The 57,671-nt window shown below is 62.3% G+C and carries 49 protein-coding genes (2 of these 49 running past the window's edge); 30 read left to right on the forward strand and 19 right to left on the reverse strand.

The genetic code is table 11. The features are described 5' to 3' along the window. A protein-coding gene (locus tag AC07SI_RS23360) for a YebC/PmpR family DNA-binding transcriptional regulator (RefSeq protein ID WP_065901129.1) crosses the window boundary here: on the forward strand, positions 1-30 show its end. 678 nt of this gene lie to the left of the window's left edge; the window shows 30 of its 708 coding nt (coding positions 679-708); the start codon falls outside the window, past its left edge; the stop codon is at positions 28-30. An 85-nt stretch (positions 31-115) separates the two neighbouring features. Here AC07SI_RS23360 and AC07SI_RS23365 read toward each other — a convergent pair whose 3' ends face one another. Continuing rightward, on the reverse strand, positions 116-1,420 hold the full coding sequence (locus AC07SI_RS23365) for a protein kinase (protein ID WP_495006589.1): 1,305 nt from the start codon (positions 1,418-1,420) through the stop codon (positions 116-118). 39 nt (positions 1,421-1,459) lie between these two features. After that, the gene (gene zapE, locus AC07SI_RS23370; protein WP_495006590.1) at positions 1,460-2,560 is read right to left on the reverse strand and encodes a cell division protein ZapE; all 1,101 of its coding nucleotides are present in this window, start codon (positions 2,558-2,560) and stop codon (positions 1,460-1,462) included. Between the two features lie 199 nt (positions 2,561-2,759). Between zapE and AC07SI_RS23375 the strand changes: the two genes are divergently transcribed. The 8 genes from AC07SI_RS23375 (at position 2,760) to AC07SI_RS23410 (ending at position 9,526) form a co-directional block, all read left to right on the forward strand. Further along, entirely contained in the window at positions 2,760-3,023 is a 264-nt protein-coding gene (locus tag AC07SI_RS23375; protein WP_201145249.1) for a hypothetical protein, read from the forward strand. Between the two features lie 117 nt (positions 3,024-3,140). Beyond that, a complete protein-coding gene (locus AC07SI_RS23380; RefSeq protein WP_495006634.1) occupies positions 3,141-3,653 on the forward strand; it encodes a Csu type fimbrial protein in 513 nt (170 codons plus the stop codon). 101 nt (positions 3,654-3,754) lie between these two features. Further along, entirely contained in the window at positions 3,755-4,279 is a 525-nt protein-coding gene (locus AC07SI_RS23385; protein WP_065901122.1) for a Csu type fimbrial protein, read from the forward strand. A gap of 20 nt (positions 4,280-4,299) precedes the next feature. Beyond that, the gene (locus AC07SI_RS23390; protein ID WP_065901120.1) at positions 4,300-4,836 is read left to right on the forward strand and encodes a spore coat protein U domain-containing protein; all 537 of its coding nucleotides are present in this window, start codon (positions 4,300-4,302) and stop codon (positions 4,834-4,836) included. A gap of 5 nt (positions 4,837-4,841) precedes the next feature. Then, complete coding sequence (locus tag AC07SI_RS23395; protein ID WP_065901116.1) at positions 4,842-5,342, forward strand: Csu type fimbrial protein; 501 nt, start codon at positions 4,842-4,844, stop codon at positions 5,340-5,342. Between the two features lie 48 nt (positions 5,343-5,390). Next, on the forward strand, positions 5,391-6,167 hold the full coding sequence (locus AC07SI_RS23400; RefSeq protein ID WP_120449021.1) for a fimbrial biogenesis chaperone: 777 nt from the start codon (positions 5,391-5,393) through the stop codon (positions 6,165-6,167). Between the two features lie 58 nt (positions 6,168-6,225). Beyond that, positions 6,226-8,535, forward strand: coding sequence for a fimbria/pilus outer membrane usher protein (locus tag AC07SI_RS23405; RefSeq protein WP_495006591.1), 2,310 nt, complete (start codon positions 6,226-6,228; stop codon positions 8,533-8,535). A gap of 16 nt (positions 8,536-8,551) precedes the next feature. Next, positions 8,552-9,526, forward strand: a complete 975-nt coding sequence (locus tag AC07SI_RS23410; RefSeq protein WP_106803368.1) for a Csu type fimbrial protein — start codon at positions 8,552-8,554, stop codon at positions 9,524-9,526. Here AC07SI_RS23410 and AC07SI_RS23415 read toward each other — a convergent pair. Beyond that, complete coding sequence (locus tag AC07SI_RS23415; protein WP_213551196.1) at positions 9,523-10,260, reverse strand: anti-sigma factor family protein; 738 nt, start codon at positions 10,258-10,260, stop codon at positions 9,523-9,525. The two genes, AC07SI_RS23410 and AC07SI_RS23415, sit on opposite strands and share 4 nt — an antisense overlap. Continuing rightward, positions 10,257-10,763 (reverse strand): sigma-70 family RNA polymerase sigma factor, encoded by a 507-nt coding sequence (locus AC07SI_RS23420; RefSeq protein WP_495006592.1) that lies wholly within the window; start codon positions 10,761-10,763, stop codon positions 10,257-10,259. The genes AC07SI_RS23415 and AC07SI_RS23420 overlap by 4 nt, the downstream gene beginning before the upstream one ends. 198 nt (positions 10,764-10,961) lie before the next feature. On the opposite strand from AC07SI_RS23420, the gene AC07SI_RS23425 reads away from it, so the two are divergent. The 4 genes from AC07SI_RS23425 (at position 10,962) to AC07SI_RS23440 (ending at position 15,573) form a co-directional block, all read left to right on the forward strand. Beyond that, positions 10,962-12,551: an amino acid adenylation domain-containing protein gene (locus tag AC07SI_RS23425; RefSeq protein ID WP_495006593.1), complete on the forward strand. Its 1,590-nt coding sequence runs from the start codon at positions 10,962-10,964 to the stop codon at positions 12,549-12,551. Then, on the forward strand, positions 12,544-13,830 hold the full coding sequence (locus AC07SI_RS23430) for a hypothetical protein (protein ID WP_495006594.1): 1,287 nt from the start codon (positions 12,544-12,546) through the stop codon (positions 13,828-13,830). The genes AC07SI_RS23425 and AC07SI_RS23430 overlap by 8 nt, the downstream gene beginning before the upstream one ends. A 124-nt stretch (positions 13,831-13,954) precedes the next feature. Beyond that, positions 13,955-15,037: a catalase family peroxidase gene (locus AC07SI_RS23435; protein ID WP_495006595.1), complete on the forward strand. Its 1,083-nt coding sequence runs from the start codon at positions 13,955-13,957 to the stop codon at positions 15,035-15,037. Then, positions 15,034-15,573, forward strand: coding sequence for a cytochrome b (locus AC07SI_RS23440; RefSeq protein WP_213551199.1), 540 nt, complete (start codon positions 15,034-15,036; stop codon positions 15,571-15,573). The genes AC07SI_RS23435 and AC07SI_RS23440 overlap by 4 nt, the downstream gene beginning before the upstream one ends. 66 nt (positions 15,574-15,639) lie before the next feature. Here AC07SI_RS23440 and AC07SI_RS23445 read toward each other — a convergent pair whose 3' ends face one another. Continuing rightward, positions 15,640-16,791: a M14 family metallopeptidase gene (locus AC07SI_RS23445; protein WP_213551201.1), complete on the reverse strand. Its 1,152-nt coding sequence runs from the start codon at positions 16,789-16,791 to the stop codon at positions 15,640-15,642. Positions 16,792-17,256: 465 nt separating this feature from the next. Beyond that, positions 17,257-17,607, reverse strand: coding sequence for a DUF6124 family protein (locus AC07SI_RS23450; RefSeq protein ID WP_065901086.1), 351 nt, complete (start codon positions 17,605-17,607; stop codon positions 17,257-17,259). A 130-nt stretch (positions 17,608-17,737) separates the two neighbouring features. Between AC07SI_RS23450 and AC07SI_RS23455 the strand changes: the two genes are divergently transcribed. Beyond that, positions 17,738-18,373: a LexA family protein gene (locus AC07SI_RS23455; protein WP_495006596.1), complete on the forward strand. Its 636-nt coding sequence runs from the start codon at positions 17,738-17,740 to the stop codon at positions 18,371-18,373. On the opposite strand, the gene AC07SI_RS23460 is transcribed toward AC07SI_RS23455, so the two are convergent. Genes AC07SI_RS23460 through AC07SI_RS23475 form a run of 4 tightly spaced genes read right to left on the reverse strand, consistent with a single transcriptional unit; the run spans position 18,370 to position 23,897 of the window. Further along, complete coding sequence (locus AC07SI_RS23460; protein WP_495006597.1) at positions 18,370-20,295, reverse strand: acetyl/propionyl/methylcrotonyl-CoA carboxylase subunit alpha; 1,926 nt, start codon at positions 20,293-20,295, stop codon at positions 18,370-18,372. The two genes, AC07SI_RS23455 and AC07SI_RS23460, sit on opposite strands and share 4 nt — an antisense overlap. Further along, positions 20,292-21,098 carry a gamma-carboxygeranoyl-CoA hydratase gene (locus tag AC07SI_RS23465; protein ID WP_065901076.1) on the reverse strand — a complete coding sequence of 269 codons (807 nt, stop codon included), beginning with the start codon at positions 21,096-21,098 and terminating at the stop codon, positions 20,292-20,294. The genes AC07SI_RS23460 and AC07SI_RS23465 overlap by 4 nt, the downstream gene beginning before the upstream one ends. Positions 21,099-21,113: 15 nt before the next feature. Beyond that, a complete protein-coding gene (locus AC07SI_RS23470) occupies positions 21,114-22,721 on the reverse strand; it encodes a carboxyl transferase domain-containing protein (protein ID WP_065901073.1) in 1,608 nt (535 codons plus the stop codon). Positions 22,722-22,733: 12 nt separating this feature from the next. Beyond that, entirely contained in the window at positions 22,734-23,897 is a 1,164-nt protein-coding gene (locus AC07SI_RS23475; RefSeq protein ID WP_495006598.1) for an isovaleryl-CoA dehydrogenase, read from the reverse strand. A gap of 150 nt (positions 23,898-24,047) precedes the next feature. Between AC07SI_RS23475 and AC07SI_RS23480 the strand changes: the two genes are divergently transcribed. Beyond that, positions 24,048-25,682, forward strand: a complete 1,635-nt coding sequence (locus tag AC07SI_RS23480) for an AMP-binding protein (RefSeq protein WP_495006599.1) — start codon at positions 24,048-24,050, stop codon at positions 25,680-25,682. 81 nt (positions 25,683-25,763) lie between these two features. Next, complete coding sequence (locus AC07SI_RS23485; RefSeq protein ID WP_495006600.1) at positions 25,764-30,923, forward strand: NEL-type E3 ubiquitin ligase domain-containing protein; 5,160 nt, start codon at positions 25,764-25,766, stop codon at positions 30,921-30,923. A gap of 550 nt (positions 30,924-31,473) precedes the next feature. On the opposite strand, the gene AC07SI_RS23490 is transcribed toward AC07SI_RS23485, so the two are convergent. The 3 genes from AC07SI_RS23490 to AC07SI_RS23500 all read right to left on the reverse strand — a co-directional run bounded on the left by AC07SI_RS23490 (position 31,474) and on the right by AC07SI_RS23500 (position 33,853). Beyond that, positions 31,474-32,373, reverse strand: a complete 900-nt coding sequence (locus tag AC07SI_RS23490; RefSeq protein ID WP_495006601.1) for a hydroxymethylglutaryl-CoA lyase — start codon at positions 32,371-32,373, stop codon at positions 31,474-31,476. Positions 32,374-32,389: 16 nt separating this feature from the next. Next, positions 32,390-32,782 carry a MerR family transcriptional regulator gene (locus tag AC07SI_RS23495; RefSeq protein ID WP_106803382.1) on the reverse strand — a complete coding sequence of 131 codons (393 nt, stop codon included), beginning with the start codon at positions 32,780-32,782 and terminating at the stop codon, positions 32,390-32,392. Positions 32,783-32,917: 135 nt separating this feature from the next. After that, positions 32,918-33,853, reverse strand: coding sequence for a LysR family transcriptional regulator (locus AC07SI_RS23500; RefSeq protein WP_017136514.1), 936 nt, complete (start codon positions 33,851-33,853; stop codon positions 32,918-32,920). Between the two features lie 151 nt (positions 33,854-34,004). Here AC07SI_RS23500 and AC07SI_RS23505 point away from each other — a divergent pair, with 151 nt between their 5' ends. After that, positions 34,005-35,234, forward strand: coding sequence for an acyl-CoA dehydrogenase (locus AC07SI_RS23505; RefSeq protein WP_029298342.1), 1,230 nt, complete (start codon positions 34,005-34,007; stop codon positions 35,232-35,234). A 299-nt stretch (positions 35,235-35,533) separates the two neighbouring features. After that, positions 35,534-36,334 carry a hypothetical protein gene (locus AC07SI_RS23510; protein ID WP_495006602.1) on the forward strand — a complete coding sequence of 267 codons (801 nt, stop codon included), beginning with the start codon at positions 35,534-35,536 and terminating at the stop codon, positions 36,332-36,334. Here AC07SI_RS23510 and AC07SI_RS23515 read toward each other — a convergent pair. Then, the gene (locus AC07SI_RS23515; protein ID WP_495006603.1) at positions 36,300-37,631 is read right to left on the reverse strand and encodes a substrate-binding domain-containing protein; all 1,332 of its coding nucleotides are present in this window, start codon (positions 37,629-37,631) and stop codon (positions 36,300-36,302) included. The two genes, AC07SI_RS23510 and AC07SI_RS23515, sit on opposite strands and share 35 nt — an antisense overlap. A gap of 114 nt (positions 37,632-37,745) precedes the next feature. Continuing rightward, positions 37,746-38,558 carry an exodeoxyribonuclease III gene (xthA, locus tag AC07SI_RS23520; RefSeq protein ID WP_495006604.1) on the reverse strand — a complete coding sequence of 271 codons (813 nt, stop codon included), beginning with the start codon at positions 38,556-38,558 and terminating at the stop codon, positions 37,746-37,748. Between the two features lie 169 nt (positions 38,559-38,727). Here xthA and AC07SI_RS23525 point away from each other — a divergent pair, with 169 nt between their 5' ends. From AC07SI_RS23525 to AC07SI_RS23560, 8 genes are all read left to right on the forward strand, one after another. Next, complete coding sequence (locus AC07SI_RS23525; protein WP_065901053.1) at positions 38,728-39,378, forward strand: GNAT family N-acetyltransferase; 651 nt, start codon at positions 38,728-38,730, stop codon at positions 39,376-39,378. A gap of 64 nt (positions 39,379-39,442) precedes the next feature. Beyond that, positions 39,443-41,170, forward strand: a complete 1,728-nt coding sequence (locus AC07SI_RS23530) for an autotransporter assembly complex protein TamA (RefSeq protein ID WP_065901050.1) — start codon at positions 39,443-39,445, stop codon at positions 41,168-41,170. After that, on the forward strand, positions 41,170-44,841 hold the full coding sequence (locus tag AC07SI_RS23535; RefSeq protein WP_495006605.1) for a translocation/assembly module TamB domain-containing protein: 3,672 nt from the start codon (positions 41,170-41,172) through the stop codon (positions 44,839-44,841). Before AC07SI_RS23530 ends, AC07SI_RS23535 begins: the two co-directional genes overlap by 1 nt. 214 nt (positions 44,842-45,055) lie before the next feature. Continuing rightward, positions 45,056-45,529, forward strand: coding sequence for a MarR family winged helix-turn-helix transcriptional regulator (locus AC07SI_RS23540; protein ID WP_065901046.1), 474 nt, complete (start codon positions 45,056-45,058; stop codon positions 45,527-45,529). Next, positions 45,526-46,977, forward strand: a complete 1,452-nt coding sequence (locus AC07SI_RS23545; protein WP_495006606.1) for an efflux transporter outer membrane subunit — start codon at positions 45,526-45,528, stop codon at positions 46,975-46,977. The genes AC07SI_RS23540 and AC07SI_RS23545 overlap by 4 nt, the downstream gene beginning before the upstream one ends. A gap of 15 nt (positions 46,978-46,992) precedes the next feature. Continuing rightward, positions 46,993-48,213, forward strand: coding sequence for an HlyD family secretion protein (locus AC07SI_RS23550; protein WP_065901042.1), 1,221 nt, complete (start codon positions 46,993-46,995; stop codon positions 48,211-48,213). Then, entirely contained in the window at positions 48,213-49,742 is a 1,530-nt protein-coding gene (locus AC07SI_RS23555) for a DHA2 family efflux MFS transporter permease subunit (RefSeq protein ID WP_065901037.1), read from the forward strand. Before AC07SI_RS23550 ends, AC07SI_RS23555 begins: the two co-directional genes overlap by 1 nt. A 356-nt stretch (positions 49,743-50,098) precedes the next feature. Continuing rightward, positions 50,099-50,476, forward strand: coding sequence for a hypothetical protein (locus AC07SI_RS23560; protein WP_495006607.1), 378 nt, complete (start codon positions 50,099-50,101; stop codon positions 50,474-50,476). Positions 50,477-50,674: 198 nt separating this feature from the next. Here AC07SI_RS23560 and lpxH read toward each other — a convergent pair whose 3' ends face one another. Both lpxH and AC07SI_RS23570 read right to left on the reverse strand, forming a co-directional pair. After that, positions 50,675-51,424: a UDP-2,3-diacylglucosamine diphosphatase gene (lpxH, locus tag AC07SI_RS23565; protein WP_106803389.1), complete on the reverse strand. Its 750-nt coding sequence runs from the start codon at positions 51,422-51,424 to the stop codon at positions 50,675-50,677. Beyond that, positions 51,421-51,924, reverse strand: a complete 504-nt coding sequence (locus AC07SI_RS23570; protein ID WP_003211783.1) for a peptidylprolyl isomerase — start codon at positions 51,922-51,924, stop codon at positions 51,421-51,423. Before AC07SI_RS23570 ends, lpxH begins: the two co-directional genes overlap by 4 nt. A 248-nt stretch (positions 51,925-52,172) precedes the next feature. On the opposite strand from AC07SI_RS23570, the gene AC07SI_RS23575 reads away from it, so the two are divergent. Together AC07SI_RS23575 and cysS are read left to right on the forward strand one after the other, a co-directional pair. Then, positions 52,173-53,873, forward strand: a complete 1,701-nt coding sequence (locus AC07SI_RS23575) for a glutamine--tRNA ligase/YqeY domain fusion protein (protein ID WP_495006608.1) — start codon at positions 52,173-52,175, stop codon at positions 53,871-53,873. Positions 53,874-53,888: 15 nt separating this feature from the next. Continuing rightward, positions 53,889-55,277, forward strand: coding sequence for a cysteine--tRNA ligase (gene cysS, locus AC07SI_RS23580; protein WP_065901022.1), 1,389 nt, complete (start codon positions 53,889-53,891; stop codon positions 55,275-55,277). A gap of 460 nt (positions 55,278-55,737) precedes the next feature. Here cysS and AC07SI_RS23585 read toward each other — a convergent pair whose 3' ends face one another. Together AC07SI_RS23585 and AC07SI_RS23590 are read right to left on the reverse strand one after the other, a co-directional pair. Beyond that, entirely contained in the window at positions 55,738-56,244 is a 507-nt protein-coding gene (locus AC07SI_RS23585) for a dihydrofolate reductase (protein ID WP_495006609.1), read from the reverse strand. 24 nt (positions 56,245-56,268) lie between these two features. Next, a complete protein-coding gene (locus AC07SI_RS23590; protein WP_495006610.1) occupies positions 56,269-56,832 on the reverse strand; it encodes a dihydrofolate reductase family protein in 564 nt (187 codons plus the stop codon). A 112-nt stretch (positions 56,833-56,944) separates the two neighbouring features. On the opposite strand from AC07SI_RS23590, the gene lepB reads away from it, so the two are divergent. Both lepB and AC07SI_RS23600 read left to right on the forward strand, forming a co-directional pair. Beyond that, positions 56,945-57,613 carry a signal peptidase I gene (lepB, locus tag AC07SI_RS23595; protein ID WP_065901009.1) on the forward strand — a complete coding sequence of 223 codons (669 nt, stop codon included), beginning with the start codon at positions 56,945-56,947 and terminating at the stop codon, positions 57,611-57,613. Positions 57,614-57,663: 50 nt separating this feature from the next. After that, positions 57,664-57,671: the 5' end (the start) of an HIT family protein gene (locus tag AC07SI_RS23600; protein ID WP_065901211.1), read on the forward strand. It continues 451 nt past the right edge of the window; 8 of the gene's 459 nt are visible here — the first part of the coding sequence; it begins with the start codon at positions 57,664-57,666; its stop codon lies off the right edge, out of view.

Below are 57,671 nucleotides of genomic sequence, written 5' to 3' on the forward strand. Positions count from 1 at the left end.
CAGGATATGTTCGTCGGCCTGGCCGGCTGATACAGCGTGTTGAACCCCTCCCTGTAGGAGTCCGGCTTGCCGGCAATGGCCTGTTTGAGATGGCCATCGCCGGCAAGCCGGGCTCCTACAAGGTTTGCAGCGTGGCTTGTATTGCCTCGAAACCTGGCCGGGCGAGTACGTCGGGTTGGCAGCACTGCTCCCGCAAGCCTTCCAGCACCAGGCGTGCCGCCTCGCTCAACCCTTCGTCACCCCGCTCCAGCAACTCCCCCAGCAACACACCAAACGCGCGCACTTCAATGCGCTGCAACGCGCGAGTCTCCAGGGTGTCCGCCGTGGCATGGAATGACGCCGCGCCAAAGTCCCCGAGCAGGCAATCGCCCGCCGTATTCCACAGGATATTGTGGCCGTACAGATCGCCATGGGTGATGCCGTGCCGGTGCAAGTGCGCGGCTACCGAGGCAATGCCGCGCGCCATGCGCAGCGCTACCTCAAGGCTGAAACGGGTGTCGGGTGCGTAGATGTCGCGGGTGCACGAGGCCAGGCTCGGCAGGGCGGCGAGGTTGCCGTAGCTCGGGTCGATCAGGTCCATCACCAGCGCGGCCTGGTCCTCTGGATGGCCACTCACGCGGCCCTGCACCTTGATCAGGTTGGGGTGCAGCCCGGCGGCGATGCAGGCCTGCATTTCGTGCAGTGGCGAGCCATCGCTGGTGATCGTGCCCTTGTACAGCTTGACGGCGACGGGCAGCGCCCGCGGTTTCCACAGCGCCTTGCGAATCACCCCGGAGGCACCTTCGCCGAGCACTTCGGCCAGTTCCAGTTCGGTCCAGGGAATGGTCGGCGTGGTGTCATCCGCGGCTATCTCCACGGCCATTTCCACTGGGTTGCCGGCATAGGCCAGCCAGGTCAGGCTCGGCAGCGTCAGCAACCATTCGGGCAGGCGCGTGAAGCGGTTGGACGCGATGCGCAGCAGTTCGAGGTTGTGGCAGTTGGCCAGGCTTGGCGGCAGGGCGCTCAACCGGTTACCGGCCAGCATCAGTTTTTGCAGCAGCGGCCGCGCGCCCAGCTCATCGGGCAATTGGTCGATGCAGTTGTCGGTGAGGATCAACCAGCGCAACAACGGTGGCAACGCGGCGGCGGGCACGCGGCTGATGCGGTTGGCCTTGAAGCCGATCATGCTCAGCTTCGCGCACTGGCCAAGGCATTCCGGCAGGTCGGTAAAGGCGTTGTCCGAGCAGAACAGCACGCGCAGGTGCGGCAGGCGGTGCAGGTCGTCGGGCAAGCTGCTCAGGGCGTTGCCGCTGAGGTTGAGGATTTCCAGGGAGTCGGCCAGCGTGAAGATTTCCGGCGGGAATTCAGTCAGCCCGCAGGACAGGTCCAGGCGTGTAATACCGGCCAATTGGCCAGCCTTGAGTTGGGCGAGGGTATGCATGAACGGCGCGGTCACTCGGCAAAGGGACGTGGAAGGCGCTCATGATACCGGGTCGGGCAGGGTTTGCGGGTTGGCCTGCTGCAATTGGTTCAGGCGGCTGGCGGTGCGCGCAAGGTCGATGGCCTGGCCTGCCAGGCACTCGGCCAGCGGCCGTTCACCGATCAGGGTCAGGTGCTTGTCCTGGTCGTAGAGCACGTCCACCAGGTTGATGAAGCGCTGCTGCACGGCAATCGGGCAATCGCCCAGTAGGGGCAGGCCGTCGATGATCCAGTCGTCGAAGTCTTCGCACAGCAGCAGGTAGTCCATCACCGCCGTGGGCTGCTCGCACAGGTCGTTGAAGGTGAAGGCGACGGTGCGCCCCTGGTGCCAGCGCACCCGTAATTGCCGGGTGCCGACCGCCAGCGTGAGCGCCGGGCAATCCGCCGCCGGCACCCCGAACGCTGCACGCTGCGCCGGGCTGCCGGGCCAGATGAACGGCCCCTGGGTGAAGCGCTGCTGGCCGTGATTGTGTGGCAGGCCCCGGTAATCCTGGGGCGCGTTGACCTCCATGACGTCCATGCGCGCGCCGATCAGCTCGATCACCGGCTTGAAGCGCTGGTGATACAGCGGGTTGGGCAACAGCCCTTCGGGCGGGTAATTGGAGGTCACCAGCACCACCACGCCGCGCTCGAACAAGGCCTTGAACAGGCGGGTGATGAGCATCGCGTCGCCGATATCGTGGACATGGAACTCGTCGAAACACAGCACGCGGCAGCCATCGAGCAATTCATCCAGGGTGACGGCAAGGGCGTCGGGCTGCTGGCGATGGCGGAACATGCCTTGATGCAGGCGGGCGAAAAAGTCGTGGAAGTGCACCCGCTGCTTCTGCGCCAGGGGCAGCGCCTGGAAGAACCCATCGAGCAACCAGCTTTTGCCGCGCCCCACCGCGCCGTGCAAGTACAGGCTGCGTGGCGTGTCCTGCTGTTGCAGGGCAGCGGCTATCTGCGCCATGCGCTCGATGACCTGCTGCTGGCTCGGGCTCAGGGTGTAGCCCTGGCGCCGGGCCTTGTGCTGGAAGTACGTGGACACGTCATCGGACGTGGCGGGAGCGGCGGCAGGCTTGCCGAACAGTCGGCGCAGGGCAGGGGGAAGGACAGCCAAGGGCGAGGGTTCCGTGGGGTGAATGGCGGTAGGGTGCAGCGCTCGCGCTAATTTAACCAATACAAAATGTGGCGGCCAGCGATCTCAAAAAGAGACCGGTCACCGCGCGTCGGCTGAGCGCCGAAATCGATGCAGGCACATAGCTATCTCGGATATCCTTGGCGGCGTTTCCTACCTCGCGGTTTCCTCAAGGTCATTCATGTTTGTCATCCATCGCCTCTTGCTGGTCGTGGGCGCCTGCTGCCTGTGGGTCAACCCTGCGCAGGCGGTGGTCAGCAGCGGGCAGATCAGCGCGCAGTTGGTGATCACTGCCGGCTGTGAAGTCAGCCCGGGCAGCGCTGCGAGCCGCCCGCTCGTGCGCTGCAGCACTGCCTCCGACAGCCCCACCGAATTTACCGTCAGCACCGAGCAGGCCCCCCAGGAAGATGGCAGCCCGCGCACCTTGGTGACGCTGAACTGGTAACAAACGTACAACATTTTTGACAGTCGTATTTCTGACGCGACTGGCAGCTTTGCCCTCCACTGCTAACCTGATCCTGGTACGCCATTCCTCAAAAGGATTGAGGCCGTGAATGGATCTATGGTTTTGGCCATCGTAGGCACGCTGTGCAGCGCGCAAGCGTTGGCCACACAATTGCAGGTGGAGGTGCGCGTCAATGTGATGCGTGGCTGCCAGTTGGTCGGTCTGACGCGTGACGCGGGGATCGAGCAACTCGGTGTGCTCGATTTCGGCAGCACCGCCCGTCTCGACAACCCCGCCGGCCCCTTGAGCGCTGCGCTGACCAGCACGCGCCAGCCACGCCTGGAATGCAACCCCGACACCCCTTATCAAGTGCGTATCGACGGCGGCCTGCATGGCGGCATCGGCGAGGTGCGCTACCTGGCCGGCGAGCGGCATGCCTCGCCGATTCCCTATCGTCTTTACCGCGATGCCGCCCGACGCGTGGCATTGCCAGTCAATGAAACAGTGAGCGGCACGGTGCCCGACAGTGGCTCGGTGGAGTTGCCGCTGTATGCGCGCATCGAACCCCTGGCTCAAATCCCCGCAGTGATTCGCTACAGCGACGTGGTGAAGGTCACGGTGACCTGGTAAGCATTTTTGTGCAGTGACTGCCGGGTGGACTCGGCAGGTAAAGGAATGTCGCCCAAGGTTGGGCGGCCAACTGGTTTTATCCTGATGGAAGTGGGATCGATATGAAGCACTTCACCTGTACCGCGCTGTTGCTCAGCCCCCTGTTGTTGGTTGCGGGGGATGCCGAGGCGGTCGTCACCGGCAGCATCCAGGCGCGGCTGGTGATCCTGCCGGCCTGCCAGGTGAGCGCCGGTGCCCAGGACCTGCCTGCCAACCTGGGCCAACTCGATTTCGGCAATCAGGGCCCGACCTGGACCCGCCCGCTCAATGCCAATGTCGAGGGCAATGGCGGGGCGCTGCAAGTCACCTGCAATGCCTCGGTGCGCGGCTTTACCGTGACCATCGACGGTGGCGTCAACGGTGATGGCACCACCCGGCGCCTGAGCAATGGCCGCCAGACTATTCCCTATCGACTCACGGCCGATGCCGCCGGGACGGACATCTATCGCATTGGCCAGCAACGCAATTTCGCCGTCAGCGCCGGCAGCCTGGGACCGATCCCGGTTTATGGCGCGGTGGTGGCGAATACCAGCGCACTTCCCGCCGGCACCTACCGCGACACCCTGACGGTCACGCTGGATTGGTAATTCAACAGAGGAAAAGCACCATGCAATCACTCGCTTTGCGTCTCGCTGTACCTGTTCTGGGCCTGGCCCTGGCCGCCGGTGCGCAGGCCGCCACCACCGTGACCGGGCAGATCAGCTCCAGCCTGATCCTGACCAGCAGTTGCCTGGTCAACGGCGGTGCGGGTACCACCAACCTGAACTTCGGTAGCCTGAACTTCGGCACCACCACCAGCCTGTTCACGCAGACCGGCACACAACTGGTGGCAGCCGGCGGCGGCGCGGTGTCGATCCAATGTTCGTCCGGCACCACGCCCACGGTGACCATCCAGGGTGGCCTGCACGACGGCCAGTCCACCGGCGGCACCCGCGCGCTGTATGACGGCGTGGCCAACTTCGTGCCCTACGATCTCTACACCGACTCGGGCTTCAACAATCTCCTGGCGGCCAATGGCGTGATCAACCTGGCGGCCAGCACGGGCGCAGCGCAGACCATCAACCTGTGGGGCAAGGCGGTGGGTAAAGCCGGGCTGCCGGCGGGCACCTACACCGACACCATTGCCGTGCAATTGAGCTTCTGAGTGCGATGGCCGGGCATGGATGCGTCGCTGTGCTGCTGGCCTGTGCGTGCAGCGTGCCGCTGCCACTGGCGGCGGTCACCGGTACGAGTTTCCAGGTCAGCGCCAGCATCATTGCCGGCTGCCTGGTGGTCGGCGGTGGCAGCAATTACGGCAACCTCACGTACGGCAGCTATTCGGCGTTGTCCACCAGCACGGTGTCGACTGCGCTGGCCAGCAGTGTGCAGTTGCAATGCACGCCCGGCGTGACCCTGGCCATGAGCGTGGACGGTGGGCAGAACAACAGCAGCGGCCGGCACCTCAAGCTCAACAGCGGCACGGCGCAGGTGGCCTATCAGCTCTACCGCGATGCGGGGTTCAGCCAGGCGCTGGGGATCAGCCAGAGCGTGAATGTGGCCTACAGCAATGCGAACAACATCACGCTGCCGATCTACGGCCGGGTGGTGCTGCCGGGGAATCAGCCGGCGGGGACCTACAGCGATGTGGTGCAGGTCCAGCTGACCTTCTAGGGATATGTGAATTGAAGCGTTTTTCAATCTAAGGAGCAGAGCTTGCCTATGTGTTTACCCCCGTCCCTGCGTCAAGGGCTGCTGGCCATGGCCCTGCTGGGCGCAAGCCAGGTACAGGCCGCCAGCTCGGTGCTGATCTGGCCCATCGACCCGGTGCTGGAGGCTGACCAACAGGCCAGTGCACTGTGGTTGGAAAACCGTGGTACTGAAACCGCCAACCTGCAGGTCCGCGTGTTTGCCTGGCGCCAGAACGGCTTCGATGATCAGTACCAGAACCAGCGTGATGTGATCGGCAGCCCGCCGGTGGCCCGTATCGAACCGGGACAGAAGCAACTGGTGCGCCTGACCCGTACCAAGGACGTGCCACCGGGCCAGGAGTTGGCGTATCGCATCATCATCGATGAGATCCCCGCGCCCCGGCAGCCGGGCGCCGAGGATGGCAAGACGGCCGCGTCGATCCAGTTCCAGATGCGTTACTCGGTGCCGCTGTTTGCCTACGGCGCGGGCCTGTGGAGCAAGGAAGACCTGACGCGCCAGCGCGACCCCAAGGGCGCCGGCGTGCCGGACCTGACCTGGCGCAAAGTGGCCGAGGGCGGGCGCTCCTACATCGAGATCCGCAACCGGGGCGCGGTACATGCACGGCTGACGGATGTGGCCGTGAAGCAAGGTGGCCAGAACCGACCGGTGACCGAGGGCCTGATGGGCTACGTGTTGCCGGGCGCAACCATGCGCTGGCCAGTGCCGGAACCCTTGGCCAGTGGCCAGGAGTTACTGCTTAAAGTCAACGGTGCGCCGACGGTACAGAGCGTCAAGCCCGGCCCGTAAAAGACAGGGAGTGAGCTGAGTGTCGGCTCGTTGTATCCAAACAGTGCGATGGATCGCCATGGGGTGTTGCTGTCTGGTGTTTATCCCGCGGGTCGATGCCGGTGAGCTGCCGCCACCGCCCACCAGCCTGGAGGCCATGCCCGATGCCCAGTTGTACCTGCAATTGCTGGTCAACCAGATGGACACCGGCAAGGTCATCGTGGTCGAGCAGCGGGCGGGGCAGCTGTACATGCCCGCCGCTGACTTGCAGGCGATCGGCATGAAACTGCCCGCCTCGGTGTCCGCCGAAGTGGCCCTGGACCAGTTGCCGGGGCTGCACAGCGAATACGACAGCCAGGGCCAGCGCCTGCTCTTGAGCGTGCCGCCGGACTGGCTGCCGGCGCAGTTCCTCGGCAACCGCAAGGCGTACCCGCGCACCGAGGCGATGACCAGCTTCGGCGCGATGCTCAACTATGACCTGTACCTGAACGACACCGATGAGGCCGGCACCTACCTCGCCGCCTGGAACGAAGTGCGGGTGTTCGACACCTGGGGCACCGTCTCCAACACCGGGCAATACCGCCGCAGTTTCGGCGCGAACGCCGGCAATGGGCTGGACAACGGCTACCTGCGCTATGACACCACCTGGCGCTATTCGGACGATGAAAGCCTATTGACCTACGAGGCCGGCGACCTGGTCAGCGGCGCCTTGCCGTGGAGCAATTCGGTGCGCCTGGGCGGCGTGCAGCTGTCGCGCGATTTCGGCGTGCGCCCGGACCTGGTGACCTACCCCTTGCCGCAGTTCGCCGGCGAGGCGGCGGTGCCGTCTTCGGTGGACCTGTTTATCAATGGCTTCAAGTCGTCCAGCGACAATGTGCAGCCGGGGCCCTACACCCTGACCAATATCCCGTTCATCAACGGTGCGGGCGAGGCGGTGGTGGTGACCACCGATGCCCTTGGCCGGCAGGTGTCCACCACGGTACCGTTCTATGTCACCAGCAGCCTGCTGCAAAAGGGCCTGTCGGATTTCTCGGTGGCTGCCGGTACCCTGCGCCGCGACTACGCGCAGCAGGATTTTCGCTATGGCCAGGGTGTCACCTCCGGCAGCCTGCGGTATGGCGTCAGCGATGTGTTCACCCTGGAAAGCCACGCCGAAGCTTCCAATGACCTGACCCTGGGCGGCGTTGGCGGCAACGTGCGGCTCGGCTCGTTTGGCGTGCTCAATAGTGCGGTCAGCCAGAGCCGTTTCGACGGGCGCGAGGGCCAGCAAGTCAGCCTCGGCTATCAATACAGCAGCCAGCGCTACAGCCTCTCGTACCAACGGCTGGAACGGCATGCGCAGTATGCCGACCTCACCGTGATCGACTCGCCCTACATCAGTTTGAGCAAGCGCAGCGAGCAGGTCACTGCCAGCCTCAACCTCGACAGCTGGGGCAGCCTGGGCGCCGGTTATTTTGATATCCGCGCCGCCGATGATTCGCGCACGCGCTTGCTCAACTTGAGCTGGAACCGCCCGCTGTGGGGCAACAGCAGCTTTTACTTGTCGGCCAACCGCGAGATCGGCGACAGCAACTGGGCGGTGCAGGCCCAAGTCGTGATCCCGTTCGACCTCGATGGCAGCCTGAGCATGAGCATGGAGCGCAGCACCTCCGGCGAGAATCGCCAGCGGGTCAATTTCAGTCGTGCGGTGCCGGGCCCCGGCGGCGTGGGGTACAACCTCGGCTACGCACATGGCCAGGGCCCGGATTACCGCCAGGCCGATCTGACCTGGCGCCTGCAGTCGGTGCAATTGCAGGCCGGCGTCTATGGCAGCAGCGACGCCGAAACCCGCTGGGCCGACGCCAGCGGCTCGCTGGTGTGGATGGACAAGCATGTGTTTGCCGCCAACCGGATCAACGATGCCTTTGTGGTGGTGAGTACCGACGGCTACGCCAATGTCCCGGTGCGCTATGAAAACCAACTGGTCGGCGAAACCGACCAGAGCGGCCGCCTGCTGGTGCCATGGAGCAGCGGTTATTACCGCGGCAAATATGAGATCGATCCGCTGAACTTGCCGGCCAACGTGTTGAGCCCATCGGTGGAGCAACGGGTGGCGGTGCGCCGCGGCAGCGGTTATCTGCTGGAGTTTCCGCTGACCCGGATCAACGCCGCCAGCATTGAACTGGTGGATGAACACAATGCGCCGTTGCCGCTGGGCGCGAATGTGCTGCATGAGCAGAGCGGCGCAGCGGCGGTGGTGGGCTGGGATGGCCTGGTGTACCTCGACCGGTTGGCGGCGCAGAACACCTTGCGCGTGACCCTGGGCGGCGGCGCCAGTTGCCAGGTGCAGTTTGCCCTGCCGGAATCCAGCGAGCAGGTGCCGATGATCGGGCCATTGGTTTGTCGATAGACACAGGAGGTGTCGGGTGAAAGTGCGGGGTGTGGTAGCGGGGTTGGTGTTGAGCGGATTGGCGTCCCAGGTTCAGGCGTTGTGTTCGGTGGTGGCGACCAATGCGGCCGGGTTCGGCCCGGTGAGTTCGATCCTGGTGCGCACCACCACGCAATCCACTTCGACCACCAACGGCGGGTTGCGCTGTACCGGTTCGCTGTTGTCGCTGCTCACCACCAATGACCACTTCTACGCCACCATCACGTCCTCAACGGCCGGTATGGTCGGCCCCACCGGCGATGTGATCGGCTACAACCTGTACGCGACCAACAACACCGGTGCTGCGTATCTGATCACCCGCGGTGTCCAGTATGACTTCGCGCGCAACGGCATCATTGACCTGCTCGGCCTGTTGGGGGGCTCTACGCCCAAGACGGTGCCGCTGTACCTGGGGACGATTACCGGCAGTAACGTTGCGGCGGGGATCTATACCGAAACCCTGAGCATCTTCTGGGATTGGAGCTACTGCTCTGGCATTGGCGCGCTGGGCATCTGCCTCGGGCGCGATACCAATTCGGGGACGACCACCTTGACGGTGAACATGACCGTCACCAACGACTGCACGATCACCGCGCCGAATATCAGCTTCGGCGGCGCGCCGGTGGTGAGTGCCTTCGGCACGGTCAACCAGACCATCAACATTTCCTGCACCAAGGGCAGCGCCTACACGGTGGGGCTCGACCCTGGCCAGAACGCCAATGCCGGACGGCGACGGATGGTTTCAGGGGCCAATTATCTTTCCTACGACATCTTCCAGAGTGCCGGCACCACCGTGTGGGGCAGTGTCGGCGCCGCGCGCCGCGCGAGTACCAGCGCCGAGGTCAACCCCGGCAATGGCATGGGCAGCAACGGTGCCCAGGTGTTCAACTACAACGCCAGGATCTACACCGACCAGACCACACCCCCGGCCGGCACCTATACGGATAACGTGATCCTCGACGTCGGCTTCTAGAACTTCAGCATCGGCGGCGCGGGCTGGTCCGCCGGGCTGACCACTGCGTAGTTGTAGCCGGCGCCGGACCAGTACTGCGCCTGCAGCCCATCCGCGCTGCGACTGCCACGCGGCAAGAAGCCGTTTTCCGGACCCGGTGGGCGAATATAAAAACTGATACGCCGGCCTTGCGCGTCCTGGTACAGCACCATGGCCGCCGCGCCTTGCTCGGTAGTAAGCAGGCGCCCGCTGACGGGGGTGAAGCCTGCGGCGCTCAAGTCGGGCAGGCGGTGGGCCTGGTTGAAGTAGCGGTCCAGCCAGGCCTGCATGTTGCCGCCGTCCTGGACGTTATAGTCGGCGGGCATGATGCCGTCCTGGGCAAACAGACGGAACGCCTGCATCGCATCGGCCATCGGCAGCAGCGGCGGCTGGGTGGCTTCGCGCGCCTGCCAGCCGCCGACCCCGCCGAGGCTGACGGCCACCAGCAGCACCGCCGCCGTGGCCCAATGGCGGCGCGAGCGCTGCTGGATGCGCTGGCGGATCAGCGCGGGGTCCAGGTCAGGGTTGGCCGGCTGTTGCAGGGCCCCGCCGAGGGACGCGCGCAGCAATTGCGCATCCTGTTGCCAGGCGTGGACCTGGGCCGCGACGTCGGGGTGTGCCGCCAGCCAGGTTTCAAGGACACGGCGATCGCTCTCCAGGAGCTGGTGATCGACGTAGGCGTGCAAATCGCGTTCGCTGGGGGGCAGGCTGATCATTTGAGTCTCCGCAGGGAAGGGCTGGCTATTTCACCATCACTGAGTTGGCGCAGGGCCTGGCGCGCGCGGGACAGGCGCGACATCACCGTGCCGACTGGCACCTCGAGAATCTCGGCGACCTCCTTGTAGCTCAAGCCCTCCACCGACACCCATAACAGCAGGGCGCGCTGTTCGGAGTTGAGTTGATCGAAGGCTTGCAGGGTCGACTGGGCAATGACCGTGCGCTCCACCGACGGCTGCGCATCATCCCGGCCGGTAAAGAACTCCAGCATGCGGGCGTAACGCCGGGTGCGCCGATGCGCATCGAGAAACTGCCGATAGAGGATCGAAAACAGCCACGCGCGCACGTCGCCTTCGAGGCGCTTGTCGGCCCAGCGGGTGATCGCCCGTTCCAGGGTCGACTGCACCAGGTCGTCGGCGCTGCTGGCGTTACGGGTCAGGGACACGGCAAAACGCCGCAACCTGGGGATGAGTTCACGTAACTGTTCGTCGAGTACATGCATGGGAATGGGGGTCTAGCCGGTTGTGCTGAGGTAGACGCCGGCCGCTGTAGGTTATTCCATCCGCGTGCGAAAGAATCTTGCGCTATGTGGTTTATACGTTTCGGTATTGTTCGTAGGCCTGTAATCGCGGGCACTGCCCTCTCTCCACCCTTGTATCTGTCGGCACTCAGTCGGCAGTTAACCGCAGAGGGTGTGTCCATGACGTTTTCACCACAGGATAAATCGCAATTTTGCCGACAGGCGCTTGCGCACTGGCCCGTCGCACAGCAGGACCTGTTCGAACGCTGGGCGCGCGGCCCGTCGGCCCCACCGGGACATGGCTGTGTGCACCACGCTATCGAAAGGCAGGCGGCGCTGGCGCCCGACGCCACGGCCGCCGTGTGCCAGGGGCAGCGCATCAGCTACGCGCAACTTGACCGGCAGGCCAATCGCTTGGCCATGCGTTTGATCGAGCAAGGGGTGAAACGCGGTGACACGGTGGCGCTGTTCGTCGAGCGCTCGATCCCGATGCTGGTAGGGTTGCTGGCGGTGATGAAGGTCGGCGCGGCGTATGTGCCGCAAGACGCCAGGATCGTGCCGCCGATGCAATTGGCGATGGTCCTTGAAGCGTTGTCCAGCCCGCTGATCCTGACCCTGTCGCCACTGCTGGAGCGCCTGCCCGAGACGCACGCGTCGCAGTGCCTGTGCCTCGATGAGTTCCTGGCCGAAGTCCCCTGGATCGCGCAGGACAATCAGCCGGTGTGCGCTGCCGTCGACCCTGACGACCTGTGTTTTGTGCTATTTACCTCGGGCACCACCGGGCGCCCCAACGGCGTCCGTGTCAGCCATCGGAATCTGTGCAACATTCTGCTCACCGAGCCCGGGCGGATGGGCATGGCGCCGGGGCGCACGGTGGGGCAGATCCTCAATATCGGCTTTGACATGGCTGCCTGGGAAATCTTCGGCTGCCTGGCCCATGGCGCGACGCTGATGATTCGCGGCAAGCACATCGCGCCAACGGCGGCGCAGTGTGACGTGCTGATCGCAACGCCGTCGATATTGGCCACCCTCGAGCCTCGGCAGTGCCCTCTCCTGAAGGTGGTTGCGGTGGCAGGCGAGCCTTGCCCGCAAGGCCTGGCCGATCACTGGGCGGGCCACTGCGACTTCTACAACGGCTGTGGACCCACCGAAACCACCATCGTCAATACGCTGCACCGGCATGTGCCCGGCACGTTGCTGACCATTGGCCAGCCCACGCCCAATAACACGGTGTATGTCCTTGACGCTCAGGGTCAGGCCTGTGCACTGGGCGAGATCGGTGAAATGTGGGCCGGCGGTGCCGGTGTGACAGCAGGCTACCTGGGCAATCCCGAGCTGACCGCGCAGCGCTATCGGCCGGACCCTTTTATCGGTGCTGGTGCGCTGATGTTCCGCACCCGCGACCTTGGCCGCTGGACCCGCGACGGGCAGCTCGAACACCTCGGGCGGGTGGATGACCAGGTCAAGGTGCGTGGGTTTCGCGTGGAGCTGGACGCGGTGTCCGCCACGCTGGAAACCCGCACAGACTGCACGCGGGCGGTCACGCTGAAACTCGATGACCGCCACCTGGTGGCGTTCGTGTCACCGGCCGGCGTCGATATCGATGCCTGCCGCCGGCACTGCGAGCAGCGCCTGGCCTATTACTGCGTGCCTTCGCGGATCTACGCGCTGGATCAGTTGCCGCTGACGAGCCGCGGCAAGGTGGATAAGGCGCTGCTGCTGCAATGGGCGCGTCAACGCCAGGCCGTGAAGGAGACCGGCGATGCTTGATGCCCTGACCCAGGTCGTTGTGACGCCCAAGGCGGGGTTATGGCGAAGGCTCGCCGCGCAGCCATTGTTTTCCTATTACCACCGCCTGTTTGCCCTGGTGATGCTCGCCAACGTCCTTGTTGTCTGGCTAGGGCCTGGCGTGCAGGCCATGGGCGTGGACACGCTGTCGAGCATGGTCTTGATCAACCTCTCGCTGGCCACGCTGATCCGTCAGCAGTACGTGATCAATGCGCTGTTCTGGTGCGTGACGCGGGTGCCGACCCGCTGGCCGCTGTGGTTGCGTCGGCGTGTGGCGAAGGTTTACCACGTGGGTGGGCTGCACAGTGGCGCCGCGGTGGCGGCGACGGGCTGGTTCGCTGCCTTGTTCGGGGTGCAGGTCTTGCAGCAGCTGCGCGAGCCGGGCAGCGTGTCGGCCGTCTGGCTGTGGCTGAGCGCTGTGCTGATGACCTTGCTGCTAGTGATGGTCGCCATGGCGCTGCCGTGGGTGCGAGGGCGCTTCCACAATGGCTTCGAACGTGTGCACCGCTTTGCCGGCTGGAGTGTATTGCTGCTGTTCTGGGGACTGGCGTGGCAGGCCTCCACCGAACAGCAGGCCAGCGGCACGTTCTGGATGCTGGGGCTACTGAGCCTGAGCATTGCCCTGCCATGGCTGCGCCTGCGCAGAGTACCGGTCGACAGTTTGCGGCCATCCCGGCATGTGGCCATCGTGCGCTTCACCCACACCACGCCGTTTACCGGCTCCTCCACCAGCATCAGCCTGAACCCGCTGTTGGAATGGCATTCGTTCGCCAATATTCCTGCGCCGGGCGAGCTCGGGTTTCGGCTGATCATTTCGCGGGCAGGGGATTGGACGGGCCGGTTTATCGAGCACTTGCCGTCGCATGTGTGGGTCAAGGGAATCACCACGGCCGGCGTGGCGAATGTCGAGACGTTGTTCAAATCGGTGCTGTACGTCGCCACCGGCAGCGGCATCGGCCCGGTGCTCCCGCATTTGCTGGCGGGCAACGTGCCTGTGCGGTTGCTCTGGTCGGCACGCAGCCCGCGACAGACCTACGGCGATGCACTGGTCGACGAAATCCTGCGGGCCGAGCCCGACGCGTTGATCTGGGACACCGATGCGCGCGGTCAACCAGACCTTGTGCAACTGGCCTGCGCCGCCGTGCACACCTATGACGTGGAGGCGGTGATTTGCATCGCCAACCAGCACCTGACCCGTCGTGTGGTGCAGGCGCTGGAAGCCCGGGGCATCCCAGCCTATGGCGCGATCTGGGATTCCTGAACCCACGCGCGATACCCCGGCAGTGCATCTGCTTTGAAAAAAACTACAGTGAACAGGGAATAAACCTACATGGGATTCGTCTCATAGCACTTTTCCCCTGCGGCCATGTGCCCTGGAGCTTTTCATGGTAGATCACTCATCACCGCCGAAACCGCCACTCAGCCGCGCCAGCCTGGTTCTCAGGCTGGCGTGTATTGGTGGCGTGGTGGCGGTTATGGCCGGGGCATTTGCCTACGTCAATGGCACCCTCGACCCACAGCGCCTGCGGCCGAAAACCCTGGTCAATGCCCTGGAAACCAATAACGGCGTGCACCCCGGATTCCGGCGTAACCACGCCAAGGGCATCTGCGTGGCGGGCTACTTCGAAAGCAGCGCCGAGGCCCGTGCCTATTCCAGCGCCCAGGTGTTCAACGCGGACAAGACCCCGGTGGTCGGCCGCTTCGCCTTGCCCAGCGGCAACCCGTATGCGCCGGACAGCAGCGTGCCGATCCGCAGTTTCGCCGTGCAGTTCAGCCAGGCCAACGGCCAGCAATGGCGGACCGGGATGAACAGCATGCCGGTGTTCCCGGTGGGCACGCCCGAGGCGTTCTACCAGATGCTCAAGGCGGGCGCGCCCGACCCGGCCACCGGCAAGCCGAACCCGGCGAGCATGCCGGCGTTTTTCGCCGCGCATCCGGAGACGGCGGCGTTCCTGGCGTGGGTCAAGACGGCCAAGCCTTCGGCCAGCTATGCCACCGAAACCTACAACGGTATCAATGCGTTTTACCTGGTAAGCGCGCAGGGCAAGCGCCAGGCGGTGCGTTGGGGCGTGGTGCCGCAGAGCCAGGATGCGCCGGGGGATAGCGCGCCGGCAGGTAACGATTTCCTCGAGAAAGACCTGGCGCAACGCCTGGCTGCCGGGCCGTTGCGCTGGCAGTTGAACATGACGCTGGCCAACCCCGGCGACCCGCTGGACGATGCCAGCAAAACCTGGACCGGCGAACATACCGTGCTGAATGCCGGCACCCTGGTATTGCAGAGCAGCCAGCCGCAGGCGGACGGCGATTGCCGTGACATCAACTTTGATCCGTTGGTGTTGCCCAGCGGTATCGAAGCCTCCAACGACCCATTACTGGCCGCACGGTCGGCGGCGTACGCCAGCTCGTACCTGCGCCGCGCCGGTGAAGTCAGCCCGCTGCACAGTGCCCCCCAGGAGTCGAAGCCATGAATACCCAACCACGGTTTTTCGCGCCTCTGGCGCGCCTGCTGCACTGGCTGATGGCGCTGATGGTGATCGCCATGCTGTTTATCGGCGCGGGGATGGTGGCCTCGGTGTCAGAGCGGCATGAGTGGCTGATTCACCTGCACAAGCCGCTGGGTATCGCGATCCTGGCACTGGTGATCGTGCGGCTGGCGGTGCGCTTTTCCACGCGTCAACCGCCATTGCCCGCCGACTTGCCGCTGTGGCAGGTGCTGGCGGCCAAAGCCTCTCACGTGGTGTTGTATGCGTTGATGCTGGTGTTGCCGCTGCTGGGCTGGGCGATGATTTCGGCGGCGGGCGATCCGGTGATGCTCGGCAGCGCGGTGCAATTGCCGGCACTGGTCGGCGCGAACGCGCCGCTGTTTGCGCTGTTGCGCAAGGCCCACGGGTTTCTGGCTTATCTGCTGTTCCTGACGGTGCTGTTGCACCTGGCGGCAGCGTTGTTCCATGGGCTGATTCGGCGTGACGGTGTGCTGCAAAGCATGACCGGCACCCGGGACTGATGCCGTGGCTTGCCGGCGATGCGTGCTGAACCACGCGATCGCCGGCAAGCCTGGCTCCTGCGCGGGTTAGCGCAGGGTGCCGACGATATCGGCCACGGTGCTCAACACATCCTTGCCCAACTGTATCGAACGCTTGCCCGACCAGCCGGTGTGCGGGTTGGGGGCATCGTCGTTGTCCTTGAAAGGCATTTCCAGGGTCAGTGACAGGCAGTCGTATTTCTCGCCGACCGCGTTGCAGGCCAGGGTCATGTTGGCCTCGCCCGGCAGGTCGCGGGTGTAGCCGTGAACGGTCTGGAAGTCGCGGGTCAGGGCGCTCAAGTGGCTGCGGAAGTGTTTTTCCAGGGCTTCGATGCGCGGGGTGTAGCCGGGGTTGCCTTCGCAACCGGCGGTAAACACATAGGGGATTTCTTCGTCGCCGTGGATATCCAGGAACAGGTCGACGCCGTATTTTTCCATCTGCTGCTGCACGAACAGCACTTCCGGGCTGAGTTCCTGGCTGGCGCTCTGCCAGGCCCGGTTGAGGTCCTGGCCCATGGCGTTGGTGCGCAGGTGGCCGTGGAAGGCGCCGTCCGGGTTCATGTTGGGCACCAGGTACAGGTCGGCCACCGCCAGCAGTTTTTTCAGCTCGGCGTCACCGTCCTGCTGCAGGCGTTCGATGATGCCTTCCATAAACCATTCGGCCATGTGCTCACCAGGGTGCTGCTGGGCAATGATCCAGACCTTGCGTCGGCCTTCGCCGCCCTTGCCCCGACGCAGCAAGGGGATATCACGGCCTTCGACACTTTTGCCGGTGGCCAGCAATTGGGTGCCCGCACGGCTCAGGGCCTGGGCGATCAGCCCGTCATGGCGTTCACGGCTGTAGGGCTCGAAGTAGGCAATCCAGGCGTGCTTCTCGCGCGTCTCGAGGCTGATGTGCAGGATCTCGCCGTCAAAGCGTGTGGGCACACGGAACCAGTTGATATGGTCGTAGGAGGCCACCGCGTTGTAGCCGCTCCACGCATGGCGGTAGGACGACTTGCCGGCGTTGCTCAGGCGGAACGTGTGGGTGTGGCCCACGTGCATGCCTTCGGCCTTGAAGTGGAACCACTGGAAATGTTGGCTGCGCGTATCCGGGTTGATCGCCAACAGCAACTGGTAGGCATCGCTGGCGTCGAGCACCTGGATATTGCCACTGTCGAAGTCGGTGCTGATCTTGATGGAGGTCAAGGCCACGGTCATAGTCTGGTTGCCTGAGTATGAGTGTTGTGGCGGCTATCTTACACACGAGTCTGGTAAAGACTGGACGCAAAATTGTTGCGGAGGAGGGGGGGCGTCGTCCCTGACGCCGCCGCAGCTTAGAATCTATGAGATTGATTCTCAAGCGCTATTTCGCAGAGAACTGGGCTAGAGCGCTCGCACGGCTTTCTTTTGACGATGGTCTTTTGCTACCATGCGCGCCATCGAGCAACACACAGTCTTCATTAGCCTGAAGCCATGCCAGGAAAACTGGCAAAAAAAAGACCCGGCCAAAGAGCCGGGTCAAAAACCGTGATTAGCCTGATGAGGAGATATTCCAAGAGTCCGACCTAAGGTCCCTTGGTCTATCGACTGATCTCGCGATCAGCTGGGTTCAATAATAATCATTATCATTTGCAAGTCAAATGTTTTTATCCGTGTGATAGAAATATTTTTCCTTCGCGCCGCTTACGCGCTCGCCTGAGCGTCAGGCGCTTGCAGTGATCGCTCCACCATCGCCTTCGCCATATCAATCAAATACACCACTGAAAAGGCCAGGTCGCGTTGGTTGCCCTGATGGCTGCTCGCTGATTCGTAGGCGGTGGCCGCGGCACTGCGCAACAGGTCCGAGGCGTGCACCAGGGCCTCTTCCTGGCTGATGCCCGGCTTGATGGCGAAGAACGTCCCGTCCGGGGTTGGCGTCGACATATTTTCTTTCAAGTAAAAGTCCAACGCGCGCTGTGCTGCGCCGCTGCTGCGCAGGTCGTGCAAGTCGGCATTTTCGCAAGGGTCAGGCAGGAGATACGGGCTCGTCGTCATAAGGGCGGTGCTCTGGGTGAGTGTCTAAAACCTTGAGTTCGATGATAGTACGTATCGTATTCATGTCGTTTTATGGATTACTACAAACTGTTTATTGCCCAGGAAAATCCGTGACGTATCGTCTGGCGCCATGGATAACTGGATAGCGTTGGTCAAGGCCAACATGGAAGACCGCAAGGTCACGCAGGTCGAACTCGCCGAGCGCTTGGGCATGTCCCAGGGCGGGATCGGGCATTGGCTCAACAAGCGCCGGGTACCGAGTTTGGCGGACATGAACCGGGTGCTCGAAGAGCTGGGGCTGGAATACCTGGAAGTGGTGCTGCAGATCCGCGAAAAGACCGCCGGGGAGCGAGCTGCGCCGACCCGCTACAACCCGTATTTCCGCTACCCGGTCAGCGACTGGAAAGGCCTGTGCGAACTGCGCGAAGAGCGCCCGGCCTATGGCGCCGCCCGCTTCGAGCTGACCGATTACCACGCCCGTGGCGAGGCCTTCTGGCTGCCGGTCAGCGGCGACGCCATGACCGCGCCCAGCGGTCTCAGCATCGGCGCCGGGTCAATGATCCTGGTCGACCCGGCGTTGGCGGCCGAACCGGGCAAACTGGTGGTTGCCCAATGGGCCGGCCATCCCCAGGCGACCTTCCGCCAACTGCTCGAGGAGAGCGGCCAGCGTTACCTGGTGCCGCTCAACCCCACCTACCCGAAACAGTTGCTCACCGACGCGTGTCGCATCCTGGGCGTCGTCGTGCAGGCCACGGCGAAGTTCTAGCCCGCCGCGTCGAGTTCCACCAACGCCGCGCCCTCGGCAACCATTTCGCCTTCCTGGCAGAACAGTGCCTTGACCACCCCGGCCTGGGGCGCACGGATGCTGTGCTCCATCTTCATGGCTTCCAGCACCACCAACTGCGTGCCGGCCTCCACCGTTTGGCCAACATCCACCAGCACCCGCACGATGCTGCCATTCATCGGCGCCGTCAGGCCGCCCTGATGCGACTGGTTGGCGTCGACCGCAGCAATCGGATCGAACAGGCTCACGCCGTGCACCTCACCGTCCCAGCGCAGGAACACAGTGTCGTCGCTGCGAACTGCGAGATGCGCGCGACGCACGCCCTGGTGCTCGGTCAGCAACTGCTCGCCGTGCAACTGCGCGGCATCTGTCGCCAGCGTGACCAGCCGATCCTGCCCATTGCAGCTCAAGTGCAGCGACACCTCGGCCGGCAAGCCGAGGCGCAGGCCACGGTTGTCCGCCCAAGGCCCGTCAGCCGCCGGCAAGCTGTGCATGAAGGCCGCACCTGCAGCCTGCCAGAACGCGTCGCTCAAGGCACCGGGCACCGGCAGCAACTCCTCCTGATAGCGCGCAATGAACCCGGTATCCAGCTCGGCGGCGGCAAATGCCGGATGGCCGATAATGCGCCGCAGGAAGCTCAGGTTGGTCTTCAGCCCGCCGACGGCAAACTCATCGAGCATGCTCGACAGGCGCAGCCGCGCCTGTTCACGGTTCTCGCCCCAGGCAATCAACTTGCCGAGCATCGGGTCATAGAACGGCGAGACGTTGTCGCCCTGTTCGACGCCGCTGTCCACTCGGCGGCCCGGGCCAGGGGCCGATTCGCGGTACAGCGCCAGGTGCCCGGTGGCGGGCAGGAAATCATTCACCGGGTCCTCGGCATACAGGCGCACTTCAATCGCATGGCCGATCAGCGGCACTTGTTCCTGCGTGATCGGCAGCGCCTCGCCCTGGGCGACACGAATCTGCCAGGCCACCAGGTCCAGGCCAGTAATCGCTTCCGTGACCGGATGCTCCACCTGCAGCCGCGTGTTCATCTCCATGAAGAAGAAGTCGCCACGCGCATCCAGCAAGAACTCCACGGTGCCCGCGCCGACATAGCCGATGGCCTGGGCCGCGCGCACCGCCGCTTCGCCCATCGCCCGGCGTTGTTCAACGCTCAAGCCGGGTGCTGGCGCCTCTTCGACGACTTTCTGGTGGCGCCGCTGGATCGAGCAATCGCGTTCATTGAGGTACAGGCAATGCCCATGCTGATCGGCAAATACCTGGATTTCCACATGGCGCGGCTTGAGCAGGTATTTCTCTACCAGCATCTGCGCGTTGCCGAACGACGACAGCGCCTCACGCTGGGCAGACGCCAGGGCTTCGGCCAATTGGCTGACGTTCTCGACGACCTTCATGCCCTTGCCGCCACCGCCGGCGGTGGCCTTGAGCAGCACGGGATAGCCAATGTGTTCGCAGGCGGCGCGAAAGGTGTCGAGGTCCTGGGCTTCGCCGTGATAACCGGGCACCAACGGCACGCCGGCTGTTTCCATCAGGGCCTTGGCCGCCGACTTGCTGCCCATGGCGTCGATGGCCGAGGCGGGTGGGCCGAGGAAGATCAGGCCAGCGGCTTCGATCGCACGGGCAAAGCCGGCATTTTCCGACAGGAAGCCATAGCCCGGATGGATCGCCTGGGCGCCGCTGGCCTGGGCGGCGGCGATCAGTTTGTCGATCTGCAGGTAGCTCTCGGTGGCCTTGCTGCCACCCAGGTCGACACGTATGTCGGCTTCGCGGCTGTGCCGCGCATCGCGGTCGATGGCGCTGTGCACGGCGACGGTGGTCAGGCCCATGGCCTTGGCGGTGCGCATCACCCGGCAGGCAATTTCGCCACGGTTGGCCACCAGCACGGTGGTCAATGTGCTCATGAACGCGGCTCCTGTGCCTGCCAGCCTGGCTGACGTTTTTGCAGGAAGGCGCGCAAGCCTTCCTGGCCTTCGGCGCTGACACGGATTCGCGCAATGGCATTTTCGCAATAGCGGCGCAGGGCCGGGGTCAGTGCACCGTTGCCGACCTCGCGCAGCAGGTCCTTGCTGGCGCGCATCGCCGCCGGGCTGTTCTGCAGCAGGTTGGCGATCCACTGTTCCACTTGCCCGTCGAGTTCGCCGAGGGGATAGCTTTCCGCCAACAGGCCGATTTCCCGCGCGCGCTGGCCGCCAAAACGTTCGGCAGTCAGGGCATAGCGGCGTGCAGCACGCTCGCCAATGGCCTGGACCACAAACGGGCTGATCACTGCCGGGGCCAGGCCGATGCGCACTTCGGACAGGCAGAACTGCGCGTCGTCGGCGCCGATGGCCATGTCGCAGCAACTGATCAAGCCCAGCGCGCCGCCATAGGCCGCGCCTTGCACGACTGCCAGGGTGGGGATTTTCAGCTTGGCCAGGTTGTACATCAATTCCGCCAGCTCGCGGGCGTCGTCCAGGTTGGTGTGGTAATCCAGTTCGGCCGACTGCTGCATCCAGGCCAGGTCGGCACCGGCGCTGAAGTGCTTGCCGCGCCCGCGCAGGACCAGGAAACGCAGGGACGCATCTGCCTGGACCTGGTCGAGGGCGATGATCAGCTCGCGGATCATCTCGGCATTGAACGCGTTGTTCTTGGCTTCACGACTGAGCCACAGCGTGGCAAATCCACGGCTGTCGGTGATCAGTTCGAGGGTGTTGAAGTCGCTCATGGGGTATAGCTCCATTTACATGCGGAACACGCCGAAGCGGCTCGGCTCGATCGGGGCGTTCAGTGCGGCGGACAGGGCCAGGGCCAGCACGTCACGGGTCTGCAGCGGGTCGATGACCCCGTCGTCCCACAGGCGCGCACTGGAGTAGTAGGGATGGCCCTGGGTTTCATACTGATCGAGGATCGGCTGCTTGATCGCGGCCTCTTCTTCGGCGCTGAACCCATGGCCGGCCCGCTCGGCCTGCTCGCGCTTGACCTGCACCAGCACGCCTGCCGCCTGTTCGGCGCCCATCACTCCGATGCGCGCGTTGGGCCACATCCACAGGAAACGCGGGTCATAGGCGCGGCCGCACATGCCGTAGTTGCCGGCACCGAAGCTGCCGCCGATGATCACGGTGAACTTCGGCACCTTGGCGCAGGCCACCGCGGTGACCAGCTTGGCGCCGTGCTTGGCGATGCCGCCGGCCTCGTATTTTTGCCCGACCATGAAGCCGGTGATGTTCTGCAGGAACAGCAACGGAATCCCGCGCTGGCAGGCCAGTTCGATAAAGTGCGCGCCTTTTTGCGCGGCTTCGGCGAAGAGAATCCCGTTGTTGGCGAGGATCGCAATCGGGTAGCCGTGCAAGTGCGCGAAGCCGCACACCAGCGTGGTGCCAAACAGCGCCTTGAATTCATCGAACACCGAACCGTCGACCAGCCGCGCGATCACTTCGCGCACATCGAATGGCTGCTTGGCATCGGCCGGGATCACCCCGTAGAGCTCTTCGCTGCTGTACAGCGGCGCCACGGGCGGGCGTTGGCTTACCTGACCCTGCTTGCGCCAGTTAAGATTGGCCACGCTGCGCCGGGCCAGGGCCAGCGCGTGTTCGTCGTTGTCGGCATAGTGGTCGGCCACGCCGGAAACCTTGCAATGCACGTCGGCACCGCCGAGGTCTTCGGCGCTGACCACTTCACCGGTCGCGGCCTTCACCAGTGGCGGCCCGGCGAGGAAGATGGTCGCCTGGTTGCGCACCATGATCGCTTCGTCGGCCATCGCCGGCACATAGGCGCCGCCGGCGGTGCACGAGCCCATCACCACGGCGATCTGCGGGATGCCCTGTGCGCTCATGTTGGCCTGGTTGAAGAAGATCCGTCCGAAGTGCTCGCGGTCCGGGAATACCTCGTCCTGGCGCGGCAGGTTGGCGCCGCCGGAGTCGACCAGGTAGATGCACGGCAGGCGGTTCTGCTCGGCGATGGTCTGGGCGCGCAGGTGTTTTTTCACCGTGAGCGGGTAGTAGGAACCCCCTTTCACCGTCGCGTCGTTGGCGACGATCATGCACTCGACACCCTCGACGCGGCCGATCCCGGCGATCACCCCGGCGGCGGGGACGTCCTCGCCGTACACCTGATGGGCGGCCAGTTGGCTGAGCTCAAGGAACGGCGAGCCCGGGTCGAGCAGGCGATTGATACGCTCGCGCGGCAGCAGCTTGCCGCGCGAGGTGTGGCGTTCCTGGGCCTTGGCGCCGCCACCTTGCTGCACATGGGCGAGCAGGGTGTGCAGGGCGTCGACCTGTTGGCGCATTGCCGCGCTGTTGGCGACGAATTCCGCCGAGCGCGGGTTGAGCTGGGTGTGCAGGGTGGCCATGAGTGCGCTCCTTCAGCGGGTTTCGTTGAAGAGTTCGCGACCGATCAGCATCCGCCGAATCTCGCTGGTGCCGGCGCCGATTTCATACAGCTTGGCGTCACGCAACAGGCGCCCGGCGGGGAATTCGTTGATATAGCCGTTGCCGCCCAGGATCTGGATCGCATCGAGGGCCATTTGCGTGGCGCGTTCGGCGCTGTAGAGGATCACCCCGGCGGCGTCCTTGCGCGTGGTTTCGCCGCGCTCGCAAGCCTGGGCCACCGCGTAGAGGTAGGCGCGGCTGGCGTTGAGTTGGGTGTACATGTCAGCGACCTTGCCCTGGATCAGCTGGAATTCGCCGATGCTCTGGCCGAACTGCTTGCGGTCGTGGATGTACGGCACGATCAGGTCCATGCACGCCTGCATGATCCCGGTGGGGCCGCCGGAGAGCACCACGCGTTCGTAGTCGAGGCCGCTCATCAGCACTTTCACGCCGCCATTGAGCACGCCGAGAATGTTCTCCTCGGGCACTTCCACGTCATCGAAAAACAGCTCGCAGGTGTTGGAGCCGCGCATGCCCAGCTTGTCGAACTTGGTGCTGCGGCTGAAGCCTTTCCAGTCGCGCTCGACGATAAATGCGGTGATGCCGTGGGGGCCTTTTTCCAGGTCGGTCTTGGCGTAGATCACATACGTGCTGGCATCGGGGCCGTTGGTGATCCAGGTCTTGCTACCGTTGAGCACGTAGCGGTCGCCGCGTTTGTCGGCGCGCAGTTTCATCGAGACCACGTCGGAGCCGGCGTTCGGTTCGCTCATGGCCAGCGCACCGATGTGTTCGCCACTGATCAGCTTTGGCAGGTACTTGAGCTTCTGCGCGTGGTTGCCGTTGCGGTTGATCTGGTTCACACACAGGTTGGAGTGAGCGCCGTAGGACAACGCCACCGACGCCGAGCCGCGGCTGATCTCTTCCATGGCGACCACGTGGGCCAGGTAACCCAGGCCGGCGCCGCCGTATTCTTCCGGCACGGTGATGCCGAGCAGGCCCATGTCACCGAACTTGCGCCACAGGTCGGCGGGGAACAGGTTGTCGATGTCGATCTGTGCCGCGCGCGGGGCGATTTCCTTGGCCACGAAGGACTGCACCTGGTCGCGCAGCATGTCGATGGTTTCACCGAGGGCGAAGTTCAGGGACGGGTAACTCATGGACAGGCACCTTAATGTGAGCTTTGTTGTTGTGTGGATGGCGCACCAGGGAAGGGTGCTCACCTTTACGTTAACGTAAGCTTGCGTTAAGGCGCTGTCAATCGTAGTTTACGTTTACGTCAACCTACAAAAAAGACAACAGGGGTCGTTATGGATCAACCGAACCAGAGCTACAGCCGTGGCACGCAGGACAAGGCCTTGCTGGCCATGACCATTGGCCAGGCCTTCGATCACACCGTCGCGCGATACCCCGATGGCGAAGCGTTGATTGTCCGCCACCAGCAGCGCCGCTACACCTGGCGGCAACTGGCCGAGGCGGTGGATCTGCATGCGCGTGCGTTCCTCGCCCTGGGCATGCAGACCGGTGATCGCCTGGGCATCTGGGCGCCCAACTGCGCCGAGTGGTGCATCAGCCAGATCGCCAGCGCCAAGCTCGGGGTGATCCTGGTGAATATCAACCCGGCCTATCGCAGCAGCGAGCTGGAGTACGTGCTCAAGCAGTCCGGCTGCCAGTGGCTGGTGTGTGCCGGGTCGTTCAAGACCTCCGATTACCATGCCATGTTGCAGGAACTGAAGCCCGACCTGCGCGGGCTTATCAGCCTCGACCCCAGCCCGCCGCCGGGATTCCTGCCCTGGGCGCAGTTGGCGGCACTCGGCGCCGGCATCCCGCCCGAACACTTGCGTACTCGCCAGGCCAGCCTGCACTTCGATCAAGCCGTCAACATTCAGTACACCTCCGGCACCATCGGCTTCCCCAAGGGGGCCACCCTCAGTCACCACAACATTCTCAATAACGGCTACATGGTCGGCGAAAGCCTGGGCCTGACCGCGCAAGACCGCCTGGTCATCCCGGTGCCGCTGTATCACTGCTTCGGCATGGTCATGGGCAACCTCGGTTGCATCACCCACGGCACCACCATGATCTACCCCAATGACGGCTTCGACCCGTTGCTGACCTTGAGCGCCGTCGCTGAAGAGCGCGCCACCGGTCTGTATGGCGTACCGACGATGTTCATCGCGATGCTCGATGACCCACGCCGCGGCGAGTTCGACCTGGCGACCTTGCGCACCGGCATCATGGCCGGCGCCACGTGCCCCATCGAGGTGATGCGCCGGGTCATCAGCGAGCTGCACATGGGCGAGGTGCAGATTGCCTACGGCATGACCGAGACCAGCCCGGTGTCGCTGCAAACCGGCGCGGAGGATGACCTGGAGCGCCGCGTGACCACCGTCGGCCGCACCCAGCCGCAGCTGGAAAGCAAGATCATCGATTCCGATGGCAATACGGTTGCACGCGGGGAGATCGGCGAATTGTGCACCCGTGGCTACAGCGTGATGCTCGGTTATTGGAACAACCCCGACGCCACCCGCGAGGCAATCGACGACGCCGGCTGGATGCACACCGGCGACCTGGCGAGCATGGACGAACACTGTTATGTGAGCATTGCCGGGCGCAACAAGGACATGATCATTCGCGGTGGGGAAAACGTCTATCCGCGCGAGCTGGAGGAGTTCTTCTTCACCCATCCGGCGGTGGCCGATGTGCAGATCATCGGTATTCCGGATGCGCGTTACGGCGAGGAGATCGTCGCCTGGGTCAAGTTCCATCCGGGGCATGTGGCCAATGCGCTGGAACTGCAGACCTGGTGCAAGGGGCGCATCGCACACTTCAAGACGCCCCGGCACTTCAAGTTCGTGGATGAGTTTCCGATGACGGTGACCGGCAAGATCCAGAAATTCCGCATGCGCGAGATCAGCATTGAGGAGCTGAACATCCGCCGCTGATGCGGGGTGCATGCCTACCGCGTCCCGCGCGCGGGTGTTGCCTAGAGTGGCGCAATATTTCGCCACTCGAAGGCTACACGCATGACAGACAGCATCACTGACCCACCCGCCGACAGGGTGTCGGACCTGCAAAGTCCGCACCTGAGTGTCATCAAGGACAATACTCCCGACTGGTACACCGAGGCGCAGGGCAGCCGCAAAACTGAACTGGCGTCATTGGACCTGCGTATTCCCGACTGGTACAAAAAGGCCCCGCAGGCTGACAGGGACCGCCTGGGCAAGGTGCACAAGCGCAGCCGGGCGTCGTTGAACCAACTGGATCAGATGCTCGGTGAGCTGAAGCCACCGGCAGAGTATGCCGAGCCCCTTTTGGCGGCCGCGATCGAACAAAAGTTCGGGAAACGGCTGGACACCAGGAAGGTGTTCTATGCGCGCAAACTGGAGCAAACCAGCTGCGACGCACAGCTCACTGAGGTCTCGACCACACGCGTCAGCGAATTGGGCCCGCAGTTTTATTCTTATAAAGGTGTCAGCCTGTTGGAAGCGGCGCTGAACAACTTTGCCCCGGACCAGGCGAATGAGCCGGTGTGCGCGGACTGTCACTTGATCACGGGGTACGATTTTCACCGGTATTCAAGCGCGCTGGTGCACACCTCAGCCAATGTCAAGTCGCTCAAGCTCGACATCAAGGCCCACGCGTTCGCCCAACTGTGCAGGGACTTGGATCTGGGGCGTTCCTACTACGAATACCTGCGAGCCACCATCAACCGCCATAGTGCGCCGGCAACCCAGAATCAGCCGGCGGGCAAGTTATATAGCAGCCTGATCATCAGTCATCGAAACCAATTGGAACTGGCGGCAGAAATCGCGGTGATGAAGGGCGATATCCAGCCTGCGCAACACCAGTTGATCTGCAGCCTGCTGGTTAATCAGTCCACCGGTAAGTGGTCAGGAAAAGCGGTCAAGTTTTCGCCGTTGCGGCTGTGCAATATTTCCATCAAGAACATCCTGGTCATAGGTGCGGTGGAGTGGCCGGACAGCCCAAGGAATGCCCAGTACGTGGCGCTGCCCTGCATGGTGTATATCCCTGGCGATCCGCTTTATCCACTCAAGAGCTACGAACACATAGCCGCCTTCACCGACCACTTGACCACACGCCTGTGCCAGGCCGAATACCGGAAATTTTTCAGCCAGTTCGTGCCGCTTGCCGATCAGTACCGGTTTTTTACCCGGCTCAAGGTCGTGCTTGACCCCGACGCGGCGCATGCCGAGGATGAGGATTTTGTCCCCGCCAATAAAGGTCGAATCACCGACCAGGGAAAGTATGGCGCCGCATGGCGTGATGTCTGGATGAACTGCGCGATGCAGCGTATCCAGCTGATCATGGACAACGCCAGTGCCGCTGCGGCCTCCACCCAATCGATGGACGATCAGGCCGATAAGGCCCGGCTTTGGTCATGGGGCGGCACGGTGCTGGATATTCTCAATCTGGCGTCCTTCGTGGTGCCCTTCCTGGGGGAGGCCATGCTGGTCGTCGCGGCCGTGCAGATGGTCTATGAGATAGGCGAAGGCGTTGAAGCGTGGTCCGACGGCGACACCCGCACGGCCTGGGCGCACTTTTCGGCGGTGGGGCTGGATCTGGCCGGGCTGGCGGTGCCCCATGTGCTGATGGCAGCCAAAGACACGGCATTTATCAAGCGCCTGGTGCGGGTGGAACTCGGCGGGCGCACGCGTTTGCACAGTGTCAATCCGAGCCAATACCTGCACCGGATCGCCTTGCCCAAAGGGCTGCGCCCAAACGCGCATGGGCTATATGCCCATGAGGGAAGCCTCTATCTGCCGGCAACTGACGGTGGCCACTACCAGGTCGTTACCGGCTCGGAGGGGGAATCCAGGCTTCTGCATCCCGATGGCGATTCACGTTATGCACCGCGCATCCACCATAACGGCACGGGCGCCTGGGTCCATGAGTTCGAACAACCCCTGACGTGGGACCGCAAGACCTTGCTACGGCGCATTGGCCATACGGTCGATCACCTGAGCGATAGCCAGCTCGAGCAGGCGCGGCTATTCAGCGGGGTGTCGGATGACGCGTTGCGCCAGGTGTTCGTCGAGCGCCGGGCGCCGCCGCCGCTCTTCAGGGACATGCTGCGGCGATTTGAGTGCGACGCCAGGCATCAGGCGTTTATCGACCGGTTGAGCAGCTCCGACCCCAACGTGTTCAGCCGCGTCAACTGGTACATGCAAGTGAAGTTGTTGATCGATAATGGCATGTGGCCTAAATCGCGGGTGCTGCTGGCCTTTGATTCCGAGGGCGATCTGACGTGGCTTTCAGCCAAAGTGAGAAACCCACGGGAGGTGGTCAAGTTGCAGCCTAAACATCTCGACAGTGGGGCCCTGTTTCCCGCCATGCTCGAACAAATGACTGAAGCTGAAATACGCGAGTTGTTGGACGAGGACGAGGTCGAGCGCGAGATACTCGCGGAGCAGGTGATGCTGGGCATCATTACGCCCGGTGAGCGTTCGGTTGACGGTAAACCGACATTCACCGAAGAACGCATGGCGCAACTGATGCGCGCAGAACGCGCACCTGCGGTCAGGGCGGCACGGTACCGGGATCGATTGCTGACAGCGGCTAAAAACACCCGGGCTGAGCTGTTCAATCTGGAAATGTCGGCCGGTGATATCTCCAGTGATGTCCATGTCCAGTGGCTGCAGCGCAGCTTTCCCAGCCTGCCTAAATTGGCTGCCGAAGAGATAGTCGCCCATGCCAGGCCCGATGAGTTGGCACGCTGCATCGAACCCACATCACGCTTGCCGTTGCGGTTGGCCGAAGAGGCACGCCGTTACGCACAGAAGGCGCGCGTCATGCGCGCACAGGCGGATCTTCTGTTCGACAACGCGCTCACAATGGACGGCGTACACCTGGCGCTGCACAAGCTGGCCGCCATCCCGGGGAAGCTGGATGGGGTGTGTATTGAGCTGCGCGCCGATACGTATGAAGGGGCTGTGCTGGACCGGGTCGGCGATACGACCGCCCCCAGGCAGCTTCGTCTGATCCGCAGTGACATGAAGGAGTGGATGTTATACAGCGTGCCGCAACAAAGACTCTATTGGCGCCATGACAAGGACGCCTTTTTCAGCGCGCTGTGGCTTGCCAGCGGCGGTCGGTTCACCCGCTGGCCAGCGTTGCAATCGTCCACCAAGGCCTTGAAAGCGCAACTGGCGCACTTGCCGCTGGACGAGCAGGCAAGCCGGCGTGCGCTGGGCCTGCAACCGATCAGGCCCGGCTTCAAATCCCCGATGCGTCTGGCGGATGGGCGCATCGGTTATCCGTTGAGTCCGGTGGGCGGCGTTGCACAGCGTCCGTTTGATTGCACGATGAAAGCCATGCTGCTGTACTCCAAGCCCCTGGAGGAGGTCGAGAGCCTGCTCGGGCTTCAAGGTGCCTCGGATGCCGTGCTGTTGGCGAGGCTGGTGCACCTGGAAACCGAGTTTTCCGACCTGAATAAAGCGCTGGTCAACTGGCAGGAGGAGGACTCCGGCTATGCGAGTGCCAGGCGCAGAGTGTCGACGACGATCAAATATGCCTGGCAGCGAATTGCGTTCCAGCAATGGCTGGTAGATGGAGTACTTATCGGCCCCGGCCTCGATCTGTCCACTGAAGCGGTGGGTGAACTGCCTGCGATTACCGCCAATATGGATCATGTGGGCAATTTGAAGTTATGTGGAATGGGGCTTTCAGACGAATCGTTGCCTTTTTTGCAGGCGTTTGGTGGCTTGCGCTGGCTGGACATGAGCGAAAATAATTTAACCCAACTGCCGGTGTTTCGAGACGGCGGGGCAGGGCTGACCGCACTCAACTTGCGCAGCAATGATATCCGGCTGACCGAGCCGAGCCGATTGCGGCTGGAGAGCCTGCAGCAGTTGAAGAGTTTGAACCTTGGATACAATCGACATTTGGGTTGGTCTGCCAATCTGAGCCGCCTGCGCCAGTTGAACGAGCTGCGTCTGCCGTATACCGGCACCACCCGGTTCCCCGTCGGCGCCGAGCGTTTGCCTGCCCTGACCTTGATCGATCTGCATTCGAACCAGATCACCACGTTGCCTGAATACGCTTATGAGCACCGCGAGCGCATCAATGTGCACGAAAATCCCTTGTCGGCGGCCACCCTTGCGCGCCTTGAAATGGGCGAAGAATGGGGCGATCACATCACCTCGCAGGAAGCGCGCGACCGTTGGTTGGAGGAGGTCCCGCCCGCCGAGTTGGCGCGGTACGGTGCGATCTGGGATGAGCTGTCGGGCTGCACTGGTTCGACAGATTTTTTTACTGTCTTGGCCGACACCACCCGCAGTGCCGAGTACGCCAGTCAAACTGCCCGACCCGAAATTACCCGGAGGGTCTGGGACATGCTTGAGGCTGCGAGTGAAACCGAGAGTATCCGGCAGTCGTTATTCTCGATCGCCGACGGTCGCATCACCTGTGGCGACGGCAGTTCGGTTGAATTCATGAACCTGGAAAGCGAGCTGATGGCGGCCAGGGCGCTGGAGTTGGTGCAAACGCAGAATGCGGAGGGCGCGCTGATATCCACTGCCCGCAAACTGTTCCGTCTACACCTGGTGGACGCCATTGCGCAACGGGATGTCGTGGCCAGGGGGCCGGCGTTCACTGAGCAGGTCGAAGTGATCCTGGCTTATCGCATCGGTCTTGCAGACAGGCTGGGGTTACCGGTCAAGTCCCGTGAGATGTTGTTCCCCCACCAGGCCAACGTCAGCGCCGCGGCGATTGATGAAGCTTATGCAACCGTGCTCAGGGAGGAGCGGGATGCCACTAAGCAGGAGGTGTTTTTTGTGGGTTGCCCGTTTTGGGAAAGGCACCTTCAAACCCATTACTCGCAAGCGTTCAACGCATTGATAGCGCCAGAACTGGAGCTGCTCGAGAAGAAAAGCACTGCGTTGGATGAACTGTCGGATCTGCAACGCGAGCAAGACAGTGCAGCAGATCAGGCGACGCAAGACGTGTGGCAGGCAAGCTATGACGCGGCGGCCGACCGGCTGGCGGGTCTGTTGGGCAAACGCCGGGATGAAATTCTGGTATCGGGCTCGATGCAAAGTGCTTTTTACGTGAGAGAACACGAGCAGGTGAGTGCCGCACGTCAGGCGCTGGAACAACGTGCCCGGCAAATCTTGACACGCAAGGTGCTTGATAACGCCGCAGACGAGGAGGGGACATTACCCTGAGTGATGGTCGTGCAGAAAGCACAAAGGGGACCCGAGGGTCCCCTTTAATTTGTCGTTGCGTGCTCTTTTTTTATTATTGAGGGGCGGTCTATTGTTGTTTTTGGCAACCGTTACCCTTTACCGCTGTTTTTGGCGACCCCCATTCGGGGTCAAGAGCAAACGTATTTTTTTGAGCGCTGATCTGCTTCTTCGTTATCGATCCAACCAGTGGGTAGCTACCTGAGGTAGTTTTATTTTTCTCTAACCGGTTGCGGGTTGCGGCACGCCGTACCCTGCGAAGCACATCTTCTCCAAAAAAATCTGTTAGCTGCGTCTCTGCCGTGTTGTTTTTGTTATGTCAGAGTCGTTTCGTCTTATTTTTATTAGGTTTGGCGCTTTTTATTCTTGTTATGCCATAGAGATAGCAGAAGCCGTGCCAACTTTACAAAATCCTTTAAAATCAATGAGTTAAATTTTGTATAGGCAACGGCCTACGGCAAATGCGACAAAATATGTTCCCGTGTTACTCGATGTGTAGCTGTGCGGTAACACATTGTGACGCCCGCGCTACTCAACTGGCGTTACGTGCCTTGGCCACCCGCGAGCCGGTAGGCCGGCCCAACACCTGGCTGATGTGCTGGCCCGCGCGCATCAATGCGTCCAGATCGATACCGGTGTCGATGCCCAGGCCATTGAGCAGGTAGAGCACGTCTTCGGTGGAGACGTTACCGCTGGCGCCCTTGGCGTAGGGGCAGCCGCCGAGGCCCGCGATAGAGCTGTCGAACACATTGATACCTTCGAGCAGGCTGGCGTAGATATTGGCGATGGCCTGGCCATAGGTGTCATGGAAGTGGCCGGCCAACTTGTCGCGTGGTACCTGCGCGCCCACCACGTCGAACAATCTGCGAGTGGCGCCTGCCGTGCCGGTGCCGATGGTGTCGCCCAGGGACACTTCATAGCAGCCCATCGCATACAGTTCGCGCGCGACCGCCGCCACTTGCTCCGGCGCGATCTCGCCCTCGTACGGGCAGCCCAGCACACAGGACACATAGCCACGCACGCTGATGCCGTGCTGCCTGGCCTGTGCCATCAGCGGCGCAAAGCGTTCCAGGCTTTCACTGATGGAGCAGTTGATGTTGCGCTGGGAAAACGCCTCGGACGCCGCGGCAAACACTGCGACTTCCTTCGCCCCGGCCGCCAGCGCGTCTTCAAAGCCGCGCAGGTTCGGCGCCAGTGCGCCGTAGGTCACGCCGGGCTTGCGCTGGATCTGCGCGAACACTTCGGCAGAGCCGGCCATCTGTGGCACCCACTTGGGCGAGACAAAGCTGCCGACTTCGATATAGCTCAAGCCCGCCGCGCTGAGGGCATCCACCAGGTGAACCTTGTCGGCCACGCTGATGGGCTGGGCTTCGTTCTGCAAACCGTCGCGCGGGCCGACTTCCACCAGGCGTACGTGTGAGGGGAGGGGCATGGCAGCTACCTTCTGGTTAATGACCGGCCTGGTTCATGGTCTGGGCGAGGGCCTGGGTGCAGCGCTCTTCGGCGGTGTCCAGTTCCAGTTTCATCTGTTCGATATCCAGCAACTGTTGCTCCAGTTGCTCACGGCGCTCGGCGATCTTCGCGAGCATGCTGTTGAGCTGGATATGGTTGCCGCTGGTGGGGTCGTAGAGTTCGATCAGCTCGCGACACTCGGCCAGGGAAAAACCAATGCGCTTGCCGCGCAGGATCAGCTTCAGGCTGACCTTGTCACGCGCCGAGTAGATGCGCTCCTGGCCCCGGCGTTCCGGGGCCAGCAGGCCTTGTTCTTCATAGAAGCGAATGGCGCGGGTCGTGATGTCGAGCTCGCGGGCGAGGTCGGAGATGCTGTAGGTGGTGCTCATGGGGGCGCTCAAGAAGGTCTTGGCGCTAAGCTAATGTCAGGTTGACGTTTACGTCAAGGCGCATTGCTCAGGGGGCTGCTTCGCGGCCCGACGCAGGGCGAGCCTGCTCGCCACGGCAAGTCCGCTCACCCGGGCTCAAGCCTGCTTGCCATCGAGCTTCTTCTCATGCGCGGTCACCTGCTGGCACAGCTCGATCATCTGCTCGCGCATCCAGCGATTGGCCGGGTCCTGGTCGGTGCTTTCGTGCCAGTACAGGTGGGTTTCCACCGGCGGCACATCGTTGACCGGCAGGTTGAACCAGTGCAGTTCATGGCGACGGGCGAAACGCTCCGGCACGGTCATGACCATGTCGGTCTGCTGCAGCACCTGCGAGGCCATCAGGTAATGCTGGGAGCGCAGGGCGATCTTGCGCTGGATGCCCATCTTGCCCAGGGCCAGGTCGACGTGGCCCAGGCCGTTGCGGCGGCTGGAGATATGAATGTGGGTCAGCGACAGGTAGTCATCCAGGGTGAATTTGTCCTTGCCCGCCATCGGGTGGCCCTTGCGCATGGCACACACGTAGCGGTCCTCCATCAGCTTGACGTGGCGCACTTGCGGGTCGGTATTGAGCGGCGCATCCACGGCAAAATCCAGGCGCCCGGCCGCCAGTTCCTTGGTGGTCTCGCGGCGTTTGGACAGGAAGCTCTCGATCACCACGGTCGGCGCCAGGCGGCGCAGGCGCTGGAACAGCAGGGGCAGAATCACCGCCTCGGTGAGGTCGGTCATGCTGATGCGATAGGTCTTGGCCGCCTGCTGCGGGTTGAAGATGCGGCTCTCCTGCACCGACACCCGCAGCAACGACAGCGCATTGCGCACCGGGCCGATGATGTTCTGCGCCATCGGCGTAGGCACCATGCCTTGTGCGGTGCGCACGAACAGCGGGTCGTTGAAGGTTTCCCGAAGACGCGCCAGGGCGTTGGACACCGCCGGCTGGGTAATGCCGACAATCTGCCCGGCGCGGGTCAGGTTGGCTTCGGTGTAGATCGCGTCAAAGACGATAAACAGGTTGAGGTCGACCTTGCTCAGATTCATTTCGTTGCGCTCTTATTGTTAGGTGTCCATACGCCGATCATATATCGGTGATGAATGTTAATACACGCCGAGAATAGGCTAGGTAAATTATCAGCGCTGTTCTAGCATCGATTGCATGACCTAAACAACCTCTCAGAGAAGGGAGCTGCTCATGGATTTCGCCTATTCGCCCAAGGTTCAGGAACTGCGTGAACGCGTCACTGCGTTCATGGATGCTTACGTTTACCCGGCCGAGCCGGTGTTCGAACGCCAGGTCAGCGAAGGTGATCGCTGGCAGCCCACCGCCATCATGGAAGAGCTGAAAGCCAAGGCTAAGGCCGAAGGCCTGTGGAACCTGTTCCTGCCTGAATCCGAACTGGGCGCCGGCCTGACCAACCTTGAATATGCGCCGCTGGCCGAAATCATGGGCCGCTCGCTGCTCGGCCCGGAGCCGTTCAACTGCTCCGCTCCCGACACCGGCAACATGGAAGTGCTGGTTCGCTACGCCAATGAAGAACAGAAGCAACGCTGGCTCGAACCGCTGCTGCGCGGCGAGATTCGCTCGGCATTCGCCATGACCGAGCCGGATGTGGCCTCCTCGGACGCCACCAACATGGCCGCCCGCGCCGAGCGCCAGGGCGACGAGTGGGTGATCAACGGTAAAAAGTGGTGGACCTCCGGCGCCTGCGACCCGCGCTGCAAGATTCTGATCTTCATGGGCCTGAGCAACCCGGATGCGCCGCGCCACCAGCAACACTCGATGATCCTGGTGCCGGTGGACGCCCCCGGCGTGAAAATCGTCCGGCCACTGCCGGTGTTCGGTTACGACGACGCCCCCCACGGCCATGCCGAAGTACTGTTTGACAACGTGCGTGTGCCGTATGAGAACGTGCTGCTCGGTGAAGGCCGTGGCTTCGAGATCGCCCAGGGACGCCTTGGCCCGGGCCGTATCCACCACTGCATGCGCTCAATCGGCATGGCCGAGCGCGCACTGGAATTGATGTGCAAACGCTCCGTCAGCCGCACCGCGTTCGGCAAGCCGTTGGCGCGCCTGGGCGGCAATATCGACAAGATCGCCGACTCGCGCATGGAAATCGACATGGCGCGCCTGCTGACCTTGAAGGCCGCCTACATGATGGACACCGTGGGCAATAAAGTGGCGAAAAGCGAAATTGCCCAGATCAAGGTGGTGGCCCCGAACGTCGCCTTGAAGGTGATCGACCGGGCGATCCAGATCCACGGCGGCGCTGGTGTGTCCAACGACTTCCCGCTGGCCTACATGTACGCCATGCAACGCACCCTGCGCCTGGCCGACGGCCCGGACGAAGTGCACCGCGCAGCGATCGGCAAGTTCGAGATCGGCAAATATGTGCCTAAAGAGTTGATGCGCAGCGGGCAGTAAAAGCACACGGGCTGTTGAGGGTTAAAGACAAAGCTTACAGCCGCTGGTGGCAGCATTGATCTAGTTTTCGATGAAGACTTTTTAGAGAAAACTCAATGCTGAGAGTATCCCCAACCTCCCATTCTGTCGTCCGACCCTCCATCGCTGATTCAGGTGATGGGAGGGGGCGGACTACGGATGTCATTTGCGATGGATATGGACCGCAAAACAATCCCCCAGGCGCTTACCGGCAAAAAGCAACCCTGAGAAGAAAGCTGCATGATCATCTTTTGGAATACAGGGCGGGTTATCACAGTCACGTGACCTATCGCGGTTTTGCGAGCATAGAAAAATCCGCTCCCTTGATGGCTGACAATTTGCGTCAGGGGTTTCACCGGGCAAATGAAATCCTTGGTAACGCGCTGCAAGCCTTGACGGAGTCTGCCTCGTATCGTGAAACCATCGAGGGTTATCTGGGATGTAGCGCTGAGTCCACCGTCGACACGCTACGCAGAAAATTTCTGGAAATGGAGCGGGGACTTGAGTTCTACGCCAATAATCCGCAGAAGATAGTGGCTGTGGGGGGTGAGGATAAACCGAATATTTCCTATAACGGGTGTGTACTGGAACCTAAAGAAAAAACCAATTTATACCTGAATATTCAGTCGGTACTTGATCGAGACACTGAAGTAACCGCGAGCTTGATACTCCATGAAGTTTCCCATGCTTATGCTAAAACCTCAGACCATTACTACATAAAATCTGAAGCGGATTACATGTGGGCCTCTATGTCCAAGAGCAAGCAGTTGAACCCACTGTTGCTGCGTCAGGCTCAGGCGACGGCACCCACTGAAATTGACAAAGAGGCCAGGGCGATTGTCGAGGGTAAGGCGACTAACAAGGCACCCACATGCTCAGCCTATTATGGAATGAGCTCGGCAGACTCTAAAGCCTATGTGCGAATGCGCCGGCTTCAGCTAGAACCGGCACGCAGAAGAGAGGCCGCATTAAGCAACGCGGATACGCTGGCTTACTTGGCATGTGCTTTGAACCGAGCGCGGCCGAATCATAGGGTTGCCTCTGGCTTCAATACACCCACACCTCCACCCGCCGATTCTTGATCCGTCCCTCGTCCGCCGTATTCGCCGCCACCGGCATCTGCGCGCCGAACCCCCGGATATCGCGCAGTACCACGCCGCTCTTGACCAGCTCACGGCGCACCGCCATCGCGCGCAACTTCGACAGCAGCGCGGCGCGCTGCGGGTCGTTCTTGGCGTCGCCGAAGCCCACCAGCGTCACTTGTTTATCCAGCTTTTCATGGCTTTTCAAGTACGTCACCACGCGCTGCAGATCCTGGCGCGCCTTGTTGTCGAGGCTTGCGCTGCCTTCCTCGAAACGAAAATTCACTGTCAGCCGCTGGGCCTCACGGGCGATGGCCTGATAATCCTCGGGCATCGATGGACGTGGCTGCACCGCGATCGCCTGCACCTGCTGTGCGATAAACCCGTTGGCCGCGACGATCGCCTGGCCCTTGCTGGTCTGGGTGAAGTCCACCAGCGCCTTGGCCCAGGGATTGTGCCCGGACGGTGGCAGGTAAAAGAACAAGCGGCGCGACAGCGGGTAATCCTCGGTAGCGATCAGGCTATTGAGCGCCAGCATCGGTTGCGAATCGCCGTCGACAATCGCCACCGCCTTGGCCTGGCGCACGTAGGGCAGGCCGATGAAACCGATGCCCTGGGGATCCTGGCTGACCGCATCGGACAGCGCTTCGCTGGACTCGAAACGCTTGGCTGACGCGACGAGAGGCTTGCTGCGCCGATTCAGCACCAGCTCCTTGAACGTGTCGTAAGTGCCGGATTGATCATCGCGCGCGTACACGTGAATGGGCCCGCCGATGCCACCGAGGGCCTCCCAGGTGCTGGCTTCGCCGTTGAAGATCTGCGCCAGTTGTTCGGTGTTCAACGTGTTCAGTGGGTTTTGCGGGTTGAGGATGATGGCCAGGCCGTCGATGGCGATCACCTGCTCGGCGCCGGGGCTTTTCAGGTCGCCCAGGGGTTCGAGGTCCACCAGCTCGCTGTCCTTGATCGGACGCGACGATGCTGCAAGGTCGGCGCCGGCTTTTTTCAGTGCGGCAAACCCGGTGCTGGAGCCGTGGGCCGCGACTTCGATGGTCACGGTCTTGCCCTGGCGCGTCTTGCCGATGACCCGCTGTTCATTGGCGCCATCGCCAGGTTCGCTGTGCACGCCCTGCAAGCCTTGATGTTCCATCAAGCCCTTGACCAGCGCGGGGCCGAGCGCCGCACCGATGGTGTTGGAGCCCTGGATGCGCAAGGCGGGGCCTTGCTCGGGAACGGGGAGGGAAGCAGCGACAGCGAAGAGAGGAAAAAGGGTCAGCACTAACAGAACGCGCAGCATCATGCCGGCACCTTCTCAAGCCAAAGGGGGTGCGGCGAGATTAAGTCAGCAAGATTGCATTCATGTGACGAGCACCTGTAGGAGCCGGCAAGCCGGCTCCTACAGTGGAGCGTGTGGTCAGCTCAGTTCAAGCCAGATCGGCGCATGGTCCGACGGTTTTTCCAGCCCGCGCAATTCGTAATCCACGCCGACATCCTTGACCCGTGGCACCAGGCCATTGGACGCAAGGATCACGTCGATGCGCAGCCCGCGCTTGGGCTCGTCTTCAAACCCGCGGCTGCGGTAGTCGAACCAGCTGAAACGGTCGGCCACGTCCGGGTTGAGGTGGCGGAAGCTGTCCACCAGGCCCCAGTTCTTAAGGCGTGCCATCCACTCGCGCTCTTCCGGCAGGAAGCTGCACTTGCCGGTTTTCAGCCAGCGTTTGGCGTTGTCGGCGCCGATGCCGATGTCGCAATCTTCCGGGGAAATATTCACATCACCCATCACCACCAGTGCCTGGTCATTGCTGAACTGGCTTTCCAGCAGTTGCTGCAAGTCTGCGTAGAAGCGCTGCTTGGCCGGGAACTTGGTGGGGTGGTCACGGCTTTCGCCCTGGGGAAAATAGCCGTTCATGATGGTGACCGGCTGGCCGTTCTCGTCGGCGAAGGTGCCCCAGATAAAGCGGCGCTGGGCGTCTTCTTCATCGCTGGCAAAACCTTTGTGCACGCTCAGGGCTTCTTTGCGCGACAGCAGCGCCACGCCGTAGTGACCTTTTTGCCCGTGGTAGTACACGTGATAGCCCAGGGCCTGCACTTCGGCGAGGGGGAACTGGTCGTCGTGGACCTTGGTTTCCTGCAGGCCGATCACGTCGGGCTGGTGTTTTTCAATCAGCGCCGCCAGCTGATGAGGGCGGGCGCGCAGCCCGTTGATATTGAAGGAGACGATTTTCATGGTCGGCAGTCCAGTCCTGGCAAAAGGGCGATGCTAGCGGACAAGTCGGACGGGGGCCAGCGTGGCGGTAGGACAGATGCACTGCTAATGTCTGGGAACGACTGATGCTGCGTAGGTTCGTACCCATAAGAACGCCACCTTTTGAGTGGCGCCCAGGGAGATTGACTGTATGCCTGAAACCTCGACTGCCATTGCCGATATTCGCCTGCTCAACAGCGGCTATTCCCGCGAGGCCCGCTCCCTGCTGTACCAGGCCTATCGGCATGAGCCGACGTTCGCCTACATCTTTGAGGCCGAGCGCCCAGGCTATGAACAACGGGTCCGTGCCACCGTGCGCGAGCTGGTCAAGCAGCACTTTTTCCAGAAACTGCCGGCGATTGGCCTGTTCATCAACGACCGCCTGATCGGCATCGCGTTGATCGCCCCCCCGCAACGGCGCCTGGGGATCACCGAAAGCTGGGCCTGGCAGCTGCGCATGTGGTTGAGCACCGGTGTGCGCGGCACCCGTCGCTACCTCGAATACCATCAGGCGGTGTTGGCCTGCCTGCCCAGCGAATCGGTGCATGTGCTGCCGCTGCTGGGCATTCATCCGCAATTCCAGGGCAAGCATTACGGCGAGCAACTGCTGGAAGCCGTACACAATTGGTGCGCCGAAGACCCGCATTCGTCCGGTGTGGTGCTGGATACGGGGAATTCTCGCTATCTGGAGTTCTACAAGCGTCAGGGCTACGAGGAAATCGGCGAAGTCGCTATAGGACCTGTCCTTGAGCACGTTTTTTTCCACCCCAATCCGCAGGTGTTACATGCTGCAACGGCTTAAGACAGAATTATTCAGACAATTCTGAGTTCAAAGAGTCTCCCTTGCTCGTGTAGCATCCGCGCCTATGAAGTTTCCAGGAAGATTTACCAGCGGCTTGGTTCTGCTGTTCACCAGCTGCGGCGCATTCGCGCAAAGCGAATTGGACGTGCGGATCAAGCCATCAAACGACGCGTTGAAAGCCAACATCGAAGGCTATATCGGCGGGGTGGGCGATCGTGATGAAGAGGCCTTGCTGCGGTTCAGCCGTGGCGCCGAGGAGCAGGCGCGCAAAGCCGCGCAGGCACTGGGTTTCTATCAGCCACTGATCGAGAGTGATGTGAAGGGCGGCAAGAACCCGCGCCTGATCCTCACCATCGACCCCGGCGAGCCGGTGCATTTGCGCAACGTGACCATTCGGGTCGACGGTCCTGCCGCGAACCTCAAGACGTTTCGCGTGCCCGCCAGTGACGACCTCAAATCCGGCGCCGTGCTCAACCACGGCCATTACGAAGACGCCAAACGCCTGATCCAGAACCAGGCGTCGCGCTACGGCTTTTTCAGCGGGCGCTTTACTCGCCAGACACTCTCGGTTGACCCGCAGGCCGGCGTCGCCGATATCGAACTCATCTATGACAGTGGCCCGCGCTACACCCTGGGCAAGGTCAGCTTTGCCGGCGATACGCCGTTTGACGAAGACCTGCTGCAACGCATGGTGCCGTTCAAAAGCGGTGACCCCTACGATTCCGAACTGATCGCCGAACTCAACCAGAACCTGCAGGCCAGCGGCTTTTTCGAAGGCGTGCGCGTGGATGCCGCCCCGGCGGCCTCGAGCAAAGACGTGATCCCGGTGGCCGTCAACCTGCAAACCCGCAAGCCGCGCACCATGGGCCTGGGCCTGGGTTTCTCCACCGACGTCGGCCCGCGCGGCAAGGCCAACTGGACCCGTCACTGGGTCAACCCCCAGGGCCACAGCTATGGCTGGGAGGCCGAACTGTCGGCGCCACGCCAGAACGTCGGCCTGTGGTACGACATTCCGCTGGACCCGCCGCTCACTGATAAATTGCGCTTCGCCGGCGGTTACCAGAATGAAGAGATCGCCAATACCGACACCTTGAGTAAATTGCTCACCCTCGGCCCTGAATGGCACAGCAAGTTGCCCAGCGGCTGGACCCGCGTGATCTCGCTCAAATACCAGCGCGAAGAATATCGGTTGGGAAATGACTCCGGCCTCAGCAACCTGGTCATGCCCGGCATCAGCTATTCCTACCTGCGCAGCGATAACCGCATCGACCCGCACAACGGCTATCGCCTGCAGTTCGACACCAAGGTTGCGAAGGAGGGCCTGGGCTCCGACACCAACCTGCTTTACGGCACGGCCATGGTCAAGGGTTTGACCACCCTGTGGGACAACCACCGGTTCCTGGCCCGGGCACAGGTCGGCGGCAGCGCGACCAATGGCTACAAGTCGGTACCGCCGTCGCTGCGTTTCTTCGCCGGCGGCGACCAGAGCGTGCGTGGTTACGAGTATCAGACGCTCTCGCCTGAGAACGACCGCGGCGACCGTATCGGCGGCCGCTACATGGTGGCCCTGAGCGCCGAGTACCAATACTCCATCGCCGAGAAATGGCGGATCGCAACCTTTATCGACCAGGGCAACTCGTTCAATTCCCTGGAGCTGCCCAGCCTCAAGACCGGCGTCGGTGTCGGCATTCGCTGGGTCTCGCCGGTGGGGCCGATCCGCCTGGACCTGGCCCATGCCCTGGAAGACCCGGGCGGCGTTCGTTTGCACTTTTCCATGGGGCCTGAGCTGTGATGCGTGGTGTGAAAATAGCGGGGCTGGCCACACTGGCAATCCTCGCCGTGCTGTTGCTGGCACTGTGGGCAATCCTCGGCACCCAGGCCGGCAGTCGCTGGGCCTTGGGGCGTGTGCCGGGGTTGAGCGTGGAGAATTTCCAAGGGCATTTGGGCGGCCAGTGGAGCGCCGACCATCTGCTGTGGGCGCAAGACGGCAGTCGCGTCGAGCTCAAGGCGCCGACGTTGGATTGGTCGCCGGCGTGCCTGTTGCGCATGACCGTGTGCATCAATCGCCTGGACGTGGACCAAGTCAGCCTGCAGTTTGCGCCGAGCACCGAAGAGAGCAGCGGCCCGATTCAATTGCCGGATCTGAAATTGCCCGTTTCCATTCAATTGGGCGACGTTCGCGTCGGCAGCCTGCTGTTCAATGGCAGCGAGGAACTCAAGGGCCTGCAGCTGGCAGCGCACTGGACCGCCGCCGGGATGCAGATCGACTCGGTGCACCTGCAACGCGACGACCTGGTGCTGGACCTTGCCGGCCTGCTGCAACCCAGCGGCGACTGGCCGTTGACCGCCAGCGGTGACCTGAGCCTGCCTTACGCCCCCGGCGGTGCGCCGTGGAAAGTGGCGCTCAAGGTCGAGGGCGATTTGCTCAAGACCCTCAAGCTCGACGCCGACAGCAGCGGTTACCTGCCGGCCAAACTGCGCGGCGAGCTGCAGCCCCTGGCGGAAAACCTGCCCGCGCAGTTGCACATCACCGCGGACGGCTTCAAGCCGAGCGCCGATTTGCCCGACACCCTGCAACTCAATCAACTCGACCTCAGCGCCAAGGGCGACTTGAGCAGCGGCTACCAGCTGCTGGGCAAGGCCGTGCTGCCGGCGGAAAAGGGCCCGGTGGACCTGCTGTTGCAAGGCAAGGTCGACGCCAAGGGCGCGCAGATCGCCGGCCTCGACCTGAATGCCGGTGACCGCCAGAGCCTGAAACTGACGGCGCAGCTGGACTGGCAACAAGGCTTCAGCGCCGAGGCCAGGATCGATTGGCTGGACTTCCCGTGGCATCGCCTGTACCCGCTGATCGACGAGCCGCAGGTGGTATTGCGCACCTTCAACGGTGAAGTCTCCTACAAGGACGGCAACTACCTCGGCAATCTCAAGGCCGACCTCGACGGCCCGGCCGGCAAGTTCACGGTGGTCACGCCCTTCAGCGGCGACCTCAAGCAAGTGTTCCTGCCCGAGCTGAAACTCAGTGCCGGCCAAGGCAAGGCCGAAGGCCACCTCAACCTGCAGTTTGCCGACGGCATCGCCTGGGACACCGCGCTGGACCTGTCGGCGCTGAACCCGGCGTACTGGGTCGCCGAGTTGCCCGGCACCCTGGCCGGGCCGCTGCGCAGCCAAGGTGAATTCAAGAACGAACAGCTCAAGCTCAACGCCGACCTCGACCTCAAGGGCCGCCTGCGCGGGCAAACCGCCGTGCTGGCCGCCAAGGCCGAAGGCGCGGGCGAGCAATGGACCCTGGCCAACCTGGATATTCGCCTGGGCGACAACCGCATCAACGGCAGCGGCAGCCTGCAGCAACGCCTGGCCGGGCAGATCGATATCAAGCTGGCGCGCCTGGCCCAGCTGTGGCCGCAGCTGCGTGGGCAGGTCAATGGCCGGCTCGACGTGGCCGGCAGCCTCCAGGCGCCGCAAGGCAAGCTCGACCTCAAGGGCCAGCAACTGGCATTCGCCGATAATCGCCTGCAAAGCCTGAGCCTGGACGCCAACCTGGACAGCGCCCAGCGCGCCAGCATAGACCTCAAGGGCAGCGGCATACAGGCCGGCGACACCCAGGTCGGCACCCTTACGGCCAGTGCCCAAGGCGATATCAACAGCCAGAAGGTCCAATTGGACCTGGCCGGTCCGTTGGTCAAACTGGCCCTGGCCCTGGATGGCAACCTCGATAAAGGCAACTGGCGCGGGCGCCTGGCCAGTGGCGATGTGCAAGCCGGGGGCCAGGACTGGAAGCTGCAGGCCCCGGCAAAAATCGAACGCCTGGCCGACGGCAAGCTGACATTTGCCGCGCACTGCTGGGTGTCCGGCGCGGCCAGCCTGTGCGGTGAAGACCAGCGCCTGATGCCCGAGCCGAAGCTGCGCTACCACCTCAAGCAGTTCCCCATCGACAGCCTGGCGGCGTTTTTGCCCAAGGACTTCGCGTGGCAGGGCAAACTGAATGCCGACGTACAACTCGACCTGCCCGACAGCGGGCCCAAAGGCGTGATCTCGGTGGATGCCAGCGGCGGCACCATGCGCGTCAAGGACAAGGACCAGTGGCTGGATTTCCCCTATGACACCCTCAAGCTGGAAACCACCCTCAACCCCAAGCGCATCGACACCCAGCTGAACTTCCGTGGCGGCCAGCTCGGCGAGCTGTTGCTGCAGGCGCAGATCAATCCTCTGCCGAAAAACAAGCCGATCACCGGCAACTTCAGCCTCACTGGCCTCGACCTCGCCGTGGCGCGGCCGTTTGTGCCGATGGTGGAAAAACTCACCGGCAAGCTCAACGGCAGCGGGCGGATTTCCGGCGGATTGCTGGCACCGCAGGTCAACGGCAACGTCAACCTGGTGGGCGGTGAAGTGTCCGGGCCGCAACTGCCGGTCAGCCTTGAAGGCCTGAACGTGCAGGCGCTGATTGCCGGCGAGAGTGTGCAATTGAATGGCGCATGGCGCAGTGGCAAGGCCGGGCAGGGCAGCCTCAAGGGCCAGATCGACTGGGGCCAGGCGCTGGTGGTGGACCTCAGCCTGCAAGGCTCGCAACTGCCGGTCACGGTGGAGCCTTATGCGGTGCTGGAAGTGGCGCCCGACCTGAAGATCAGCCTGAAGAACGACAAACTGGCGATTGCCGGCAAGGTGCAGATCCCGCGCGGCGACATCACCGTGCGTGAGCTGCCGCCGTCGACGGTCAAGGTCTCGGACGACACGGTGATCGTCGGCAGCCAGACCGAGGAGGGTAAGCCGCCAATGGCGATGGCCATGGATATCGACGTCGCGGTGGGCGAGGACAAGCTCAACTTCGCCGGCTTCGGCCTGACCGCCAAGGTGCAGGGCCATGTGCACATCGGCGACAACATGGATACCCGTGGCGAGCTGTGGCTCAACGACGGCCGCTACCGCGCCTACGGGCAGCGCCTCGATGTGCGTCGCGCACGCCTGCTGTTCGCCGGGCCGATCGACCAGCCCTACCTGGACATCGAAGCGGTCCGCAAGACCGACGACGTGGTCGCCGGTATCCGCCTCAGCGGCAGCGCCGAGCAGCCGACCACGCAGATCTTCTCGGAGCCGGCGATGAGCCAGGAGCAGGCGCTGTCCTACCTGGTACTGGGGCGTCCGCTGAGCAGCACCGGCGAAGACAACAACATGCTTGCCCAAGCCGCCTTGGGCCTGGGGCTGATGGGCAGTGCCGGGGTGACCTCGGACATCGCCAACAAACTCGGTATCCAGGATTTTGACCTCGACACCCAGGGCAGTGGCACCACCACGGCGGTGGTGGCCAGCGGCAAGATCACCGAGAAACTCAGCCTGCGCTACGGGGTCGGGGTGTTCGAACCGGCCAGCACCATTGCCTTGCGTTATCTGCTGAGCAAGAAGGTGTACCTGGAAGTGGCGAGCGGCGTGGCCAGCTCCCTGGATATCTTCTACAAGCGCGATTTCTGACCTTCCTCTTTTTACCGGCGTTAGCGGTTCATCAGTCGATACTTTCATTGACTGATGCACCGCCATCGCCGGCAAGCCTGCGCCTGCAGTTGCGGTTTTCTGCCGCCTGTCAGCTAATTAGCAAGCAAGCTAATTATTCCATTTGACATTCGCTGCCTAAGCAGTAACATCTCGTCATACATTCACTGCCTAGGCAGTAATAAGGTGACTTCCGATGAAACACTTCACCCCTGACAACTTCCACAACTGCCATCTCGGCCTGTTGCTGGGCCGCGCCGCACTGCTCAAAGACCGCATCATCGACACCCATATGGAACCCCATGGCATCACCGCCGCGCAGTTCAAGGTGCTGATCATCATGGCCCAGTACGGCGTCGACACCCCGGCGGAGCTGTGCCGCAACCTGTCCCTGGACAGCGGCTCGATGACACGCATGCTCGACCGCCTGGAGCAAAAGGGCCTGCTGGGGCGCAAGCGTTCCGAGCTGGACCGCCGCCAGGTACAGCTGGTGCTGACCACCGAAGGCCAGCGCCTGGCGGACATGCTGCCGCACATCGGCGCCGATGCGCTGAATCAGTTGGCCGGCGCCCTGGAGCCCGGTGAGTTGCAAACCCTGGAAAAGATCCTCAAGAAAATTCTGATAGCTGCCGGTGATCCCATCACCCTGCAGCGGGTAGGTAAAGAATGAACACACGTGCCCTTAGCCTGGTGCTGGTGGCCATGAGCATGGCCGGTTGCGCCAACTTCAGCGGCCTCGACACCCAGGGCCAACGCCTCGACGCCAATACCTTGCAGGCCGGTAAGTCCTTGAGCGGCGTGACGCTGTCGAGTGCTGCCTGGCCCACCGCCGACTGGTGGAAAAGCCTGGGCGACCCCCAGCTCGACGGCCTGATCCAGGAAGCCCTGCAGAACAGCCCCGACATGCAAGTGGCCAGCGCCCGTGCCCATCAGGCCGAAGCCGCTGCCTATGCGGCGAATGCCGCTCGCATGCCGACCCTCGACGCCAGCGCCGGTGTGAGCCGCTCACGCCTGGCCAAGGATCAGGACCCGCTGGGGCAGGGCGATGCCTACGCCACCGTGCGTAATATCGGCGCCAGCTTCAATTACAACTTCGACCTCTGGGGTGGCCAGCGCGCCGCGTGGGAAGCCGCGCTGGGCCAGGCACGTGCTGCCGAAGTCGACCAGCAGGCCGCACGCCTGACACTCGCCGCCAACGTGGCCAAGGCCTACAGCGATTTGGGCCAGGCGCATATCGTGCGTGACCTGGCCAATGATGACCTCAAGCGCACCCGGCAAATGCTCGACCTGGGCAAGCGTCGGCTCAACTCCGGCATCGACAGCCAGTACCAGTACCAGCAGACCGAAAGCCTGGAAGCCAGCTCCCAGTCGCAACTGATCGATGCGGAAAAGCAACTGCAGAGCGCCAAGATCGCCCTCGCCGTGCTGCTCGGCAAAGGCCCGGACCGTGGCGGTGAGTTGACCCGTCCCAACGTGCTGAAACCCAGCGCCGTGGCGGTGCCGTCGGTATTGCCGGCCGAATTGCTCGGCCGTCGTCCGGACCTGATCGCCGCGCGTTGGCGCGTGGAGGCGGCGAGCAAGAATATCGCCGCCGGCAAGGCCAACTTCTACCCCAACCTCAACCTGAGCGCGAGCGCCGGGGCCGAGTCGTTGCTGGGTGACGCGATGTTCGGGTCGGCCAGCCGCTTCTTCAGCATCGCGCCGACGATCTCGCTGCCGATCTTCGACGGTGGCCGCCTGCGCGCCGACCTCGACGCCCGCGACGCCGACTACGACCTGGCGGTGGCCCAGTACAACAAGACCCTGGTGCAAGCCCTGGGCGATATCGGCAACACCCTGTCGCAACTGCGTGACACCGGTCGGCAGATCCAGGCCCAGCAACACGCCGCGGACATTGCCCAGCAGTCCTACGACACCGGGGTGCGGCGCTACAGCTCCGGCATCGGCAACTACCTGGATGTGCTGAGCATCGAGCAGCAGTTGCTGCAGGCCCAGCGCCAGCTGGCGACGCTGAATGCAGCGCAGATCGATCTGTCGATTCAATTGATGCAGGCCCTGGGTGGCGGCTACAGCGCCAACAACGTGGCAGCGACCACCCCAGCCACACGCACGGAATAATTTGAGGTATTTGTCATGGCCACTGCCGAAAACACCAACGCAAGCGAACAACCCAAAGCCACCGAACAACCCAAAACGGACAACAACCCGCGTAAACGCAAGATCATGCTGATCGGCCTCGCGCTGATCGTCATCCTCGGCGTGCTGGGCGTGTGGGGCTGGTATGAGCTCTACGGCCGCTTCAATGAAAGCACCGACGACGCCTATGTGAACGGCAACGTGGTCGAGATCACCCCGTTGGTCACCGGCACCGTGGTCAGCATCGGCGCCGACGACGGCGACCTGGTCCACGAAGGCCAGGTGCTGGTCAACTTCGACCCGAATGATGCCGCCGTCGGCCTGCAAAGTGCCCAGGCCAACCTGGCCCGCACCGTGCGCCAGGTGCGGGGTTTGTACAGCAATGTCGACGGGATGAAAGCCCAGGTGCTGGCGCAGCAAGCCAATGTGCAGAAGGCCCAGGACAACTACAACCGTCGTAAGAACCTCGCCGCGGGCGGTGCGATCTCCCAGGAAGAACTCTCCCACGCCCGTGACGACCTGACCTCGGCGCAAAACGCCCTGGCCAACGTGCAGCAGCAATTCAAGACCACCAGCGCGCTGGTGGACGACACCGTGATTTCGTCGCACCCGGACGTCCAGGCCGCCGCCGCGCAACTGCGCCAGGCCTACCTGACCAATGCGCGCAGCACCTTGATCGCGCCGGTCACCGGCTACGTGGCCAAGCGCACCGTGCAACTGGGCCAACGCGTCCAGCCGGGCACTGCGCTGATGGCGGTGATTCCGCTGGACCAGCTGTGGATCGACGCCAACTTCAAGGAAACCCAACTGCGCGACATGCGCATCGGCCAGCCGGTGGATATCGAGTCGGATATCTACGGCAGTGACGTGAAATTCAGCGGCACCGTGGACAGCCTGGGCGCCGGTACCGGCAGCGCGTTTGCCCTGCTGCCGGCGCAGAACGCCACCGGTAACTGGATCAAGATCGTGCAGCGTGTACCCGTGCGTATCCACATCAACGCCGATGAGCTGGCCAAGCACCCACTGCGAGTGGGCTTGAGTACCGTGGTCAATGTCGACCTGCACGACCAGAGCGGCCCGGTACTGGCGCAGCAGGCGCCGCAAAAGGCTTCGTTCACCACCAACGTGTATGACCGCCAACTGGCCGAGGCTGACGCCATGATCACGCAGTTGATCCATGACAACAGCAGCGCCGCACCCAAGGCTGCGCAACGCTGATGAGCAATAACGCCTCCTTCACGCCACCCAGCCTGTTGATGGCCACTATTGGCCTGTCGCTGGCGACCTTTATGCAGGTGCTCGACACCACCATCGCCAACGTGGCGTTGCCGACCATTTCCGGCAACCTCGGCGTGAGTTCGGAGCAGGGCACCTGGGTGATCACCTCGTTTGCGGTGAGCAACGCGATTGCCTTGCCGCTGACCGGCTGGTTGAGCCGGCGCTTTGGCGAGGTGAAGTTGTTCCTGTGGGCGACCCTGCTGTTTGTACTGGCGTCGTTCCTGTGCGGTATTTCCACCTCGATGCCCGAGCTGATCGCCTTTCGGGTCGTGCAAGGCCTGGTTGCCGGGCCGTTGTACCCGATGACCCAGACGCTGCTGATCGCGGTCTACCCGCCGGCGAGGCGCGGCATGGCCCTGGCGTTGCTGGCGATGGTCACGGTGGTGGCGCCGATTGCCGGGCCGATCCTCGGCGGCTGGATCACTGACAGCTACAGTTGGCCGTGGATCTTCTTCATCAACGTGCCCATCGGGATCTTCGCGGTGATGGTGGTGCGTTCGCAGCTGAAGAAACGCCCGGTGGTCACCAGTTACCAGCCGATGGACTATGTGGGGCTGTTGAGCCTGATCGTCGGGGTCGGCGCCTTGCAGATCATCCTCGACAAGGGCAACGACCTGGACTGGTTCGAGTCCAACTTCATCATCATCGGTGCGGCGATTTCGGTGATTGCCCTGGCGGTGTTCATCATCTGGGAACTCACCGACAAACACCCGGTGGTCAACCTGCGGCTGTTCGCCTACCGGAACTTCCGCATCGGCACCATCGTGTTGATCCTGGGGTATGCGGGCTTCTTCGGCATCAACCTGATCCTGCCGCAGTGGCTGCAAACGCAGATGGGCTATACCGCGACCTGGGCCGGCCTGGCGGTGGCGCCGATCGGCATCCTGCCGGTGCTGATGTCGCCGTTTGTCGGTAAGTACGCGCACAAATTCGACCTGCGCCTGCTGGCAGGCCTGGCGTTCCTGGCGATTGGCCTGAGTTGCTTCATGCGTGCCGGCTTCACCAACGAAGTGGACTTCACCCACATCGCCCTGGTGCAGCTGTTCATGGGCATTGGCGTGGCGCTGTTCTTCATGCCGACCCTGAGCATCCTGATGTCCGATTTGCCGCCCCAGCAAATTGCCGACGGCGCCGGCCTGGCGACCTTCCTGCGGACCCTGGGCGGCAGCTTCGCGGCCTCGCTGACCACCTGGATCTGGATTCGCCGCGCGGACCAGCACCATGCGTACATGAGCGAAAACATGACCACCTACGACTCGGCCACCCGCGACGCGCTGCAAGCGCTCGGTGGGGCAGGGCACAAGGCTTATGCGCAGCTGGACCAGATCCTCACCAGCCAGGCGTACATGATGTCCACCGTGGACTACTTCACGTTGCTGGGGTGGATGTTCATGGGCTTGATGTTGCTGGTATGGCTGGCCAAGCCGCCGTTCGGCGCGAAGGCCGGGCCGGAAGCCTCCGGGCACTGATACCCGGATCATCCCGAGCCTTGTAGGACCCGGCTTGCTGGCGATGGCGGTGGTTCAGTCGATAAATCTATTGACTGACAGACCGCCTTCGCAGGCAAGCCAGCTCCCACATTTGGATCTCTGTTCACAAGGGATGCGTGGTGTTTGGGAATCAGGCGCCAGGCAATGCCAATTGCGGGTTCACAACCTCAAGCTGAGACAGCACGCGGTCAACAAAGGTGGGAGCGGGCTTGCTCGCGAAGGCGCCGGATCAGTCGATAAATGAATCGACTGACACACCGCCTTCGCAGGCAAGCCAGCTCCCACATTTGGATCTCTGTTCACAAGGGATGCGTGGTGTTTGGGAATCAGACGCCATGCAACGCCAATTGCGGCTTCACAACCTCAAGCTGAGACAGCACGCGGTCAACAAGGTGGGAGCGGGCTTGCTCGCGAAGGCGCAGGATCAGTCGATAAATGAATTGACTGACACACCGCCATCGCCGGCAAGCCAGCTCCCACATTTGGATCTCTGTTCACAAGGGATGCGCGGTGTTTGGGAATCAGGCGCCAGGCCATACCCACTGCGGGTTCACAACCTCAACCTGAGACAGCACGCGGTCAACAAGGTGGGAGCGGGCTTGCTCGCGAAGGCGCCGGATCAGTCGATAAATAAATCGACTGACACACCGCCTTCGCAGGCAAGCCAGCTCCCACATTTGGATCTCTGTTCACAAGGGATGCGCGGTGTTTGAGAGTCAGGCACCGGGCAACGCCAATTGCGGGTTCACAACCTCAAGCTGAGACAGCACGTGGTCAACAATGTGGGAGCGGGCTTGCTCGCGAAGGCGCCGGATCAGTCGATAAATGAATCGACTGACACACCGCCTTCGCCGGCAAGCCAGCTCCCACATTGAGGTCGCTGTTCACAGGGGATGCGTGGTGTTTGGGAATCAAGCACCGGGCAACGCCAGTTGCGGGTTCACAAAGTCAAACGCCGCCAGCTGAAACCCTTGCTCATCCACCTGCAAGGCCCAGCCTTGCTTGTCCCAGTCCCCCAGCACGATGCGCTTGGCCGCCTGGTCTCCAATCTGCAACTTATGGATGGCCGGGCGGTGCGTGTGGCCGTGGACCAGGGTGCGCACGCCGAACTGCTGCATCACCCTGGGCACTTCCTCGGGGGTGACGTCGACGATGTCGTTGGTCTTCATGCGCGTTTGCGCGCGGCTTTCACTGCGCAGCTTGCGCGCCAGCTTGTGGCGGGTGCGCAGCGGCAGGTGGCGCAGGATAAACAGCACTATCGGGTTACGCAGGATGCGCCGCAGCTTCATATAGCCAAGGTCGCGGGTACAGAGGCTGTCGCCGTGCATCAACAGCACAGGCTCGCCATGGAGCTGCACGACACTCGGGTCCTTGAGCAAGGTGGCGCCTGCAGCTTTGCAGAACCCCTTGCCGATGAGGAAATCGCGGTTGCCATGCATGATGAAAATCGGGGTGCCGCTGTCGCTCAGCTCGCGCAGGGCTGCGCAAATCGAGCGCTGGAAGGGCGTCATCCCATCGTCGCCAATCCAGGCTTCGAAGAAGTCCCCCAGAATGTACAACGCCTGGGCGCCACGGGCGCGGTTGTGGAGCAGATCCAGAAACGCCCGGGTGATGTCCGGGCGCTCCTCTTCCAGATGCAAATCTGAAATCAGCAATATCACTCAACGATCTCGGCTTTCTCGACGATCACGTCTTCTACCGGAACGTCCTGGTGACCGGCTTTACCGGTGGTCTGCACGCCTTTGATCTTGTCGACGACGTCCTGGCCTTCGGTGACTTTACCGAACACTGCGTAGCCCCAGCCCTGCACGTTCTTGCCACTGTGGTTCAGGAAAGTGTTGTCGGCGACGTTGATGAAGAACTGCGCGGAGGCCGAATGCGGCTCCATGGTACGGGCCATGGCGACGGTGTACTTGTCGTTGGAAAGGCCGTTGTCCGCTTCGTTCTGGATGCTTGGACGCTTGTCTTTCTTTTCCTTCATGCCAGGCTCGAAACCGCCGCCCTGGACCATGAAGTTGCCGATGACACGGTGGAAAACAGTGTTTTCGTAGTGGCCGGCCTTAACGTATTCGATGAAGTTGGCGACGGTGATCGGCGCTTTCTCGGCGTTCAGCTCGATGACGATGTCACCGTGGTTGGTGGTCAGTTTGACTTGAGTCATGTTCACTACTCTTTTCAGGGAATTCGTGGGTTTGGACGCCTGCGCGCCTTACCAGGTTGGCGAAATCGCGGCCAAGGCGCGCAGTTTAGCGTGCCCGGCAGGAATTTCGAGGTGGTTTTTTACCGCCCATGCATTAAATGCAGCAGTTTTTGGCCACGCTCTGTCAGCGGCTTGACCGCTTCGGCTATGATAAGCCCTTTGTTTTACTTGGCCCCAACCGGCCACGAACCTGTCTGTTCAAGGATCCTATGAGCAAGCCCACTGTCGACCCTACCTCGAATTCCAAGGCCGGACCTGCCGTCCCGGTCAATTTCCTGCGCCCGATCATCCAGGCGGACCTGGATTCGGGCAAGCACACGCAGATCGTCACCCGCTTCCCGCCAGAGCCCAACGGCTACCTGCACATCGGTCACGCCAAGTCGATCTGTGTGAACTTCGGCCTGGCCCAGGAGTTCGGTGGCGTCACGCACCTGCGTTTCGACGACACCAACCCGGCCAAGGAAGACCAGGAATACATCGACGCCATCGAAAGCGACATCAAGTGGCTGGGCTTCGAATGGTCCGGTGAAGTGCGCTACGCCTCGAAGTATTTCGACCAGCTGTTCGACTGGGCCGTCGAGCTGATCAAGGCCGGCAAGGCCTACGTTGACGACCTGACCCCGGAGCAAGCCAAGGAATACCGTGGCACGCTGACCGAGCCGGGCAAGAACAGCCCGTTCCGCGACCGTTCGGTGGAAGAGAACCTCGACTGGTTCGCCCGCATGCGCGCCGGTGAGTTCCCGGACGGCGCCCGCGTACTGCGCGCCAAGATCGACATGGCCTCGCCGAACATGAACCTGCGCGACCCGATCATGTACCGCATTCGCCACGCTCATCACCACCAGACCGGTGACAAGTGGTGCATCTACCCGAACTACGACTTCACCCACGGTCAGTCGGACGCCATCGAAGGCATCACCCACTCGATCTGCACCCTCGAGTTCGAAAGCCATCGCCCGCTGTACGAGTGGTTCCTCGACAGCCTGCCGGTGCCGGCGCACCCGCGCCAGTACGAGTTCAGCCGCCTGAACCTGAACTACACCATCACCAGCAAGCGCAAGCTCAAGCAACTGGTCGATGAGAAGCACGTGCACGGCTGGGACGACCCACGCATGTCGACGCTGTCGGGTTTCCGCCGTCGCGGCTACACCCCGGCATCGATCCGCAATTTCTGCGAGATGGTCGGCACCAACCGCTCCGACGGTGTGGTCGACTACGGCATGCTCGAGTTCAGCATCCGTCAGGACCTCGACGCCAACGCCCCACGCGCCATGTGCGTGCTGCGTCCGTTGAAAGTCGTGATCACCAACTACCCGGAAGACAAGGTCGACCACCTCGAACTGCCGCGTCACCCGCAGAAAGAAGAACTCGGTGTGCGCAGACTGCCGTTCGCGCGTGAGATCTACATCGACCGCGATGACTTCATGGAAGAGCCGCCAAAAGGCTACAAGCGCCTGGAGCCGAATGGCGAAGTGCGCCTGCGCGGCAGCTACGTGATCCGCGCTGACGAAGCGATCAAGGACGCCGATGGCAACATCGTCGAACTGCGTTGCTCGTACGACCCGGACACCCTGGGCAAGAACCCTGAAGGCCGCAAGGTCAAGGGCGTGATCCACTGGGTGCCGGCCGCTGCCAGCATCGAGTGCGAAGTGCGCCTGTACGATCGTCTGTTCCGCTCGCCGAACCCTGAAAAGGCCGAGGACAGCGCCAGCTTCCTGGACAACATCAACCCTGACTCCCTGCAAGTACTCACTGGTTGTCGTGCCGAACCATCGCTTGGCGACGCACAGCCGGAAGACCGTTTCCAGTTCGAGCGCGAAGGTTACTTCTGCGCGGATATCAAGGACTCGAAACCAGGCGCTCCGGTATTCAACCGTACCGTGACCTTGCGTGATTCGTGGGGCCAGTGATTTAAGGGAATTGTCGTGCTAACGATCTACAACACACTCAGCAAGACCAAAGAAGTCTTCAAGCCGCTGGATGGCAACAAGGTGCGCATGTACGTGTGCGGCATGACCGTGTACGACTACTGCCACATCGGCCACGGCCGCAGCATGGTTGCCTTCGACCTGGTGACGCGCTGGTTGCGCTTCAGCGGTTATGACCTGACCTATGTGCGCAACATCACCGACATCGACGACAAGATCATCAATCGCGCCAACGAAAACGGCGAGTCGTTCGACGCGCTGACCGAGCGCATGATCGCCGCGATGCACGAGGACGAGGCCCGCCTCAACATCCTCAAGCCGGACATGGAACCGCGTGCCACCGACCACATCCCTGGCATGCACGCGATGATCCAGACCCTGATCGACAAGGGTTACGCCTACGCCCCGGGCAATGGTGACGTGTATTACCGCGTCGCCAAGTTCATGGGCTACGGCAAGCTGTCGCGCAAGAAAATCGAAGACCTGCGCATCGGCGCACGCATCGAAGTCGACGAAGCCAAGCAGGATCCGCTCGACTTCGTGCTGTGGAAAGCCACCAAGCCCGGCGAGCCGAGCTGGGAGTCGCCCTGGGGCGCCGGGCGTCCGGGCTGGCACATCGAATGCTCGGTGATGTCCACCTGCTGCCTGGGCGAGACCTTCGACATCCACGGCGGCGGCAGCGACCTCGAGTTCCCGCACCATGAAAACGAAATCGCCCAGAGCGAAGCCGCCACCGGCAAGACCTACGCCAACGCCTGGATGCACTGCGGCATGATCCGCATCAATGGCGAGAAGATGTCCAAGTCCTTGAACAACTTCTTCACCATTCGCGACGTGCTGGCAAAGTACCACCCAGAAGTCGTGCGTTACCTGCTGGTGTCGAGCCACTACCGCAGCGCCATCAACTACTCGGAAGACAACCTCAAGGACGCCAAGGGCGCCCTGGAGCGTTTCTACCACGCGTTGAAAGGCCTGCCCGCCGTGGCCCCGGCCGGCGGCGAAGGTTTCGTGGCGCGCTTCACCGAAGTCATGAACGACGACTTCGGCACACCCGAAGCCTGCGCGGTACTGTTCGAGATGGTGCGCGAGATCAACCGCCTGCGCGAGAGCGATCTCGACGCAGCGGCGGGCCTGGCGGCGCGCTTGAAAGAGCTGGCCAGCGTGCTCGGCGTGTTGCAGATGGAAGCCGATGACTTCCTGCAAGCCGGCGCCGAAGGGCGTGTGGATGCGGCTGAAGTCGATGCGTTGATCCAGGCGCGCTTGACCGCCCGTACCAATAAGGACTGGGCGGAATCCGACCGTATCCGCGACCAACTGACCGCGATGGGTGTGGTGTTGGAAGACGGCAAGGGCGGGACGACGTGGCGGTTGGCTGATCAGGCTTGATTGGTAAACGCTGAACAAAAAACGCCCCGACTGGTTCGGGGCGTTTTTTTTTTTGCATACCGGTTTAACGGCTCACTCGTTCCATTGTGGGAGCGGGCTTGCTCGCGAAGGCGGTGTGTCAGTCACAGCTGCAGTGGCTGACACACCGCCTTCGCGAGCAAGCCCGCTCCCACATTTTTACCGTGTCCAATTCGCGAATTCTTCGGTTTCAGATTTATCTGTGAAAAGCCAAATGCTTGCCAGCGCTTGAGCTGACGCCAGGTCCTCCGCTGCGTTGACCGGCAGCGTCTGGGTACGATAAACACGCGATAGCCTTCAACGGACGGCTATGGTTTTTCAGAAGGGTCTAGTCAATGGATTGTTGGCAGACACGCGGCCGATCCGCAGATGTCCCCAATCCAAATGTGGGAGCTGGCAAGCCAGCCCCTACAGTTTTTAGCGTGGCCGCTTCATGCCGTCGTTATCTACGCCTGACGTAGTCCACCCATTCGTACTCAAGGCCCTCGTGCTGTCGGACGCCATGGCGGCAGACCTCAACGAACTCATCCTCAAAACGCGGAAACCTGGCTTCACCCTCGTGATCATCGTCGAACAGGGTCAGGTACAGCCTGTCCACAAGGTGTATCGCTTGGTCATAAAGCTCTGGCCCGCCACCGATATGAATTTCCTCGGGGGTGTAGAGGGCTGCGCGTTCTAGTGCCGCTGCCAGGGATTGGCAGGCGATCGCGTGCTCGTGCACATAGTCAGGGTTTCTGGACAGCACGATGTTGGGCCGATCGGCCAATGGCCTACCGCTGAGGGCAATGACCGACTCGAAGGTTTTTCGGCCCATGATGACCGGCTTGCCAATAGTCTTGGCAGCGAATCGGCGCAGATCATCCGGCACCATTCGCAACAGCCCGCCGGCTTTGCCGATGGAGCGATTACGGCTGCCTATGCCTGCGACCAATGCGAGGGATGGGTTCATGGTCTGTTTCTTCAGGGAAATCCATTATTGCGCGGCGTGAGCGCCTGACATTACTTGATACCGACTTTGCACAAAACCATTGTCCGACACGTAGGTGCCAACATGCTGCAGCTCCTGCTCACTGCCAACCTGGCTGAACAGTGGAATGCCTTGCCCCAGCAAAACCGGGATACGCGTAATGATCAGCTCATTGACCAAGCCCGCTTCAAGAAACGCCTGGATCGTCTGGCCACCGTCGATATAGAGGTGCTTCATACCGCGTTCGGCTAACGTTGCCACGAGTGAGGTGACGTCTCCTGCCATCAACTCGACCTTGCCCTCCAGGTGCGCAGGGATCTGCAGAGGCTGATGGGAGAGGGCAATGACGGGGGTGCCCTCGTAGGGCCAATCCGGGAAGGACGAGACTTTCTCCAGGGTCTTGCGACCCATTACCAGTGCATCGACCGTGGCGATGAAGCGTTCATAGGTCACGCCGTTCAGCTCGGCGGTTTCGTATTCCGGTCGGTGCAACCATTCGATATCACCGTCTGGACGGGCAATAAAACCGTCGATGCTGGTTGCGATAAAAACGGAACAGCGGATATTCATGGCGAAAACTCCTTTTAGTGCGCTTTGACGCTAATACTCATTTAATCCTCGCGTGCCACAACCGGGCGTCTGAGAAACAATCCTGATGCCCTTTTCTGTCGCGCGAGGATGTATGCGAAGTTGGTTGATCCGTTACCGTTACGCAATCATTTTCTGGATATGCTTCGGCGTTTTCCGTACCTCCCTGGCCGACTGGAATCCGATTCCCTCCGGCTCCATGCGCCCGACCTTGCTGGAAGGCGATGTGGTGCTGGTCAATCGCGTCGCGTATGACCTCAAGGTCCCGCTCACGGACATTTCCCTGGCCCACCTCGATAACCCCCAGCGCGGCGATGTGGTGACGTTTTCGTCACCCAAGGATGGCATGCGCCTGATCAAGCGGATTGTCGGCGTTCCCGGTGACACCCTGGAAATGCGCGATGAAGTGCTGTGGGTCAACGGTACGCCAGCCACCTACAGTGATGCGCAGGACATCAGCGAGCCAATTGTCCCAGGTCATACGGTACCTGGGATCAAGCTGAACGAATTGGCCGCCAACCGCCAGCGTACTGTGCAGTTCATGCCGACGGTGCGGGCGATGCGCAATTTCGCGCCAGTGGTGGTGCCGGCCGACAGCTATTTCATGCTGGGGGATAACCGCGATAACAGCGATGACTCGCGATACATCGGCTTTGTGCCACGTCGGCTATTGATCGGGCGGGCGCATCACGTGCTGGCGTCGGCGCAGATTCTCGATGATTGGATGCCACGGTTTCGCAGGTTTGGCGCGTCGATCTTGTAACGGAATCTGTGCTATCTGAAGGGCAGCAAGAGCCACTGATGGAGATTCAAATGACGTG

It is taken from the genome of Pseudomonas sp. GW821-FHT05D12, from assembly GCF_059419825.1.

Excerpts from the sequence above, each read along its gene's own strand:
- AC07SI_RS23365 (WP_495006589.1), bottom strand. The coding sequence starts at position 1,420 with ATGCATACCCTCGCCCAACTCAAGGCTGGCCAATTGGCCGGTATTACA.
- AC07SI_RS23375 (WP_201145249.1), top strand. The coding sequence starts at position 2,760 with ATGTTTGTCATCCATCGCCTCTTGCTGGTCGTGGGCGCCTGCTGCCTG.
- AC07SI_RS23380 (WP_495006634.1), top strand. The coding sequence starts at position 3,141 with ATGGTTTTGGCCATCGTAGGCACGCTGTGCAGCGCGCAAGCGTTGGCC.
- AC07SI_RS23385 (WP_065901122.1), top strand. The coding sequence starts at position 3,755 with ATGAAGCACTTCACCTGTACCGCGCTGTTGCTCAGCCCCCTGTTGTTG.
- AC07SI_RS23390 (WP_065901120.1), top strand. The coding sequence starts at position 4,300 with ATGCAATCACTCGCTTTGCGTCTCGCTGTACCTGTTCTGGGCCTGGCC.
- AC07SI_RS23395 (WP_065901116.1), top strand. The coding sequence starts at position 4,842 with ATGGCCGGGCATGGATGCGTCGCTGTGCTGCTGGCCTGTGCGTGCAGC.
- AC07SI_RS23400 (WP_120449021.1), top strand. The coding sequence starts at position 5,391 with ATGTGTTTACCCCCGTCCCTGCGTCAAGGGCTGCTGGCCATGGCCCTG.
- AC07SI_RS23405 (WP_495006591.1), top strand. The coding sequence starts at position 6,226 with ATGGGGTGTTGCTGTCTGGTGTTTATCCCGCGGGTCGATGCCGGTGAG.
- AC07SI_RS23415 (WP_213551196.1), bottom strand. The coding sequence starts at position 10,260 with ATGATCAGCCTGCCCCCCAGCGAACGCGATTTGCACGCCTACGTCGAT.
- AC07SI_RS23420 (WP_495006592.1), bottom strand. The coding sequence starts at position 10,763 with ATGCATGTACTCGACGAACAGTTACGTGAACTCATCCCCAGGTTGCGG.
- AC07SI_RS23425 (WP_495006593.1), top strand. The coding sequence starts at position 10,962 with ATGACGTTTTCACCACAGGATAAATCGCAATTTTGCCGACAGGCGCTT.
- AC07SI_RS23430 (WP_495006594.1), top strand. The coding sequence starts at position 12,544 with ATGCTTGATGCCCTGACCCAGGTCGTTGTGACGCCCAAGGCGGGGTTA.
- AC07SI_RS23435 (WP_495006595.1), top strand. The coding sequence starts at position 13,955 with ATGGTAGATCACTCATCACCGCCGAAACCGCCACTCAGCCGCGCCAGC.
- AC07SI_RS23440 (WP_213551199.1), top strand. The coding sequence starts at position 15,034 with ATGAATACCCAACCACGGTTTTTCGCGCCTCTGGCGCGCCTGCTGCAC.
- AC07SI_RS23445 (WP_213551201.1), bottom strand. The coding sequence starts at position 16,791 with ATGACCGTGGCCTTGACCTCCATCAAGATCAGCACCGACTTCGACAGT.
- AC07SI_RS23450 (WP_065901086.1), bottom strand. The coding sequence starts at position 17,607 with ATGACGACGAGCCCGTATCTCCTGCCTGACCCTTGCGAAAATGCCGAC.
- AC07SI_RS23455 (WP_495006596.1), top strand. The coding sequence starts at position 17,738 with ATGGATAACTGGATAGCGTTGGTCAAGGCCAACATGGAAGACCGCAAG.
- AC07SI_RS23460 (WP_495006597.1), bottom strand. The coding sequence starts at position 20,295 with ATGAGCACATTGACCACCGTGCTGGTGGCCAACCGTGGCGAAATTGCC.
- AC07SI_RS23465 (WP_065901076.1), bottom strand. The coding sequence starts at position 21,098 with ATGAGCGACTTCAACACCCTCGAACTGATCACCGACAGCCGTGGATTT.
- AC07SI_RS23470 (WP_065901073.1), bottom strand. The coding sequence starts at position 22,721 with ATGGCCACCCTGCACACCCAGCTCAACCCGCGCTCGGCGGAATTCGTC.
- AC07SI_RS23475 (WP_495006598.1), bottom strand. The coding sequence starts at position 23,897 with ATGAGTTACCCGTCCCTGAACTTCGCCCTCGGTGAAACCATCGACATG.
- AC07SI_RS23480 (WP_495006599.1), top strand. The coding sequence starts at position 24,048 with ATGGATCAACCGAACCAGAGCTACAGCCGTGGCACGCAGGACAAGGCC.
- AC07SI_RS23485 (WP_495006600.1), top strand. The coding sequence starts at position 25,764 with ATGACAGACAGCATCACTGACCCACCCGCCGACAGGGTGTCGGACCTG.
- AC07SI_RS23490 (WP_495006601.1), bottom strand. The coding sequence starts at position 32,373 with ATGCCCCTCCCCTCACACGTACGCCTGGTGGAAGTCGGCCCGCGCGAC.
- AC07SI_RS23495 (WP_106803382.1), bottom strand. The coding sequence starts at position 32,782 with ATGAGCACCACCTACAGCATCTCCGACCTCGCCCGCGAGCTCGACATC.
- AC07SI_RS23500 (WP_017136514.1), bottom strand. The coding sequence starts at position 33,853 with ATGAATCTGAGCAAGGTCGACCTCAACCTGTTTATCGTCTTTGACGCG.
- AC07SI_RS23505 (WP_029298342.1), top strand. The coding sequence starts at position 34,005 with ATGGATTTCGCCTATTCGCCCAAGGTTCAGGAACTGCGTGAACGCGTC.
- AC07SI_RS23515 (WP_495006603.1), bottom strand. The coding sequence starts at position 37,631 with ATGATGCTGCGCGTTCTGTTAGTGCTGACCCTTTTTCCTCTCTTCGCT.
- xthA (WP_495006604.1), bottom strand. The coding sequence starts at position 38,558 with ATGAAAATCGTCTCCTTCAATATCAACGGGCTGCGCGCCCGCCCTCAT.
- AC07SI_RS23525 (WP_065901053.1), top strand. The coding sequence starts at position 38,728 with ATGCCTGAAACCTCGACTGCCATTGCCGATATTCGCCTGCTCAACAGC.
- AC07SI_RS23530 (WP_065901050.1), top strand. The coding sequence starts at position 39,443 with ATGAAGTTTCCAGGAAGATTTACCAGCGGCTTGGTTCTGCTGTTCACC.
- AC07SI_RS23535 (WP_495006605.1), top strand. The coding sequence starts at position 41,170 with ATGCGTGGTGTGAAAATAGCGGGGCTGGCCACACTGGCAATCCTCGCC.
- AC07SI_RS23540 (WP_065901046.1), top strand. The coding sequence starts at position 45,056 with ATGAAACACTTCACCCCTGACAACTTCCACAACTGCCATCTCGGCCTG.
- AC07SI_RS23545 (WP_495006606.1), top strand. The coding sequence starts at position 45,526 with ATGAACACACGTGCCCTTAGCCTGGTGCTGGTGGCCATGAGCATGGCC.
- AC07SI_RS23550 (WP_065901042.1), top strand. The coding sequence starts at position 46,993 with ATGGCCACTGCCGAAAACACCAACGCAAGCGAACAACCCAAAGCCACC.
- AC07SI_RS23555 (WP_065901037.1), top strand. The coding sequence starts at position 48,213 with ATGAGCAATAACGCCTCCTTCACGCCACCCAGCCTGTTGATGGCCACT.
- AC07SI_RS23560 (WP_495006607.1), top strand. The coding sequence starts at position 50,099 with ATGCAACGCCAATTGCGGCTTCACAACCTCAAGCTGAGACAGCACGCG.
- AC07SI_RS23570 (WP_003211783.1), bottom strand. The coding sequence starts at position 51,924 with ATGACTCAAGTCAAACTGACCACCAACCACGGTGACATCGTCATCGAG.
- AC07SI_RS23575 (WP_495006608.1), top strand. The coding sequence starts at position 52,173 with ATGAGCAAGCCCACTGTCGACCCTACCTCGAATTCCAAGGCCGGACCT.
- AC07SI_RS23585 (WP_495006609.1), bottom strand. The coding sequence starts at position 56,244 with ATGAACCCATCCCTCGCATTGGTCGCAGGCATAGGCAGCCGTAATCGC.
- AC07SI_RS23590 (WP_495006610.1), bottom strand. The coding sequence starts at position 56,832 with ATGAATATCCGCTGTTCCGTTTTTATCGCAACCAGCATCGACGGTTTT.
- lepB (WP_065901009.1), top strand. The coding sequence starts at position 56,945 with ATGCGAAGTTGGTTGATCCGTTACCGTTACGCAATCATTTTCTGGATA.